Here is a 47,806-nt window from a genome sequence, read left to right on the forward strand (position 1 = left end):
GGGTACGGGGTACGGGGTACGGGTTGTTAACCCAAGCAAACACCCCAGTTGAATTCCAACTGGGGCGCTCTATTTCAATCCACTCGCTCAACTTTCACTGCGCAAATCTTAAACTCCGGCATCCGACTCGTTGGATCCAAGGCATCATTCGTCAACACGTTGATCGAATGCTCGTCGCCCCAATGGAAAGGAACGAAGACGGTGCGAGGTTGAATTCCCTCTGTGACTTTGACTTGAAAAACAAGGGAGCCACGCCGGCTTGTGATCCGGATTTTTTGTTCCACGCTTAGGCCGATTCGTTTGGCCAAGGACGGATGAATTTCGGCAACCGGAACAGGTGCCTTCTTATTGAGAGCTTCGGTTCGGCGCGTCTGGGCACCGCTTAGATAATGATTGGCAAGACGGCCCGTTGTTAGCACGAACGGAAAGTCGCTATCAATCGGCTCTGCAGGCATTTTCGGCTGTATGCCGAATAATAGGGCTTTCCCATCCGCATGATGAAAACGATCTTGGAATAATTGCGGTGTTCCCGGATGGTCAGCTGAGCCACAAGGCCAGAAGATCCCTTTCTCTTTTTGCAAACGTTCATAAGTGATGCCGCTATAATCGGCCTTGCCACCTGCGGTAGCTGCGGCTAGTTCACGAAATACGTCTTCAATACCCGCATATTGAAAGTAGGCGCCTCGTCCTAACGCGTCAGCCAGTTCGCTGATAATGTGATAGTCGAGCTTGCAATTTCCCGGTAGCTCCATGGCTTTCCTGCGATGGAACACTCGCCCCTCCAGGTTGGTCATAGTCCCCTCCGCTTCAGCAAAGGATGAACCAGGCAACAAATAATGCGCATACCGTGCCGTTTCGGTCTCGAACATATCTACGACCACGAGTAACTCTAGCTTTTGTAAGGCACGCTCTACCATCTTATTATTCGGACTAGAAACTAGTGGATTAGAACCCAGTACGATTAATGCTTTAATTTCACCTTCATCGATTTTCTGCAGCAATTCATAGGCGGAAACACCTTTACCCGGCAGCTCACTTGGTTCGATGCCCCATACTTTCGCCACATGTTCACGCGCTGCAGGATCTTCGATCAAGCGGTAGCCTGGGAGCTGGTCGGCTTTTTGCCCATGCTCACGACCACCTTGGCCGTTTGCTTGACCAGTCACAGCGCCATAGCCGCAGCCCGAACGCCCTATTTTACCCGTGAGCAGTGTCAGGTTAATGTAATTGAGTGTATTCTCAACCCCATTCACTTGTTGCTCCAAACCTCTTGCCGTTAACACGATCCCCGTCTCTGCCTTCGCAAAACCGCGTGCAATTGTACGAATCACCGCTTCAAGTACGCCAGTTAAATATTCAACGCGAGCTGGTGTGAACGATTTGACTGCTTCTTTCACTTGTTCGAAACCAGATGTACGTGATTGAACGAACTTCTGATCAATGAGGTTTTCGGCAATCATGACATGAAGTAGCCCATTGATGAAAACGGAGTCGAAACCAGGTTGAAGTCTCACATGAATATCTGCCGTCTTGGAGGTCATCGTATTGCGCGGATCAATGGTCACAATAACGGCGCCTTTTTTCTTTGCTTCTAATAGATAAGGCATCATCGTAGGCTGGCACTCCGCAATATTCGTGCCCGCTAGAATGATATATTTCGCATTAGGAATTTCCGATAAAGGCATCGTCATCCCACGATCAATACCGAAAGCTTTATTACTCGCAGCCGCAGCCGATGACATACAATAACGACCGTTATAATCGATATATTTGGACCTAAGCGCCACACGCGTAAACTTACCAAGTAAGTAACTTACTTCATTCGTCAACGATCCGCCGCCATAGACGCCAATCGCATCACGCCCATGTTCAGCCTGCAACGATGTAATCCTCTTCGCAATATCTGAATACGCATGAGCCCAGGAAACCGGCTGCCATTGGCCTACTCTTGCGGCTTCCCTATGAAGCGGCTCCAGAATTCGTTCCGAATGAACGACATGCTCCAAAGCATTCAAACCTTTTTGACATAATCGGCCTGTTGCGACTGGGAAATTCGCGCTCGGCTTAATCGTTAAACCTTCTGTCTTATCACTGGGTAGTATCTCCAATCCACACTGCATACTGCAAAAGCAACAATGGGAGGAGGGCTGTTCATCCGATAATGTGACCAGTGCTGTTCTCAACGCTCCCACCCCCGCAGATCAAGCTCTCTTTATAGGTATATAAGAGTTATATAAGGGCTAACAAGCCATTTCATCATTGATCGGAAATCCGATAAAAACGGTCCCGTCATCCACTTTAGTCAAGTACGTTTTCACGCAACCCGTATCAGGTGCTTGCACAAGACCAGAAGGCAAATGGATTTTGCGATCATGCATAGGGCAGAACACGTGGTCATCACAGACGATGCCTTCGGCAAGAACGCCCTCCTTATGCGGACAACGATTCTGAATCGCTTGAAGCTTACCACTTTTCAATTTGAATAAGGCAACCTCTTCTCCTTGATATCGAATCGTCCTCCCTGTATTAAAGGCTAAATCCTCATAGGAAACGGCTTGCACCCAAATCATTTGCTCATTTTGTGTTATCATCTTCTCTGCTCCTCCCTGTTTATCTCTCTATTTCTATTTCAGTTCAACAACTTCATATAGATCGCGTTGGATTTTCTTGCTATCAATGGCTTGCTTCCATGGATCTTGTGTCACGGATAGCGCCAAATCCATGCGTTCACACAATTGCTTACGCTCTTGGTCATTTTGGACAACATCACGAATATGATCGATTCCTAGACGGTGTACCCACTCACTCGTACGCTCGCCGTATTTACCCGTTTCGCGGTAGTATTGCAGATAAGCTTCTGTATATTCGATGATCTCTTCTTCGGTCTTCACCGTGCTCATCAAATCGCCTACGCGGACTTTTACGCCACCGTTACCACCTGCATACAGCTCCCAGCCGCCATCGACGGACACGACACCTAGATCTTTAATTCCGGATTCCGCACAATTTCGCGGACAACCTGAAACAGCAAGCTTCACTTTGGCTGGCGTATTCAAGCGTTCAAAACGTTTCTCCAACTCGATACCAACACCCATCGCATCCCCTGTACCGAAACGGCAGAAGGTTTCGCCGACACATGTTTTCACTGTCCGCAAGGCTTTACCGTAGGCATACCCTGATGGCATATCCAATGCCTCCCACATGGCGGTCAAGTCTTCTTTTTTCACACCTAGCAAATCGAGTCGTTGTCCTCCCGTAAATTTCACAGTCGGTACATTGAATTGTTCAGCAACCTCTGCAATACGCTTAAGCTCCGTCGGGTTCGTAACACCGCCATAAATCCGTGGAACAACGGAGTACGTACCGTCCTTTTGAATATTGGCATGCATACGCTCATTGACGAATCGGGATGTGCTGTCATCTTTATACGTTTCAGGGCTAATCATACCCAAGTAATAATTGAGTGCTGGACGGCATTTGGAGCAGCCCTCTTCATTTTTCCATTCAAGAACGTTCATCACTTCGCGTACATGGGATAATCCTTTTTCCCGAATAGCCGTCACAACTTCATCCCGCGTGTGTGTTGTACAGCCACAGATTGTTTCTTTCGCAGCGTTTTTATCATAAGAAGCCCCTAGGGTGAAAGCCAACAGATCACTGACTAATGGCTTACAGCCTCCACAGGAACGGGATGCCGTTGTACAATTCTTCACTTCATCTACAGTCGTTAAGCCCTGATCCTTAATGGCGGAACAAATCGTCCCTTTCGTTACACCGTTACAACCACAGATAATCGCGTCATCCTTCATCTCTGCAACTCCGGATGCCGCTCCGCCACCACCAGAGGAATCCGTTAGTATAGCTGTTTTCCCCATACCGCTAATATCTGTTTCTTCTCGAATCATTTGCATAAGTCGCGTACCGTCAGCTGTATCACCAAAGAGTACGGCACCGATAATTTTATTATCTTTAATAACGACTTTCTTGTAGACACCAGAGAATTCATCGTGAATACGAATTGCTTTGGTTCCTTCCGCCTCAACGAATTGACCGCCTGAGAATACATCAACACCGGATACTTTGAGCTTCGTGTACAAAATAGAGCCTTCATACGGGCCTGTTTCTACGCCAGCCAAATGCTTAGCCAGTACGGCACCTTGCTCATAGAGCGGTGCAACTAGACCATAAGCGATGCCTCTGTGCATCGCACATTCACCAACGGCGTACACATTCGGAACACTCGTTTGCAAATAATCATTTACAATAATGCCTGGATTACACTCAACGCCAGCTTCTTTCGCAAGGGCTACATTAGGTCGAATACCGACAGCCATGACGATTAAATCAGCTTCAGCAATCGTGCCATCCTTAAATTTCAGGCCGGTTACCCGTTTGTCTCCCACAATTTCTGCCGATTGCTTCTCTAACAGAAAGTTGATGCCTTGCTCTTCAAGAGCAGCTTGCAGCATTTTGGACGCTGTGCGATCAAGTTGACGCTCCATAATCGTATCGACGATATGAACAACATCGACTTTCATACCGAGATTGAGGAAGCCACGCGCTGCCTCTAAGCCTAGCAAACCGCCGCCGATGACAATTGCTTTCTTGTACTTTTTAGCCGACTCAATCATGATTTCACAATCACGGATCGTTCTATAGGCCATGACGCCTTCTTTGTCTGCACCTGGCATAGGAATCATGAATGGATTAGAACCTGTTGCCAAAATTAATTTATCATAAGAAACGCTCAGGCCTTTATCGCTCGTGACGGTTTGGGCCAGAGTGTCGATGCCCGTGATGGTTTGATTCGTATATAAGGTAATATGATTGTTCGTATACCATTCATAAGGGTGGATAACGATATCCTCCACTTTGGAATCGCCGGAGAGCACATAGGACAACAAGATTCTATTGTAGTTGGGATGCGGTTCACTACCGAAAATCGTAACCTCATATTTATCTGGCGCCAGTTTTAGTAAATGTTCAACGGCATTAACACCCGCCATTCCGTTTCCGACCAGGACTAGCTTCTCTTTTTTGACTGTCATTGTGATCATCCTTCCATCCATTTACTATGGCATTCAATTGTATTTGAGTTGTGAGAAAAAAGGGTCATTTAGGAGCAAAGCTCCCAAATGACTAATTTGGGATATGGAGCTTGAGCAGTTCGATTGTTCGAAAGAACTGCAAAGACGCTAGTCGTAACGTCTTTGCCCATACAGCCTGAAGAGCAGGCTGCATGAGCAAAAACTTTACTGGATGTGCCGCTGACCACGTAGAATCAGCGGCGTTCCTGCTTATGTTAAGCCTGTATCGTATCCATGCTCGAAGACGCTACTTTCACCTTGCCGCCTTCGCCAATCCATGTACGTTTCCATTGCCCTTGAACAACCGCAATAATGACGATACAACTTAGTGCAATTCCACTGAGAATCAGGAAGCCTGGTGTGAAAGAACCCGTGGATAATTTCAGGTTTCCAAGAATTTTAGGCAAGAAGTAACCACCTAATCCCCCTGCTGCTCCAACAATTCCTGTCATCACACCAATTTCCGCTTTGAAACGCTGTGGCACGAGTTGGAATACCGAACCATTCCCCATTCCGAAGGCCATCATTGCAACGAAGAGCATGACTGTTGTCAAAGAAAGTGCAGGAAGCGTCGAGATACCTGCCATCATTAAACCAACAACGCCATATAGAACCATTAACATACGAATTCCGCCAATCTTATCTGCAAGCCATCCTCCAACGGGACGGAAGAAGCTACCACCGATGACGCATAAAGTTGTAAAGTCTGCAGCACGCACAGGAGAAAGCCCATATTGTGTATTAAAGAAAATCGTAAGATAAGATGCCATTCCTACAAAACCACCGAAAGTTACACTATAGAAAATACAGAACAACCACGAATCCTTCTGTTTCAATACTTTACCGTACTCTGCAATCGTTTTTGGTGCTGGTTTATTGGGACTATCCTTTGCCAAAATACTAAATATGACAAGCGTTATTGCGATTGGAATCATGGCAATTCCGAAAACAACGTGCCAGTCTCCATAATGTTGTGCTAAACGATTTGCAAACAAGGTAGCAAAAATCGTCCCGCTATTTCCTGCACCTGCAATCCCCATTGCTAATCCTTGATACTGTGGCGGGTACCAGCTGCTAGCGAGCGGTAGTGCTGCAGCAAAGCTTGCTCCTGCAATACCTAACATTAGAGCTACAAAATACATATCTCCCATCGTGTTAGCGAACTGCCATCCCCAGAATAATGGAATTAAGGTAAGAGAAAGCCCAATCTGTCCTGTTAGTTTAGGACCAATTTTATCCGTTAGTACGCCAAGTACTAGTCGTAAGACCGCCCCCCCTAAAGTTGGTAAAGCAACCAAATTAGCTTTTTGTGCGGCATCCAACCCAAAATCTTTGGCTAGGATGACAGCTAGCGGTCCAAGAAGCACCCAGACCATGAAGCTCATGTCAAAATACAAGAATGAACTGAACAAAGACCCTTTGTGCCCTACTTGCATAAAACTTTTCCGATCTACCATGCAATCCCTCTCCTTTTGTGAGGCTTTTCGCCTTCTTTTTGTCCTATCCATTTTCTTGACTGCACGTTGACAGAAAAGGCCGACAAACATACCCCTATCAATCATGGGATGTTTATCGGCCTCATTGCCACTGCTGCCACTTCCTCGTGGACAGCATGATAGATGTAATTTTTTCATTACATTGAACATAAAAAGCCTATCCAGTTACGTAATTGTAAGGGGATAGGCGCCGTTGCCTTCGTCGGGTGGCACATCATTGTGCCGATTTCTTAACTTGATTATACGATGCACTTAATTCTATGTCAATAAACTTAACACAAAAAAAATTATGAGAGAATTTGAGTAGCATATCGACAAATTTCAGGTGCATATGCTATAGTATTGCCGTATAATAATACCAATAATGATCGAATTAAGATCAAAACCTAACATGTACTTGTCATGAGTTAAAGTTATTCAAGATGGAGGTATTCCCATGTTGCAATCATTCATTCTGGTCGACGAGTTCATGACAACTCGCTCAGCTACCTCCTCTGAGCCCTCACATGCTGTTCGAACGGAAGACATGCAAGGAAAAGAATTTTTACCTGATGAAATCATGAAGGATTTGGGGTTCCGCATTTATACTTCATCTAATATGAAAGAAATTTCCTTTATCATCCCTAAGGTCGATGCTGTATTATTATCAGTAGGTCCCGAACAAGTCACAGATTGGCGTATACGCTTGCTTGCACAGCGGAGTCTTCCCATATTCTGGTGGTGTGATACGCAAACTTTTCCTTCTAATGAATGCAAGATGGATGCGGGAATAGATGGCTTGATCGGTCCCACGATGAGCCCACTAGAAATTCATTGTGCGTTGATACTGGGTGTGAACCATTATTTCCAACGAACCGAGTGGCATCAGGAGCGCGAACAACTGCTGTCCAAGCTTGAAGAACGTAAGTGGGTTGATCAGGCGAAGCGAATTTTATGCGAAATCAAAGGCATCTCGGAAGCTGAAGCTTATGATTTCCTCCGTAAACAAGCTATGAATGAACGTAAGCGTATGGTCGACGTCGCAACCTCCATCGTCAAGGTATATCAGATACTACAGGATCAGAACAAAGGGGGCCGCAAACGATGATATCCTTATTAAAAGAAGTAGGCCGCGGTAAACGCGGAGCCAGAGACCTTACCTATGAAGAAGCGGCTCAAGCAGCCGAACTCATACTAACCGGTGCAGCCACCCAAGCTCAGATCGGCGCTTTTCTTGTAGCTGAGCGAATTAAAATGGAATCGCCCGATGAAATCAAAGCCTTTATTCATGCCTTACGACAACGTATTAGCACTTATCCCATGGCTGGAAGTATCGACTGTGCCGGTCCCTATGATGGTCGCACTCGCACATTTATCGCAACATTACCGACCGCATTCGTACTCGCAGCCTGCGGATTGCCAACAACTTTGCACGGCAGCCCTAGCATGCCTCCTAAATGGGGCATCACCTTATCCGATGTGCTTACAGCAATGGGGGTAAATGCACTTGAAGCATCACGTGAAGCATTAGTTTCTGCTGCGGCGCGAACAGGCTTCTTATTCACACCGACCGAAAGCTGGTGTGAGCCGCTTGGCGAGCTGCGCGAAATTCGTAAAGAACTCGGTTTGAGAACCGTGTTCAATACTGCGGAGAAGCTGCTGCGTTTTACAGAAGCTCCTTATATGGCTGTTGGTGTGTTTCACGGCACTGTTTTTGAGAAAATCACGAATTTGCTCATTGAATTAGGTGTTTCTCGAGGTATTGTGGTGCAGGGTATGGAGGGCTCAGAGGACTTAGGTGTCGATAAACGTACAAGAACCTACCTTATCCAAGACGGGGCAAGTGAGTTATTCATTGTAGATCCTGAAATTTATGAGCTGATGGTTGAAGTGCCAGCCCAGGAATGGACGGCTGAACTGCAAGCAGAGACCACACTTTCTGTCCTTCGTGGCGATGCTCCACTCCCCTACTTAAATATGGTACTACTCAACAGTGCTGTCCGTTTGTGGATTTCCCAGAAAGCTGGCTCCATTGAAGAAGGCATCTATATGGCCCGTCATGCGATTGAGCAAGGTGCAGCACTCCAGAAGTACACGGAATGGACCGAAGCAATTAAACCTGTATCTGCCACATAAGCATCGTTGAAACAAAAAGGACGTAATGAATGCTCACGCATCCGTTACGTCCTTTTTCCTATGTTGTCTATTTACCAATAAACTGTTGGGTGAACATTTTACCACACGGCCCGCCATCTACAATGCCGATACCAATATGCGTGTAATCTTTGCTAAGTATATTCGCTTTATGTCCTGGAGAGTTCATTAAAGCTTCATGAGCTGCTTGAACGCCTTGGTTACAAGCAATGTTCTCCCCTGCTGCATTATACGTAATTCCGAATTTCTCCATCATATCGAATGGGGAACCATACGTTGGTGAGTCATGTGAGAAATATTTGTTATCCACCATATCTTGGCTTTTTAGGCGGGCTGTTTTGGTCAACTCTAGATCAGCTGTAAGCGCAGCGAGACCAATAGCCGTTCGCTCTTTATTCACAAGATCCAGCATTTGCTGCTCTTCTACCGTTAATCCTGACGTTGAGGGAACCTGTGGTGCAGGTGTTGGACTCGGTATATCCGGCGCCGGTGTTGGCACTGGCGTTGGCGTCGCCTTCTTGGGAATCTTCAAATTACCATAAGCCCACAGGATGGATTGTAAGGTTTGATCATCAACATTTCCCGTTACTGGCAAACCATATCTACTTTGAAACGCTTTAACCCCAGCTTGTGTTTGATTGCCATAATAGCCTGTAATCGGTCCCGAGTAGTAACCAAGAGACTTCAACATCCCTTGAACTGCGTATACATCTGGGCCTTTTGCACCTTTGCCATACGCAAAAACAGTCGTTGTGGAAGCACTGAACAAGACCACACAGATGAGGACTATCCAGATCAACCTCTTTTTGCCTTGTAACATGCGTTACGTTCACTTCCCGTCGTCTTCAGTATCTTCGTCACAAGATGGACGATAAGGGTAGCATTTCCTTCGAGTTGATCTTTTATCCAAATCATGAAAATTCTATCTACCTAATCCCTTATTTACATATATCAATCAGAAGATGGAATTCTACACTTTAGGGATTTCTCCGACTGTAGTCTGAGTTGAAACCATTCCATAGCCATATTCGCATTAAGATTGGTACCGTTTTACTTGTACCTAGAGAAATAAAGAGATAGATCATGAAAGGGGAGCGAGTCGTGTGACATGGTTTACGAAATGGGCTTTTAGTAACAAAGCAGCAGTCATTTTTTTGGTGATATTAATTTTAGGCACGGGAATCGGTAGTTATTTTAAATTGCCGATGGAATTTCTCCCAAGTGCAGATTTCCCACAGATTAGTGTTACGGTCGTCGGCCAAGGCTACGATGCCAAATCCATGCTAGATAGTGCAACTACACCTATAGAGAAAGCTGTCTCCAGTGTGCCGGGTAAGAAAGAAATATTCTCCACATCATCCGACGGCTTCATGAAGATTGATATGACATTTGATTCGGATATTAAAATGAAGGATGCCCAAGCCAGCGTGCAAGAAGCGCTCTCCTCGATTGTTCTCCCTGCGGGGATGTCGAAGCCTTTCGTCATTCGATTAAATACCTCGATGATTCCACTCTCCTGGGTATCCCTTAACTTCAAAGATGGCATTACCAAGCAAAATGTTGAGCTAGCACAAGAGAAAATATTACCTGAGTTTCAGAAAATCAGAGGCCTTGCTAGCGTAGCGCTCGGTGGCACATCCGTTTCGCAAGTGATTATTCACCCCGATAAAGATAAGCTGGCCAACGCAAAATTGCCTGCTCAAGTGCTGATGGGTGTCCTTCAAGGGCAGAACGTAACTGTCAATGTCGGAGAAAGACCGATTGATGGCAAAACGAGCGCTATTAAGGTCATTGGGAACTTGGACGATCTCAATACACTTAATAATTTAACTGTGGCACCAGGCGTCAAATTAAACGATGTTGCAACTGTTGAAGTAGCCGCAAACAAAGATACACTAACCCGTATTAACGGCACGGATTCCCTTACCTTGGTAGTAACCAAGGATGCTAGCTCCAATGCGGTTGATATCTCTAAGGAAGTAGATAAAATCTCAGAAGAAATCGCAACGAAATACCCAGGTGCGACGGCAGAAGTGATTTATTCCACGGCTGAATCTGTGGTCACTTCCGTGAACAGTATGATGAGAGAAGTGTTACTTGGCGCCTTATTCGCGACAATTGTGATTCTAATCTTCCTAAGAAATGTTCGTTCCACGTTCATTACTATTGTGTCTATCCCTCTTTCACTTGGATTAACCTTGTTCTTGCTTTCCCAATCTGGTGTGACACTGAATATCTTGACCCTTGGCGGGGTCGCAGTAGCCGTAGGACGGCTCGTGGATGATAGTATCGTTGTTATCGAAAATATCTTCCGAAGAACCCAGAAGGCGGAGTTCTCCAAGGAATTAATCCTTGATGCAACGCGTGAGGTCGCTAGAGCGATTACTGCTTCTACCTTAACAACCGTTGCCGTGTTCCTGCCACTGGGACTTTTGAAAGGCTCCTTGCAAGCCTTCCTGCTCCCTTTTGCCTTAACCGTAACCTATTCCCTGCTTTCCTCATTGCTGGTTGCATTAACCGTCGTTCCTCTGATGAGCGCTTGGTTACTTCGCAATACGAAATTAAAGGAACATAAAGAGTCGCGGGGTCTGAGAAGCATCTTATCCTGGAGCTTGAATCATAAGTTCATCTCCATTCTTGTTTCGCTTATTTTGTTTGGCGGTTCGATTGCTCTATACTTCGTCATGCCAAAAGGTGCTGTTGCAGGTTCCACAGCAAGCCAGTTGAGTGTCACGCTGTCCTACGCACCTGAAACTCCGATTTCTAAAGTGCGCGAAAAAGCAATGGAATTAGAAAAATTCTTGCTCGATCAAAGTGAGCTTGAGCATCTTATTCTGCAACAAGGAAATACCGAAGAGAATGCCAAATGGGGCAGCGTCGCGCCTCCAACAATTGCAACCTTCCAAGTATTCATGAAGAAAGATGTGGATACACAGCACTTTATCGACCAGGTTGTCTCTCAAAAAACCAAATACTCGGACGCCGATTTGCAAGCGGGCGGAGGTGGCTTCGATGGTAGCAGCGGTTCCGCTATTACCGTTGATTTAACGGGAGATTCCGCCAAGACCTTAGATCAAGCTGCAGCGGATGTGATTGCGGCAATTAAAGGTATTGAAGGCGTTGAGAAAGTTACGAGTAATCAAAATGTGACCAAGCCTGGCTATTCGATTACAGTTGATCCTGCTCTGGCTAAACCTGAGGAAATTGCAGGTACGATTCGCTCTCTGATGAACCCAACACCCATTGGTTCGATGAAGCTGGAGAATAAAGAAATTCCTGTTGTGTTAGATGCTTTAATTAATCCTTCGACGGTTTCCGACCTATCGAATATTCAAATCATGACAGCAACGGGTCCAGCTGCCTTGACCTCCGTTGCGAAGATCGAAAAAACAAATGAGTCCAACACGATCCTTCATAAGGATAGTCAACAATTCTTGCGTGTGACGGCACTCGTAGACTCAACTAAACTATCCAAAATCAACACAGAGATCACGAAAAATACCAAAGATCTCAAGCTTCCAGCCCATATTGCTTTAAGCGTTGGCGGAGCATCCGCTGAGCAATCCAGTGATTTTGCCGACTTGTTCATGACCATGGGAATTTCCATTGGAATCGTGTTGCTGATCATGGTTATTACCTTTAAATCGTTCCGCGCACCGATCGCGAGCATGGTATCCCTTCCTTTCGCAGCCGTGGGTGCGATTGTCGGGATGATGATCACCAAAACATCCTTCGACGTTACGTCGATCTTCGGATTCTTGATGCTCATCGGTATCGTCGTCACGAATGCCATCGTCTTGATTGATCGTGTGAAGCAAAACGAAGAGCACATGACTATTCGTGAATCCTTGCTTGAAGCCGCGGCTACACGGATGCGTCCGATCTTGATGACAGCCGTAGCTACCATTTGTGCGATGGTGCCGCTTGTTCTTGCCAAAGCAGAAGAAGGCAGCATCGTTTCCCGAGGCTTAGCAGTAGTCGTTATAGGCGGTCTGACTTCAGCAACGCTCTTCACGTTGATCATGGTCCCAACGGTATATGAGCTTCTGCATGCTAGAAAAGCAAAACGTCAAAGAAGACATCTTGGAATGGTTCGATAGTCGCGCTAATGTCAACAAAAAAGGCGAGCAAGCTGATAGTCAGCTTACTCGCCTTACCTATTTTCAATTAATAAACGTCACGTTGGTAACGTCCTTGCTCTTGCAAGCCATTCAAATAAGCTTCAGCTTCTTCGCGGCTTAACTTGCCTTCTTTTTCAATAATGTCAATCAGGGTGTTGTGAACATCCTTCGCCATGTTTTGTTTATCGCCACACACGTAGAAGTAAGCTCCGCGCTCTAACCATGCGAATAGCTCCTGGCTATTCTCCTGCATTTTATTCTGCACATACACTTTCTGCGCCGTATCACGGGAGAAGGCTACATCGATTTTGGTCAACGCGCCCGCCTGTTGATATTGCTCCAGCTCTTCCTGATACAGATAATCTGTCGCTGAACGCTGGTCGCCAAAGAACAGCCATGCTTTGCCTGCCGCTTTGCTCACCGCACGCTCTTGGATAAAGGAACGGAATGGTGCAATTCCTGTACCAGGACCTACCATGATGATATCCTGCTCCGACGACTCCGGCAGGTTAAAATGTTTGTTCAGTTGAACAAAGACCGGAACTGTATCTCCTTCGTTCAGGCGCTCTGCACACATCACGGAACATACACCTTTGCGCTCGCGGCCGTGCGCCATGTAGCGAACAGCACCGATCGTGAGGTGAACTTCCCCCGGGTTGGCTGCAAAGCTGCTTGCAATGGAATATAAGCGTGGCGGCATTTTTCTTAATAAAGCGACAATTTCGTGTGCGGAAGCTTTCCAAGGTCCAAATTCACTTAGTAAGTCAAGCACATCGCGACCGTCTGTATAAGCCTTCAGCTGCTCTGTATCTGCCACAAGCTGCTTCAACGCTTCATTATCGGAAAATTCAGCGGCTTGCTGAACAATTTTCTTGGACAACAGCGTAAGCTCGAAATGCTTCAAAAGCGCTTCTTTCAAAGGGAGCGTTTCGTTCTGTTTATTAATGACAACCGCTGTTTCCGGATCCCACTTCATAACCTCAAGGATAGAAGCGACCAACTCCGGATCGTTGTCAGGTACTACACCTAAGCAATCGCCAGGCACATAGGACAAACCAGAGCCTTCAAGCGAAAGTTCAATATGGCGTGTTTCTTTTGTGGAGCCTTCACCGTTTAAATTCATATTTTTCAACACTTTCGCTTGAAACGGATTGGTTCTGGAAAACAAGGATGGTACTTTTTCGACATCAGTAACTTGCATTTCTCTTCACCCCAGAAGAATTTTTATTATTTAGAATAGCACATGCCGATCAACTTAGAAATGTTTTTTAATTAACCCTATTATGAATTTTTAACTTTTTCCAAAAAATTAAACAATTTGTCTTAATTAAAAACCAATTCTTGTAAATAATACGACACCACCTTAACAAATGTGAGAATTTTTCAGTACATTCTTCTTCTTCATCCCATTGACAAAGCACACAGCCATATCATAAACTAATTTTAGTACCAAGTACTAATATCTAGTCCTAAATATTTTTCAAACTAAATTCCAAAGGAGTGTTCCGCATGTCTTCCTCCAGCCCCTTGCAAGCCCGAATTTCAGCCATTGGCACCTATGTGCCTGAGCATATTTTGACTAACGATGAGCTTTCCCGCATGGTCGATACGAACGATGAATGGATCGTGCAGCGGACAGGAATTCAAGCGCGCCGAATAGCTGGAGCACATGAGTTCTCCAGCCATTTATGTATAGCAGCCGTGCAAAATTTGGTCGATCGATACCCAAATTCCCTTGACGATGTAGACCTTATCATCGTGTCCACACATACACCAGATTTACCATCAACGCCAGTTGCGTGTCAGGTTCAAGCCCACTTCGGTATCCAGGCTGCAGGAGCCTATGATCTCAATGCGACGTGTGCTGGATTCGCTTATGCACTTCACACCGCAAGTGCGCTTGTGGCTGCCGGCGTACATCACAAAATACTCGTGATCGGTGGCGACGCCTTATCCAAGATCACAGATTACACAGACCGATCCACCTGCATCCTATTCGGCGATGGCGCTGGCGCCGTAGTCGTTGAGCGCGAAGAAGCTAAGCCGGCATTCCTCGCTTATCATATGGGATCTGATGGTACAGGCGCTAAGCATGTGTACAGGACGGGACTGGCAACAGAGCTGAATGGCGATCCGCTGCTAGGGGAAGGGAAGCTTGTCCAGAACGGGCGCGAAGTGTACCGATTCGCTGTTTCTACCGTACCGCAGGGCATCGAGGTGCTGCTGCAAAAAAGCGGCTTGCCGCTCGCGGCAATCGATTGGTTCATCCCTCATAGCGCAAACCTGCGCATGATAGACTCCATCTGTGAAAAGAGTGGGATCTCGATCGACAAAGCGTTGTACAGCCTTGAATACTTCGGAAACACTTCCGCCGCTTCGATCCCTCTTGCGCTGGATTTGGGGATAAGAGAAGGAAAAGTTAAGGCTGGCGACAACTTGTTACTCTATGGATTTGGCGGGGGTTTGACGCACGCAGGTTTAATCGTACGTTGGGGTTAAGTAAATTTGCATTCTCTTGTGTTCGTACTTATGAGACTACACATTTTTATTCAACCATGGCTTAGCCGGCTTGCCATTGACACGCTTGCGAGTAGACTGCTTCGTTAATTTCAACATCAACGCATGCTGATAATCACTTATCGACTTCAGATTATCCGCGACATGACCAGCGAGCTGTTCAGAATTCTCTACGTGGTCAGCTACAGATTCAATGATTCTGCATAACGCTCGCTGGCTTCTGGCCAGCGAGATCAACATATGCAACTCCACGCGTTCCCGATTCCATTCCTTCACAGCTTCCCATCCTCGCCAAACGGAAGTAGGCTGCCGAATTCCATAGCGTCGTCGGATCCTAAGCCTAAAGCGGAACCTGAAGGATGTTTCCCAATCAACGCCTTCATCTGGCGATTTAGCGCATTCTCCATCTTCGTTAAACCATCTATCAGTTCAATGACACTCTCATGTATTTGGCCAGTTACTTTCATTTTATGGTCATGGCCCTCCAGATTTGTCGTGTTGATATGCTGACAAATCCAGTTTTGCGACTTCGACGCTTCAACGACTCTTGCTTCCAGCATCAGACTTATTTCATATTGCAGCTTGGCTGTCGCATCTAACATTTGCATATAAAGATCTGTTCTATCCAAGGTCATTCCCTCTATTCCTCATCAGTTACATGGATTTCTTTCATAACTAATTCCGTTTGCATCGCCATAGCTTCTTCCAATTCAGCGAGGCTGTTTAAATAAGTAGTTACATTTTTGGTTAGTTGTAAAGCCCGCTTCTGCAGCATATCCAATCCCGCAAACTCAGGATGAGAATCCGGCAGATCTCCTGCAATTGCCGCCATTTGCGTAGACACATGCCGATGTGTTTCCAATATTCGTCCCGTTTGGCTATGTGAAGCTGCAATATGAGAAATAATTTGCGTCACCCGCTCCTCCACACTTACTCCTCCTACAACCTTTTTCACTCTACGTTATGCCGCTGATAGTGAAACGGTGCCTAAATAAACTGAAAGGGATCGACTCCCCATTTATGGATAAATTTCTTACGATTGCGTCGCAGCAGCAATAGCTTAGATCGACGGCTATTTTTTCGAAAACTAACACTTCCACGATGATAAACGAAGCAATCGCCTGCTATGAGCAGCTGATAGCCCGCTAATCGCGCACGGTAGGAGAAGTCATCATCCTCATAATATCCGGGTGCAAATCGTTCATCCAACACGCCTACCTGCTCAACCAGCTTCCGCTTAAATAGTAAACAGAAGCCAACCAAGCGTTTCGTTTCCCGCCATTTCCTAGGATTTACATGATTATAGATGTGGGCCATGTTCGAAATACCAGTGAAAGGGACACGAATTTTTTGTTTGCCATTGACATAGTTAGAGACGGGACCTACCATCCCTACCTCTTCTCGACTGTATAAGCAGTTCAGTAACATGGGCAGCCAATTAGGGGTGACGATTGTATCGTTATTCAAGAGCATTAACGAGTCACCTTCCGCAAAAAGCAAACCGTAATTGCATGCAGCTGGAAAACCGAGATTGGCTGGCAGTGCCACAAACTTGATATTTTCATTGCGGCAGTAAGTCGATGTTCCGTCCACAGAGCCATTATCCACAACTATAATTTCATAAGGCACGGATGTATGCTGGCGGATAGATGTGACACAGGCTTTCAACAAAGGTAGACCGTTAAACGTTGGAATTATGATGCTCGTTAATTGCAAGTTCATGCCTCCTTACTAAGGTGCCATTTTCAATTCCTAATGCTACATTTTGAATACACGGAAGCAACTCATCCGCATTAACAACCTTGTCCCCTTCTATGAAAAGCAAGAAATCTGACCGCGATATCCTCGCAGCCAAAGCTCTTGCGGCCTCTGGTTCGATTCTTTGAGGATTATGAATAATAATGGCACGGGAATGGCTTCTAACCATATCTAACGTACGGTCTACAGAGCCGTGTACAATGACGATAATCTCCCTAAATGGTAAACGTCTCAATGGCTCCAACACATGCTCGATCGTTCCTTCTGCATTGGAAGCTAGGATGATCGCACCGACAGGGTGGACACTTGTCCTATTTACCCGAGCAAAAGATCTCTTACGCTTAGGAATGAATCGGCGTTTTGGTTTCTTTAGGAGTTTTCGTTTGCTTCCCTTCCTTAAGAAAACCTGCCCCCTCATCCTTTTCTTTCTGATAAGTTTAAGCAACTGGGCTCACCTCATGACTTCACTTTAAGCAATCGTTGGATTCGTAAGCTCCCACGTATATCCTTCTGCGAAGCCAATACCGTAGCTCGCGTTGTAAGCTTCATTGAAGGCTCGGTCATAGGCCAGTTGAGCTCTCCTGGCTCTTGGACTTTGAATAATACGGCGAGGGACTTTGCGGCGACGAGCTATGATTCGACTCCCCTTACGTCTAGGAAATCGGATCAAACGACGAACTAATCTGCGTTTTCCCTTTCGCCTTGCGAATGGCCTCAACTGACGAATGGCACGTCCCTTTTTTCTAACAAGGTTACGCTTTTTTAGACCTACCTTTCTTGGCGATCCCACTTGCTTCTTTCGAATCTTTCTGCTTACGGTTAGCTTGTGAACCTTTCTTTTCGTGATCAATTTCTACACCTCATCTTTCTAAAATGGTTCTCTTCAAGTCAATTTCATTAACCTCATTGTTCAGCCTTTTATCTAGGCCCAAATATGATGGAAAGCATCGTAATAAGTCGATTGGTATAGGTATGATCTCGCATCGTGCGATAAAGCCCACGCATGGCTATTTGCTTACGTTCCTCTTCGTGATTTAAATAATGGTTCATTTTGTGAAGCATTTCTTCGGGGGATGCATACGTCACGATATCATAGTCTGGCGTATAGAAATTGACTAAATCATCCCGAATGTCCGTCAATTGAAAGGCCCCGCAACCAGAAATTTCAAATGTTCGCGGATTAGGAGAGGCGCCGGTAATTCGGCGAGAGTTGTGGTTATACGATTGGTCATCGAAAGCTCTATGCATATTAATGACGATTTTCGCCCCATTGTAGAACGTAGCGGTTTGATCTGGGGGCATCCACGTATTCAATTGAATTTGAGGTGCAAGCAGACGATATTTCTTCAGCCGTTCCCACCAAATTCCTGAGATAATGATACGTTTGCTCGCTAAAAACGGTGTAATTTGATTGAATACGCTAACGCGGTTCCAGTAAGCCGAACCAATAAAACAAATATCACGGTTGACACCATTTGGCACTGGTTTTGGTCGAAACATTTCCGGTTGAAAGGCTAGAGGTAAATAATGAACCTGCTGACATCCCATTTCCTGATAAAACTGTACACAATTCACTTCTAAGGTAAATAAATAATCATAGTGCCTCGCACAGGAAGCCGTAAGATCCGTGTAATAGGGATCATCAGTTAGCCATATAGCAGTCCGAATGCCCATATGACGAACCCGATCAACAACATCCAGAGAGAGATTCATCCCCTCTAAAACAATCATCACATCAGGTCGGTACCTCGCTGCAAGCGTTTCGACATTGGCTTTTGGATTCCCGATACGGATCAGATCCTTGTCACAGTTTCCTATAATCAACTCGCGAACTATAGGCCGAAGGCCGTTAATAACGGCGAGATCCAATGGCTCGTAGGGGTACCCTTTGCCCGAGGTAACAAACAACACACGTACGTCCCAGACAGGACTTGGCGCACGGTCACGAGCCGCTTTTTGCATGATCGCTTCACATTGTCCCATCCTGACTCCATTAGCGTGACCTAATTGATTACCATCAGCAAGTCCGCGCTCCCGAGCATGCGCACTATTGATAAAACTCACAACCCTCACTCCCTTCTAGGAAAATACAATGTCCAACAACTTCACTAAACGATTTGCGAACGAATGTTCCATTCGTGTTCTTCTCATCCCATTAATCGCAATACGTAATCGATCTTCCTCATGAATTAAATAATGACGTAATTTATGAAGAAGCTCTCCCGTATCATGGAAGGTTTCGATTTCATGTCCAGGTCGATAGTGCTGCTCCAGGTCATGGCGATAATCCGTAATTTGCAAGGTTCCACATCCCGCGATCTCATAGGTTCTCGGATTAATGGAATATCCCGGTATATTCCTGCTGTTTTTATTGTAGGTTGCATCATACGTAAGTCGGTGAATATTCAGGACGATTTTGGCACCATTATAATACTTCACTGACTCTTCGACCGGAACGCCCTCTAACTTAATCCCTTGTTGAAGCAAGGCGAAGCGATCTAAACGATCCCATAATCCCCCAGCAATAACCACTTTTCTCCCTATCAAGAAGGGAGTTAACTCATTGAAGAGAGCAATTCGGTTAGGAAAGCCCGTACCTATAAAGCAGATATCACTTCGGTAGTTAGGACTAATATGCTGAGGTTTAAACACAGTTGGGTTAGCCGCCAAAGGCAAGTAGTGAACTTGCCTGCAGCCTATCCCCTGATAGAACGGTACACAAGACATTTCATGCGTGAATACATAATCATAGTGAGGGGCTAATGCGGCTGTCTGATCAGTAAAATAGGGATCGTCCGCAAACCAAATGGCGGTTCGAATCCCCATCTGTCTTACTTGATCCACATGATTAGCATGATCATTAGGGAAAACATGAAGCCCATTCATGACAAGCACCAGATTTGGTTTAAGCTCATTCGCTAATCGGAGCATATCCGCAGCCGTAGCTGTGTATACAACTCCGACTGTTTGTTGCAGACCATGAATAATTCCTTTGTCAATGGCATCGAAGATGCCCTGAACAATAAATAAAACACTAGCTTCTCTCAGCGGTGTGGGTGCTGGATAGCAGGTGTCAAGAGCATATTGGCATCTCCCCATACGAAAGCCACTTTCCCTTCCTGCCTGAAATCCCTGAATGCGCCCCTCCGCTATGCGGTTACGAATTACCATGTATCTTTCACCCTCTTAGCCCTAACTGCTGTATCGTAATAATCTACCTGTAGAAAGAAATCCAGTGCCGTTCGCCAATCTCGCATAGGCTCGAACCCATTGCTTTGCATAGCATTGTGTGCAAATGCGGTATACATAGGTCTTGTAGCTGGTGCTGGCGGGAAAGCGTGCGTAGACACAGGCTGCAGGGAAATATGCGCCATGCCAGCCGCTCGGAGGATATGCAAGGCAAATTCATATCTGGAGCATACGCCTTGATTGGAGGCATGATAGAGACCATATCGGTCGGTTTCGATGAGCTCACGAATGAAAATGGCCAGATCCAAGCAATAGGTCGGCGATCCAAATTGATCATCTACGATGGATAGAGTCGGATTCTCACGCGCCTTCTCCAATACTTTGGTTACAAAATTCGTACCTTTCTGACCATATAACCAAGAGGTTCGTACAATAAAATGCTTCATGCAAGTCATGGCAACGAATTTCTCTCCAAGAAGCTTGGATTGTCCGTAGCTATTGAGCGGATTGGGCACATCCGTCTCTTTGTAGGGACTTCGCTTCATGCCATCGAATACATAATCTGTACTGACATAGACGAGCTTGGCCCCAACGATCGCACAAGCCTGCGCAAGATGAAGAGCACCCAAAGCGTTCACTTGATAGGCAGACTCCTTCTCGAATTCAGCTCTATCTACATTGGTATAGGCAGCAGCATGAACAACAACATCCGGCCGTTCGTTCAACAGCTTCTCCATGACCTCTTGTTCTTGTCTAACATCCAATTCCGATTTCCCCCAAGAGATAACTTCATGCAGCGGGCTCAGCACTCGCTTAAGGTCATATCCTAACTGCCCCCCGGCACCTGTAATAACGATTTTCACCTGTGATCAGCTTCTTTATCTATACGGTACGAACCGTCTGCAATACGGGCGCACCACTCGTTTTCACTTACATACCACTCTAGTGTCTTTTGCAAGCCCTTCTCAAATGAGTAAGCCGGTGTCCACCCTAACTCGCGACGTATCTTCGAGCTATCGATGGCGTATCGCCGATCATGTCCAAGCCGATCCGCCACATATTGAATTAAAGATTCAGGTTTGCCCAGCAGCTTCAAAATGCTCTGGACAACTTCCAAATTCGTTCGCTCATTCTGACCACCAACGTTGTAGACCTCTCCCGGCACACCAGCTTCAATCACACGTTCAATGGCAGAGCAATGATCGTCTACATATAACCAGTCTCGTACATTCAGTCCATCACCATATAGGGGTATCGTTTCATCGCGCAGCGCACGTGTAATCAAAAGTGGGATTAGCTTCTCTGGAAATTGCCGGGGACCATAATTGTTGGAGCAACGTGTAATCACAGCTGGAAATCCATACGTCTCATAGTAAGCTCTTACTAGCAAATCAGAGCCTGCTTTACTAGCTGAATATGGAGAATTCGGCGCAATTGGTGTTACTTCACTGAAGGCTCCTTCAGCCCCTAGTGATCCATACACCTCGTCTGTGGATATATGAATAAACTTCTTAACCTGACCTTGACGTGCGGCCTCAAGTAAGATTTGAGTGCCAACCATATTCGTTCTTACAAAACTGCCAGGGTCATGAATACTTCGATCTACATGGGATTCAGCGGCAAAGTGAACAACTACATCGATGCCTTGCATCAGTTTCATCATGAGCGCCTCATCACCAATATCACTTTGCACAAATTGATAGCCAACTTGACCATCAAACAGCCTAGCATTGTCCCTATTCCCTGCATACGTAAGTAAATCAACATTGATTATTTGATCATCTGGATGATGTTTTTTCCAGTAATGAATAAAATTACTTCCTATAAAACCCATGCCCCCTGTCACAAGCAATGACTGCATTAGCTGTACCCCTTTCTAACTAACAGCGTGGCTTGAAAGAGCGATTCATGCGTGCCCGCGTCAATCCACCAACCTGTCAAGAACATATGAGCGAGCGCGCCTGTGGCTGCATACACATTATTGACATCTGTGATTTCCATCTCGCCTCTTGCTGAAGGTGATTGTGACTTTATAATCTCAAAGACAGAAGAGTCATATAAATAGATCCCCGTCACAGCAAATGGAGAGGCTGGATGCTCCGGTTTCTCTATAATGCGTTCAATTTGATTGTGCTTCAACGTTGCTACGCCATATCTACGAGGATCTTCCACCTCTTTTAAAATGACCATAGCCCCTTCATCCTGCTGGTAAAAGGTTTCAATCATGGGCTGAAGTGGATCTAGGAATAAATTATCTCCCAATATGACCACGAATTTCTCACCTTCCCCCACAAAATCCTCCGCCAATGCTAAGGCTTGTGCAATTCCTCCTGCTTTCTCTTGAATCTTGTAGGTTAAATTCACCCCGAACAGGTCACCACTACCCAAGTAATCTACATATAAGCTCGCAGATTGTTTCCCAGTAATGACAAGAACATCCTGAATGCCTGCCTGACTTAGTTTATCAATGGCATATTGAATCATGGGCAGCTCACCAACTGGAAGTAAATGTTTGTTAATAATATGCGTTAAAGGGCGTAAACGACTTCCAGTTCCTCCTGCAAGTACGACACCTTTCACAAGTCATCCCCCTTCACGAACGTTCGTATGATTTCTTATGGTGCATAGTCACATCCATTTCTACTATCATATGCTTTCGTGATAGACGGAAATTGGACGATTACCCCTTAATTGAAAATTGGTCATCAATCTATCTATCGAATAGCTAAAAAACAAAAAACAGTAGTCTCGCTTAAGTGCGAGACACTGTTTTTTTGTTTTTTGAAGGAAGGACTCGCATCTTACATCAATTAATGACTCTTACCGATGGCCATCCAATTCACAATACCATGTTGATCGGGTGAAAATTTGGCTCGGATAATGGATAACACCGCGCTGCCTGTAGACTTTTGACTCACAATGACATAACAAGCTGGATGATTCGTGATCGCTGTTAACACATAATTCGTATTCGCATATTCCTCTTCAAAATGAAGTACCAGCTCTATGGTCTCATCCTGAATTTTCATAACAAATGGCTCAAGACCGAACTGTTGCAACACATTTCTTTGCCCGGAGGAGCTGCGCACAACATTATCTGCCAATTTCGTCACCGTAATTGAGGCATCTGCAACATGTTGATTCGTGATAACCCCAGCTTGCAGCTTACTTCCATCAATACTGCCCATTGCTAAGTGGAAATCCGTTACCGCTCCCTGTGCCAGCTTATAGCTGTCTACACTGCCATCAGCGAGTTTAGCGGTATCGATCGCCCCTTCAATAATTTTGCTGCCATCAATACTGTTGACGGATAGCTTCGCTCCTGTAACAGCATCATCAGACAGGTGCTCTGTATTCACCGCACCGAATACGAGTTTAGTGCTGTCCACACTACTAGGAGCTAGCTTTTCACCTGTGACGGTTTCGTCTTGCAGGTGCTCACTTCCGATCGTTCCCTCGATTAGCTTGGAACTATCAATGCTGGCATTTTGAAGTTTCCCCCCGTCAATAGAGCCAGGAGCAAGATGGCTGCTAGTCACTGAGCCCAAGGAGAGCTTCAATCCATCAATGATAAAGTCCGATAAATGTTCTCGTTGTATCGCACCGTAGATAATTTTACTGCTATCTACACTTCCCGACGCCAACTTAGAAGCATCCACAACATGATCAGCCAGATGGTCACTATTTACAGCACCTAAAGCCAGCTTACTTCCATCCACGCTTTCCGGTGCCAATTTCACACCATATACGGCATGATCAGCAAGATGATAATTGTTCACTGCGCCCGACATCAGTTTACTGCCATCTACAGAGTTCACAGCTAACTTTTCAGAGTCAATAGCTCCTGCAAGGAGATGCTGATTACTTACGGAACCATGCGCCAATTTCGTACCATTCACCACGCCTAAAGAAAGATGTTCGTCTGTGATTGTGCCAGGCATGATTTTCGAGCCTTCCACACTATGATTCGCCAGCTTCGTACCAACGACCGCTCCTTCTGCCAGATGCTCCGTGTTGATCGCGCGAAAAGCAACCTTCGAGCTAACGATGGACCCATCCGCCAAATGCCTGGCAACTACCGCAGCAGGTGCCAACTTGCTACCATGAACACTTTCATTCGCCAATTTCGAGGCGGTGATTGCACCGTCGATGATATGCTCTGCATTCACCGCTTTGCTCGCAATTTTGCTACTAATGATACTGCCATCAGCCAACTTATCTGAAGTTACGACTTCATCCTCTAGCTTCGCGTTCGTTACGGCTTGATCTTCAATGGTCCACGTCGTCACAGATTGCGCTTGAAGGTGTTGTGTGCTCACCGCTCCATTCGCGAGCTTTTCTTCGGTGACTGCACTGTCGGCTAAGATTTCAGTCGTGATTGCGTTTTCTTGCAGTTTACTGCCCATTAGACTTCGATCAGCGAATACCTCCAACGTAATGGATCCTTGTGCCAAATGTTCAGAAGTAATCGTCCCTTGTTTAATATGAACACCTTCGATAATTTCATCTTGCAAATGACGTGATTCTATTGACATCGGAGCGATCTTCGCCGTTGTTACGGCTTCCTCAGCAAGCTTACTCGTCGTAATGCTTTCTTCCTGAATATGTCTAGTAGTGATGGCTTCATCCGCAATATGGTTGCGATGAATCGCGTGCAAATCGATTTGTTTCTCACCAATCGCACCTTTTGCGATATGACCAGCAGCAATAATCTCTTCCTGCAGATGAGCAGAATTGATGGTGCGGTAGGCAATTTTGTTGGAGGTGACACTCTCATCCTTCAGTTTAGAATTACCAACACTCCCCTCTGCCAATTTATCTGTAATGATAGAACCTGCAGCAATTTTGGAGCTAGATATCACATTCTCCTCTAGATGATCAGTCCGTATCATATGTGAACCGATATGTTTGGCGATGATGGCACCTTGCGCAATTTTATCCGCAGTGACCGCACCGTCATGCAATTTGCTGCTAGAAATAACTTGATCGTTCAAGTGGCCAGACTCAATAGCTTGGGGCGTTATATGTTTGCTCGCTATGATCTTCTCGCCTAATTTCGCCACGGTAATCGCGCCATCTTGAATGAGCTTCGTTTCTATGGCACCTTCTCCAATATGTTTAGTACGAATTGCTTGATCAGCTATGTGGTAACTTGTTACCTCACCGCCTTCAATATGAATACCTCTCACCGCGGATTGTGTGATATGCATCGAATCTACGGCATGCGGAGCAAGCTTACCACTTGTTACAGTCTGATCAGCGAGTTTGTCACTTGTAATTAAGTGATTTTTCAAATGTTCGGACTGAACACTTTCGGCCTGGATATGAACAGAACCGATACTGCCAATCCCCAATTTTTCTTCCGTTACAGCACCATCTCTAATTTTCACAGAGGTGATGGAAGCGTCCATGAGCTTAGCCGTATCTATAATATAATTGGCCAAATGCTTCGTCTGAACAGCACCGCTGAGGATTTTATCTGACGTGATCGCTTGTTGATCAATATAGTCACTTGTAATAATCAGTTCTGATAAATGTTGTGGCAAAATAGAAGCGTCTGCCAGTTTGGTGGCATCCACTGACCTATCAGCAATTTTGGCAGTTGTAATGCTGCTATCGGACAGCTTTCCGCCAGATATTGAATTATCTTGAATTTTATCCCCTGCTATACTGTTTGGAGCAACATGTTCATCATGGATAGCCTGGTTGGCAATTTTCGGACGGGTTACGCTTGCCTGAGCTAATTTGGAAGGTTCAATGGCGCCATCCTTTATTGATCTGACACCAATGCTGAACGGTTTTATCTTCGTGTCATCGATTGATCGGCTTGCAATTTTGTCCCATGTTACCGCTTCATCTACAATGTCGTCTGTATAGACAACCGGGTCAACGAATTTCCCCGTTTTTCGCTCCGTTAATAACAGATCAGGTGTGATTTGCTCTGCAACCTTGGAGACGTGCATGACTTTGTTTGATTCTGTCTTTTCTGTCTTATCTGTCTTCTCTGTCACCGCTGGATTCGTTTTCGCGATTAGTTTGGGTTGTTGTTCTACCAATTTATCTTGCTTTATTGGTGCTTCATCGAGCCATTTTAATTCATTCAAGTTAGCGTTCACTTTGTGCACGTTCGCTTTCTGAGTAGTGCTGCTCTTACGCTTATTCATATGACTCCTCTCCATTCGCCAGGATTTATCTTTGGTAACATATTCATTCTCACCTTAATAAGTACATTAGCCCCAAAAAATGTGCACTCACCTAGACAAGAGCCGTTTCCTTCAACAATTGACTGTACAATGCTGACCTCACCTCAGCAGCTCGCTGCCAAGTGAACAGATTTTCAACCCGCTTGATGCCATTATCCCCCAGCTTACGTTGTAGGCTTTCATCTTTCAGTAACCGTATGACACGGTCGGGGAGCTCATTATCAATGGCGCCCGGCTCTATTAAATAGCCAGTTTTGCCATCTTCCACAACCTCTTGAATCCCGCCTACTCTAGTTGCAACAACGGGAACACCAGAAGCCATGGCCTCCACATTGACAAGACCAAAAGCTTCCTTCCCAATTGAGGGGACAACAAAAACATCGGCGATTCGTACCCATTTGGGCATCTCTTGATGCTTCACATAGGAAATAAATTGGACATGTTTGGGCATAATCCTCGCTGTTTTAACTAATTGCCTGACATACTTGGTTTCTTTCTTAGATCCATAATAAGCACTCCCAACGATAACAAGCTTGGCGCTTGGTTCACTCTTTATGACACTTTTCATCGCTTTCAGCAGATGATGAACACCTTTCTTAGGAATCAATCTACCTACATATAAAATAATTTTGCGATGCTCACAATCTAATCCTTTGCGCATTTCTATACGAGATTTGATGCCTTCATCCGACCATTTGGAAGTAAATTGAGCAACATCAACACCTAAATATTGTGTAACTATTTTATGGGCAGCACTAGGCACTTTTTTTTGCAGAAACCGCTTTAGAAAGTCGCTATTTACGATAATGACATCAGCAGCACGCAAACACAGGGTTAGAGATGCATTAGAAATATAGGGTCTAGTAATAAAAGATGTAGAGTGGAGGACGAGACTTAATATGGAATGAGGGTATCGTTTACGAAGAAAGGGAAGGAAGCGTGGCCGATTATCCACTTGAATAATGCCAGGACTTAACGAGGATATCTGTTTAGCTACATGTTTCATATAGGTAGTTAGTGTCTGATAAGGTACTCGCTGATACGTTACATCCTGCCGAATTTCCTTCCAAGGTTGATAGGATGTTTTCCGCCCAATTACGACTACAGGCATGCTCTTCACCAATTGCTCCGCTGTCTTCTGAACCACTTGCTCAACCGAGCTACTAGTCCCTGAGGGTATAGGAAAAGAGCCCGGAGTGACAATGACAAGACGGTTCGATTGCGGCTTCCGTTTAGTCTTCAACTTCTAAACCTCCTGGATAAAATGAGGCTGAGCTCCCCCCATTTTGCTACTTCTTCTATACATATGCGGATAAAGTGGCAAAGCATGGGCATCTGTCCTTGTTTTAGAAGAAAGTATCGGCATTTGTACAAACAAGTCTTGTTCTTTTTCCATAAACTAAGTGTGATTCCGTTTTCGGCAAATATTCAAGCCCCAATTAAAGAGGGAGTGAAGTCAATGAGTAATCCCTATGTGGGTATTTTAGTTAACGATTCCTTGTTTGCAGGTATTCCTCTAGGGAACACACAATACGAAGCCATTCATTTTTACGAGGATGCTGGCAAACTCTATGGCCTTACGCCTTGTTATTTCCGAATTCATGATGTTCATATGAAAACAATGAAGGTATATGCCTATGTAAAGGATGGCCAACATTTTAAAAGAAAATGGTCTGATCTCCCTAAAGTCATTCATAATCGTGCCATTTATTTGGACTCTTCTTCAGCACGAACTTTGGAAGCATGGACTCGGCAAGGCGTTACGCTGTTTAATCGTTGGAACCGTTATAGCAAGATGCGTATTCATGAAATCTTAATGAAAAATGAGAGCATTCGCCCGCATCTCCCCTGTACATTTCCAGCTACAATTGAAAATGTTAAGGCCATGATGGATTCGTTTGACACATTAATTATCAAACCAACCAATTCTAGCATCGGACGCGGTGTGATGAAATTAGAGCGTCAAGGGAACCTATGGAAACTCCTCTATCCAGTTAACATGAAGCTTACGAATCGGACTTGGCGAACACTCAAGTTCCGTCAACACTTGCCGAAACTTCTCCGTCGGCGGATTGTAAGTAGCAGCTATATGGTTCAACAATGCCTGCCTCTTGCCACTGTAGATGGATCTCCTTTTGATCTTCGCATTTCCGTTCAGCGTGGGACTGACGGATCATGGGGCGTTACTGGCATGATTGCCAAGGTTGCCTCACGTAAGCATTTCTTAACAAACGTCGCACAAGGCGGGAAAGTAAAGTCTTTAACAGATATTTTGAATACCCACTATCCGCAACTTGATCCAAAGGCCGTATGTCTCCAGATGACGAATTTCGCGCTCTTGGTCGCCCAGCATCTCAGCACAGAATTGCCAAACTTGGCTGATTTAGGACTCGACATTGCTATGACGAACGATGGCTTCCCTTTATTTATCGAATGCAATGGGAAGGATCAACGTTACAGTTTCCGTGAGGCAAATATGCAGGAGTGTTGGAAAGCCACCTATTTCAACCCTATGGCCTATGCCAAATTCATCTTAGACGGTGGCACGCCACCGTGCTAGAAGATGGAGCGGGAGCGCTAGTGAAACAAAAAACACCGTACTTCCGAGTTTACTCGGGGGTACGGTGTTTTTTGGGGTGGGGTGGATGCAGGAGACAGCCCCCTACTTCGCACTAAGCGGAGCAAGCACCCGCTGAACTTCAGCATTCAGCAGCTTCGGATCCGGTACAGTTACCGGCTGATCCTGAAGCTTATACTTCATTTTCAGTTTATAGACCTGTTGCACACTTTGGTCAATCGTGTCTAAGGGAATCCGCCCCGCCTGAACAGCGGTACGTAATGCTTGAATAACAGCTATCGCTTTCTGAGGATCGTGCCCGACCATCACGACATTGGAACCCGCGAGCACAGACTTCACGGCAGCTTCGCCCATTTCATAATTTTCCGCAATGGCACCCATCGTCATATCATCTGTCATGATGAGCCCCTTGAAGCCAAGCTCCTTGCGTAGAAGATCCGTCATGATCGTCTTCGACATCGAAGCCGGGTATTTCGTATCTATTTTTGGCAGCAAAATATGGGCGACCATAATCGCATCCGCCTGATGCTTAATGGCATCTGCAAAAGGAATCAGCTCTAGCTTCCGCAAGCGAGCGAGGTCATTTTGAACAACGGGTAAGCCAATATGTGAATCTACAGAGGTATCGCCATGTCCCGGAAAATGCTTCACGACCGGAGCGACCTTCATTTCTTGTAGGCCATTCATCATCGGAATCCCAAAGCTGCTTACGAGCGTTGCATTCGCCCCAAAAGAGCGATCGCCAATGACCGGGTTCTTGGGGTTACTGTTGATGTCCAAATCAGGCGCAAAATCCATATTAAGCCCATAGGCATTCAGCTCTTTCCCCAACAACTGACCGATGCTGTGAGCCAACTCGGTTTTACCCGATTTTCCAATCGTCTGACTTGTCGGTGTTTTCGTAATTTCATCGGGCAAACGTGTTACCCTGCCGCCCTCTTCATCGATACCAAGCCATAGTGGAAGCTTGTTCACCGTATTCGTCTTTTTCAAATCATTGACTAGGCTCACTAATTGATTCGTATCTTTCACATTGGGCTTATACAGAATAATGCCACCTACATGATAGGTTGCAATCAATTTACGTGCTTCTTCGTTCATACTATAATCATCGATTCCCGCGATTATCATCTGACCTAGCTTCTCATCCAGTGTCATTTTAGGAAAATTCACCGATGCCACTGGGGTTGGCGAAGGCGTAGGAGCAACCGACGGGATAGGTGTAGAGGTAGGCACCACTGTTGGCGAAACAGTTGCTGACGGTGCACTCGGGATAGGAGTTCCACTTGGCTGAGCTTCATGACGCGTCGCACAACCCGTAATAAGGAGCATTAACCCTCCAACGGTTCCAATTCTACGCATGATTTGGGAATAATTTCGTTTCATCTTGCCACCTGCCTTTCCTTTCACAGTCACTATATAGAGTAGACGCTCTATGTATCGAAATCGTTGAATTGCCGCTTCACTCGCTGCGAATTCCTTTCAAAAAACAATGCAGCAACATATAAATCCCATATGCCCCTAAATAACCACCAGTGAACAGAAACAGCTTGTTCGTAAAAACAACATGGATGTTCGTCATGAAAACCGTATCATCCCGAAGGATCTGATACACGTTCATGGAACTGATTGCACCAAATATATACGCACATAGAACCGCTGCTCCTGCGAATACATGTTTAAAGGATTGTAGTAACCAAGCACTAGCAAGCATGACTAGCGGAATCAGAATAACAAAAATAACGATTATTATCGACATTGTCGTGTTCACCTCCTCAACAGCATTGACGAATTTGCTGTCGAAAATACAGAAACTCACTTGGCTAGTCCCAAGGAATTGAACAATAGGCAATTGATTCTTTTACTTTTCTGTGGCAAGATTAGCGAAGAACCGATAATAGGAAACGATGTGCTGAGGCCAGAGTCCTTCCTAACCAACGAATGAACAGGAGTTTATGATCTATGTCTAAGCCTTTTTTCCGATTACTGACCGAGTTGTCTTCACGCAAATGGGTCTCACAACTGACAGGTGCCCTTGCTCGTTCCAAAATAAGCCGACTCTTTATCCCTCGTTTTGCCCAAACCTATGGCATTCGCATTGAAGATGCTGAAAAGCATATCAAGGAGTATAAATCCCTGAATGATTTCTTCACTCGCCGATTGAAGCCAGGCTTGCGCCCGATTCACGAAGACACAACACGTGTTGTAAGTCCGGTTGATGCCATGATTACAGGTATTGGCGATATCAAAGAAGGCTTGATCGTCAATGTCAAAGGTCAAGATTATACAATCGACGAGTTGCTTAACCGCTCACCGCGCACAGTGAATTATAATAACGGCTTTTATTTCGTTCTATATCTGAGTCCAACTGATTATCACCGAATTCATTCACCAATCTCGGGGGATATCTTGGAGAAAGAGCACGTCCTTGGGAAAGTGTACCCCGTTAATGAATTCGGACTGCGTCATATGAAACGTGTACTTAGCCGCAACGAGCGACTGATTACATTCATTCAACATGCAACTGGAGAAGTAGCCGTTGTCAAAGTCGGTGCACTGAATGTGAGCTCCATCCAATATGTAACACCCCTTCCAAAAACGCTTGAACGCGGTCAAGAGCTCGCCTATTTCGAGTTCGGCTCCACGGTCGTTCTGTTATTTGAAGATGGGATGTTCGAAGCACGTCCTGATCTAAAGCTTGGCTCAAAAGTGAAAATGGGAGAAGATCTCGGGCGTTTCTTGGACAACTAGCCTAGTCGGGAATCAGAACCTGAGAGGAGAAAATCATGGCATCCATTTCAACACCATCTTCTAATCATAGCTCGAAGAGCTTGCAAGGAACGGGAGATGTCAAACCAACTGTTTATCGGATTTTATTCGCTATTGGGCTTGTTCATCTGCTCAACGATTCCATTCAATCCGTAATTCCAGCAATTTTCCCCATTCTGAAAGATGAAATGGGACTTAGCTACGCACAAGTCGGCTGGGTGCAATTCGCGATTAACTTTACAGCATCCATTATGCAGCCTGTCGTTGGACTCTATACGGACCGGAAGCCATCGCCCTACATGCTGCCAATTGGGATGACCTCAACCTTGATCGGTATGCTGCTGCTAGCATTTGCTCATTCGTATTGGGTAGTCCTTTTGTCTGTTTGTTTTGTCGGACTTGGGTCGGCCGCCTTCCATCCAGAAGGCTCACGCGTTTCTCATATGGCAGCTGGTAATCGAAAAGGCCTCGCCCAATCGATCTTCCAAGTCGGCGGCAACGCTGGTCAGTCATTGGCTCCCATTATGACCAAATGGATCTTCATTCCGTTAGGATTGTTCGGATCAATCTGGTTTACCGGTGTCGCGGCTATCGCGATCGCTGTACAAATGTACATAGCACGTTGGTACAAGGTTGTCCTGCAAGACGCACCAGTGAAAGCCAAAACCGTCGTAAAACGAGTTGTTAGTCCGCAGCGGCGCAAGCAAGTCATGTTCGCTATCAGTGTATTGATATTCCTTGTGTTTGTTCGTTCCTGGTATGGGGCGGCTATGAGCGGCTATTTCGCCTTCTTCCTTCAAGACAAATATGGTATTACCATAGACAGAGCGCAGAATTTTATTTTCTTATTCCTAGCGGCTGGAGCCGTTGGTACTTTCTTTGGCGGGCCGATTGCGGATCGCTTCGGTAAGCGTAATGTCATTTTCTTTTCCATGTTAGGATCGGCACCATTCGCCTTATTACTACCGCATGTGTCCGTCGGTTGGGCGTACGTGTTGCTCGTTATTATCGGTGTTATTCTTTTAGCCAGCTTCTCTGTTACCGTCGTTTATGCTCAAATGCTTTTCCCTGGGAAAGTGGGGACTGTATCCGGTCTCATCACAGGTTTAGCCTTCGGTCTAGGAGGTATCGGAAGTGTCGTACTCGGTAACCTTTGTGATACGATCGGAACGTCCCGCGTCATGGAGCTATGTGCGTTCCTGCCTTTGCTGGGAGTACTTACTTTCTTGCTTCCTACCGATCGTAAGTTGAAGGAATGGACTGAAGAACAAGCCTAAAACATAAAAAGCAGTTCGGCACGCTGAGTCAGCGTTGTACCGAACTGCTTTTTTCAATTAATCGTGATGTGACTCGTTTACTTCGCGTTGACTGCGACGACGTGCAACACCTGATTCAAACGCCGCTTCCATAACAGCTTCTCTAACCTTCTCAACAACAGCGTGGTTGAACACGCTCGGGATAATGTAGTATTCGTTCAGCTCGTCTTCATTTACGACAGCAGCAATCGCTTTAGCTGCAGCAAGCTTCATCTCCTGCGTGATCTTAGAAGCACGGCAGTCTAACACGCCGCGGAAAATACCTGGAAAACAAAGTACATTGTTAATTTGATTCGGATAATCGGAGCGTCCTGTCGCCATGACACGAACATAAGGCTCAGCTTCCTCTGGCGTGATTTCCGGTGTGGGATTCGCCATTGCGAAAACAATTGGGTCTGCGGCCATACGTTTCACATCATCTTGCTTCAGCACGCCTGGTCCTGAAAGACCGATAAAAATATCTGCACCTGTGATGACGTCAGATAAGGTACCACGTTCTAGCCCAGGGTTCGTGTTTTCAGCGTACCACTCCCAAGCCTTGTTCGTGAATTCATCTCCTCGCACAATAGCCCCTTGACGATCCACTCCAATGACATTGGTAACGCCTGCTGAGATTAGCATTTTGGTACATGCAATACCAGCAGCCCCGATACCTGTGATAACTACCTTACAAGATTCCAATTGCTTTCCTACCAGCTTAACCGCATTTAGCAGCCCGGCTAGAATAACAACCGCTGTTCCGTGCTGATCATCATGAAAAACAGGAATATCAAGCTCATTAATTAAACGTTCTTCGATTTCAAAACAACGCGGGGAAGAAATATCCTCCAAATTAATACCGCCAAATCCTGGCGCAATCGCCTTCACGGTACGAATAATTTCTTCGGTATCTTGGGTGTCCAGACAAATCGGGAACGCATCTACGCCTGCCATTTGTTTAAATAGCATCGCTTTCCCTTCCATCACGGGCATTGCCGCTTCTGGTCCAATATTTCCAAGCCCTAGTACAGCCGTACCATCTGAAACGACAGCAACGGTATTTCTTTTAATCGTCAACGAATGTGCCTTGCTCGGGTCTTCATGAATCGCCATACATACCCTGGCAACTCCTGGTGTATATACGCGGGACAAATCGTCCCTGTTCTTAATTGGTACTTTGGGAGTAACTTCAATTTTTCCACCCAAATGAAGCAGGAAGGTCTGATCTGACACGTTAATGATGCGGACACCTGGAATATCCTTTAGCGCTTTCGTTATCGTTTCCGTATGCTCGGGATCACTTACTTTGACTGTAATATCACGTGTAGTCGTCGTTTTGCTAGCTCTTGTGACGTCAATCGCCACAATATCGCCGCCTGCATCACCAATGGCTGTTGCAATTCTTCCAAAGGTTACGAGTTCTTTATGTATTTCCAGTCGCACGATGACACTTGTGCCCCCACCATTTAATCCAGCCATGAAAGGATCACTCCTACGAATTGTAATTTAATTGAACACATGTTAGATGATAACATACAACCTATTGCAAACAAAGTTATTGCCCAAAAGACTTATCTTGCACAGTGATAGAGACTTTTTATGGTAGGCGAGAAGGAATTAGGAAAAGTATGCTGCAGTTAGAGCCGGAAGCATGGTAAGGGCAGAGCGAAAGGGCCAAGAAAGCCTATAAAGTCCAGAGCGAAAGAATCAGATAGCTGTAAAGTCCAGAGCGAAAGAATCAGATATATCCTACAGAGACTGAGCGGAGCAAAGTGATGCCTTGCTTCATCTCAGCCTCTGTTAGATGGGCGAAACCGAAGCAGACTCCCGCTCTGCCGTCCGGGAGTGCGTAGTTGCCGGCGTCCGTCCAGGTCACGCCGACTGCCCGACATGCGGCTGCATATGCGGTATAGGTGCGCAGGTCCCCGCGCCACCAGCCGAACAGATGCAGCCCGCTATCGCTGTCCACCCACTCGAAGAGGGTGGACAGCTGCTCCTGCAGCAGCGCCTGCAGGAGCAAGAACTTGCTCGCGTACACCCGCCGCATGCGGCGCAGGTGTCGCTCGTAGCCGCCGCTCGCCATGAAGGCGGCGAGCGAGCGCTGTTCGAGCAGCCCCGTTGGGTGCGGCTCGTATAGCCGCTTCGCGGCTACAAAGGCATCGTGCAGCGCCTCCGGCAGCACGACATAGCCGATGCGCAGGTCCTGCAGCATCGTTTTGGAAAAGGTGCCGATGTAGACCACTCGGCCCTCTTGGTCCAGCACCTTGAGCGGCTCAATCGGCCGCCCGCGGTGCCTGAACTCGCTGTCATAATCGTCTTCGACGATGACAGCGCCTTGCTCCGCCGCCCAGCGCAGCAGCTGCTGGCGGCGCTCCAGGCCCAGCACCGCCCCCGTAGGGAATTGGCGGCTGGGCGTCACGAACAGCAGCCGCGCGTTCCACGGCTGCGGGATAAGCCCTTGCCCGTCCACCGGCGCGTGCACGGGTACTCCGCCAGCCGCCAGCACAGCGCGGCTGGCGCCTTGATACCCGGGCCGCTCCAGCACCACGGGATCGCCCGGGTTTACGAGCAGCTGGGTCAGCAGGGCTATCGCTTGCATCGACCCATTAACGATCACGATGCGCTCCGGCGACGCATCGATGCCTCGCATCCGCCTCAGGTGCACCGCGATGGCTTCGCGAAGCGCGAAGTGCCCCTCGGCGATGTGAGCGTCCTCTTGCGGCGACTCCGTCATCCGCCGCACCTGTTCGTACATCCCGCGGTTCCATTGCTCCCGCGGGAACTGCTCCATCTGCGGACGCGCCACCACGAACGCAATTTTTCTTCCAACTAGCTTACCTTCTAGCTTTACCCCCTGCCCTTTGTCACCATCAATTCTTCCCTCTCGCTCTCTCCCAAGCCCCCCAGCATCTACACCTTCGCTCACACGGACGCCCCAAGCCGACAATTCTATATTCTTTCCCACCTTGGCCTCATACATCACATGACCGTCCGCATAGACGACGAAAGTCCCCCTGCCAACATCTGCCTGCAAATATCCCTCTGCGATCAGCATATCGTACACCTGATTTACCGTTCCCCGAGAAATGCCCAATCGATCAGCCAAGTCCCGGCTAGATGGCAATTTCGTATTCTGCTTCAGCTTATTTCCCACAATTTCATCGCGAAGCGCATGATACAAGGCGGCATATTTACTAGGATATTGTGTGCAGTACGCTTGAAACGGCAAATAAAATGCCATACAACCACTTCTTTTCTTTTTAAAATGGTACATATAAATTGAGTCATATTGGTACTTATTATGAATCCAATCATACAGTATGCTTACTACAATCACATTAAAATCATTCACGAGTAAGGAGAAATCAAACTATGAATCTACTGCCGCCAACCCTAGAAGGAACTCGCGTCACATTGCTTCCTTTGCATGAGTCACATATTCCTGGACTGATCGAGGCTGCTAACGACCCTGCCATTTTCTCATTTATGACACCCTTGCTTAATCCTGCCGAAGTTCACAAATTTGTATACCAAGCGCTTAACGAGCAGGAAGCGGGACAAGGGATCCCTTTCAGCGTCTACGATAGAGCTACAGATACCATAGTCGGCAGTACACGACTCTTCGATATTTCCATCCCTCATCGGAGTTTGGAGATTGGGCATACCTGGTACAATTCAAGTGTTTGGAGAAGTCGTGTGAATACAGAATGTAAGTATTTATTGCTTCAATACTGCTTTGAATCTCTAGATCTTCTGCGTGTTCAGCTCAAAACAGATCTTCGCAACGAACGCTCCCAAGCAGCGATTGCCCGTATAGGAGCCCAGAAAGAAGGTATTCTTCGTCAACATCGTGTGCTTCACGACGGTTATGTACGAGATACCGTTATGTTTAGTATTCTTGACAACGAGTGGCCGCAAGTCAAGCAACGGCTAGAAGGCTTTTTAATCAAATAAACCTATGGGCAAGTGACTGGAAAGCGTTCATCTATGGCACTTGCTTCTTTTCATATCAATTCGCAGAAAATTTGTTTAGCGCAGTGACGTGCAGGTGTGAAAGTGATATAATAACTGGGAAAAAATGAATCGCTCATTGGAAGGAATGACCCAATCTTATGAATCCTTTGGCAAGTCAGTTAAACGAGACCCTGCAACGTGAAAATTCTCACGTACATGACATGCTTTCCGCATTAGGTAAATCGATTTACTTCCCGAAAGAAGGCATTCTCAGCCAATCGGCTGAAGCGAAGGCCAAAGCCAAGAAATTCAATGCTACCATCGGTATTGCGATCGAAAATGGTCAACCAATGCATCTGAAGGTCATTCAAGATACACTCTCCACTTACAATCCTAAAGATATATATGAATACGCTCCACCGGCTGGTAAGCCTGAGCTTCGTACAGCTTGGCGCAAAAAGATGCTCGAAGAAAACCCGGGCATTGGCAGCAAGCTTATCGGTAACCCGATTGTCACGAATGCTCTGACTCATGGTCTTAGTATCGCTGCTGATCTTTTTGCAGACGCTGGTGATGCTGTTATTATTCCTGATAAAAATTGGGAAAATTACGAGCTCACTTTCGAGATTCGCCGCGGCGCCCAAATCGTGAACTACCCGCTCTATAACGAACACGAGAGATTTAATTCCGAAGGATTGCGTGATGCACTCCTTGCTCAGAAGTCCAAAGGCAAAGCCATCGTCGTGCTGAACTTCCCGAACAATCCAACGGGCTATACGCCTGATGTGGAAGATGGCAATGCCATTACGGCCGCGATCAAAGAAGCTGCTGAAGCTGGGATTAACGTAGTTGTTCTAACGGACGATGCTTATTTCGGTCTTTTCTTTGAAAATTCCTTGCATGAATCCTTGTTCGGTCAATTAGCTGACCTGCATCCGCGTGTGCTTGCAGTCAAAATTGACGGAGCAACTAAAGAAGAATACGTTTGGGGCTTCCGTGTAGGCTTCATTACGTATGCGGGTCAAAGTGATGCACTTCTTAGTGCGCTCGAACAAAAAACAATGGGGATTATCCGTGCGACAATTTCCAGTGGACCGCATCCGTCCCAAACCTTCGTGCTTCACGCCTTGAACTCACCAGAATTCAATGCTCAGAAACAAGAGAAATACGAAATCATGAAAGGCCGCGCGAACCGTACGAAGTCTATTTTGGACAGCGGCAAGTTCGACGATGCATGGGGCTACTACCCTTTCAACTCCGGCTACTTCATGTGCTTGAAGCTCAAAACCGTTGACGCTGAAGCATTGCGCGTACATTTATTGAATCAACATGGTGTTGGCACAATCGCGCTTGGCGAGACTGATCTTCGTGTAGCATTCTCTTGCATCGAAGAAGGCAATTTGGAAGAGCTATTCAATATCATCTATCAAAGTGTTAAAGAAATAGAGACAGTTGCCGCAAGCAAATAGGCAGACAACGTAAAAAGAGGTGTCCCAGTAGCCATGTATGTGGCGGGGACCCTCTTTTTTTTTGCGAAAGTGCAACTAAATTGGAAGTTATATACGACAAATCATGTTCAGATTATCCCCTATACTCTTCAATCAGATGTTTAACTGTCATCCCATACCCGTCGAACATTGCGGAGGTGGAGCTACTACAAAGGTTGAACTGCTGCGTACATATCGCCCCTGCCCTACCTTAACCTCAGTTTCATCAAACTCCGCGACAAGCCCTCCGCCTATCATTTTCCCATCCATTAACACCAAGATGTAAGTTCCAAACAACATCGCATTCGTAAAATCTGCATCCCGATGTATGATATTCATAGGCCCCCCAGTTAAATATTTTCCTATTATTTCTATTTATAAGCCACTATACCTTTTCCAGCGTTACAGTATAGTTACACACAACCATCGCAGCGAAAAGGCATGGAAGGTTCCCTGCCCTGTCGCCTATACGCGCTCTCCGCCCCTCAATCCCAATCAAACAAGTTTGAAGATGATCTTACATCTGTTCGTTTCTTTCACGTTGGATCCTCGAAGGTGCCGTCTGCAGTCGCCCAACTGCTGGCAAAATGAGAATGGCTACAATAGCTAAAACCGCGATCGCTACAATCCTATTCCCTAACAAAAGTTGAACAATCAAGGAAAGCACAATCCCCCCTAAGTTGCCAAATAGCAGCAACAAGCCTGTGATTGCGCCGACTGACTGCGGATCGGATTTGGCCTCTGCCAGCGAGAGCATCACGGGTAAATCAGCCAGTAAAAGAAATCCGCACACCCCCAGCAAGCTGATGAACATCCACTGGGGCATACCGACTGCAAGACCGATCAGAAGTAACACGCTCGCCACGAGTGAAAAGCGTACAACCACTCGCGCGCGCTGACCGCGCAGCGCCCATCGTGGCACAATCGCAGCGCCGACAATACCTGCAGCGGTCATAACACCGATGCCAACGCCAACTTGCTGAGCACTGTAACCAATGGCGCTGGCCAACACTTCCAGCCATGTCGCCAGTGTAATGAAAATGCCGAAGCCTGCGAACAGCAGCAGGCTGAACAGCCTTACCCAACGCTGCGACCATAGGGTCGCAATCGCGCTGAACCCGAAGGGGCTGCTCGTTTCAGCAGCCGCATCGACCGCAAACACCGGTGCTCGCCTAAGCGCCACAAGCATAGCCACAGCGGCAATGACGCTAATCGCACCTTGCGTCCACAGGATAGCAGCCATCCCCTGCCATGCCAGTAGAAAAGGAACAGTGACGGTGGAGACAAGGATACCGACGAACAAACTGGCCGTACCAGCCGCAATCGCATTAGCTCGTTGCTCTGGACGTACATAGAGCACAGCTAATTTGTTCACGGCATTGAGTACAAGAGGCTGACCTACGGAGATCACAATCTGTCCGATGAGCGCATATTCATAGCCAGGCAGTATGCGAATAAGTGCTCCAATCGCAGTCAACGCAGCGCCAATGAGCAGCGATCCACGAAACCAACGATCCGCAGCCATGCCAAATGGAATGGACAGCAGTACATAGACAAGAGGAAATACAAGTGATAACCAGCCTACGGCATCGACAGAAACATGCCACTCGCTGGAAGCCGCCGTCGTAATGGGCGTAAATGTGACCCATAGAAGCTGAGTCACTGCCGCTAATAAGGCGTAAGCAGTGACGACCGACCAGCGAGAGCGAGTTGCACTTGCACTTGCACTTGCACTTAGCTCCACCATCCAGACACCTCCCATTTTCTTGTCAACCTTAACCGGTCACGCCGAAAATCTTTTCCAGATACCCGTTCAGCATAATACCGTCCGGATCCAACACCTCTCGTATATGGCAAAATGGCTGCCACATTGGATACCTATCGTTTAGCTTATCTGCGTTAAGTGAATGCATTTTGCCCCAGTGCGGCCTGCCGCCGTTTTGCAGGAAAATGTCCTCCATCCCCGCAAAATAGTCCTCATGCGGCATTCCTTTATACATATGAATCGCAATGTACGAAGAATCCCTCCCGAATGCTGGACTCAACCAGATATCGTCCCCCTTAGCAAAGCGGCACTCTATCGGAAAATGAACGTTGTACTTGTGCTTCGTCATCTTTTCGCGCATTTCTTCAATGACGGTGGGCATGGCTTCCGCTGGGAGATTGTATTCCATCTCGTTAAATCGAACGAGTCTTTGCGTCGCGAACAGCCGATGACTGTAATCTACTTTGCTGCCCACAGGCACTTGCGATGCGGATATCCGACTCACCATCCGACTGAGTTTCGGGACCTTACGACACAGTTCAGACAACATACCGAAAACCGTATTTTCGAGCAGGACATCCCCGATGTAATCACGCACCTTGCGGCTCGTCACCGCGTGATCCGTGGGATTCATGAATTTCATCTGACACGGTTCAGCGTATGGAAACCAATAAAATTCAAAATGCCGATGTCCACTCGCAATATCAGGCAACTCCTGCAAGCATTGTTTCAGTGGCATACGCTTGCTCTCGTACATCATTTTGTAAGTGGGTTGGAGCCGTAGCTTCACTTGCACAATAATACCTAACGCGCCAAGTGATACCTGCATCGCTTTAAACAAATCAGGATGAGTCACAGCTGTACATGTGATTACCTCACCTGCGCCAGTCACCATTGTCAGACCTACCACTTGCGTAGCGATATTGCCGAACTGCTGACCAGTGCCATGCGTTCCTGTGCTGATTGCACCAGCTATCGACTGTACATCGATGTCGCCGAGATTCTCCTGTGCCAGCCCTTGAGCGTACAGTAGCTCCCCAAGCAGCTTGAGCTTCGTCCCTGCCCATACCGTTGCGGTACGCTCCTCAGCGTCTACCTCAATGAGGCCCTGCATGCGGTCCAGGGTAATAAGCACATCATCCGATGCCGCAAGCGGCGTAAAAGAATGCCCAGTGCCGACAACACGCAGCCTGCGTCCTTGTCGTCTGCAAAGCATCACCGCATCAACCACCGCTTCTATGGAGTCCGGATACAGTACAGACTGCGGTGTTGCCTGTACGATACCTGACCAATTGGTCCATATCCCTGATTTGCTCATCATAGAAAACACGCCCCCATACCGCGATACGTTGGATATGTAGATACAATATTGCCCTGCGAAACGGCATATAGCGCAAGGAATCGCTCACATAGTTCTCCTGCTTTCGCATGTCGGAAAAACACCGGATCGCCCAGCTCCAACTGGACTCCCCCCCGCACACGAAGTGGCGTTTGTACTTCTCCTGCACCCTCCAAGGGAAATAGCTCCAGACCTTCCGGCAAAAACGGCTTAGGCCGTTTGTCTATACCCGTCGGTCCCGAAGCCGTATAACCGCCGCCCATACAGGTTACGATATTCGGCTGTGGACGTCGCACCACCTCTACTGCATACCCAGCAGCAGGCTTATAGTGAAATGACTTGTAGTTGTCGAATAAGCCGGGGGAGTAAAACCCAGAGCCTGCAGTAATCTCTGTCACCGATGCCTCTGCCCGCGAACTGTCCATGCTGCCCGTACCTCCCGCATTGACGAAACGAAGCTGAGCGCCCATCGCTTCAAGCCCGCGTGCCACTTCCTCTCTCCACTGTGCAGCTTTGCGAATAGAGGATTTCTTCAGCCTGCGGATTAGCGCATTTTTCACTGCTTGCCCAGGTACATTATCGCCAACGCCGGCAATCTGCGCCTCATACCCCATAATGCCATCAAGCCGCAGCCAACTCGCTCCGACTATCCGCTCAGCCACAGGGCGAACCTGCTCCCATCGGGTCAACGGCGATCGCCATACCCCAAAATGCAATCCAGGAAAATCCGTCGACATGTCGATGTCGATACAAACGGGCACAATAACCTGTTTAGCCTTCGCCAGCCGCCCTATGTGTTCAACATGCTCGATACAATCGACCATGAACGTAATCGTTTTGCCTTCGCCTATTAGCGAAATCACATCGGTAAGCCCCTCAGCGTGCCACTGCGGATAGCCTAGTAAAAGATCATCAAACCCTTGTTGGGCTAGAAAAGCAGCCTCCTCCGCCGTATAACACATAATTCCTTCGTACGCAGGATCAGCTGCCAAAATACGGCGAATCACATCCGGACAGCGAATGGACTTACTCGCCACCCGAATCTTCTTTCCCCCAGCTTCCTGCGCAATGGCCTTGATGTTAGCATCCAGTAGATCCAAATCTACGAATGCGAATGGCTTCGGTACATCCTTGAAAATCTGTTTATAGTACTCGTAGGATCCTATCATGAGACTTACCTCTTCCTAGTGAGTCTTTATTAAAGCTTAGTCAGCCTGCGAATGATTTTCAACCCGATTTGACTAGAGGGATATCGAAAGGGGATATCGAACCTCGTCGTCTGCTTTAATATACTTTTCATATGTGAAAATATGTGAAAACTCATTTCGCCATGATAGCTGCCCATTCCGCTCTCGCCGACGCCGCCAACAGGCAAATGTGTAGAACCAAAATGCATCAGTGTATCATTGACACAACCGCCGCCGAATGAAATTTGCTCGAGCATGACATCTTGGACTTTTTTATCCTCCGAAAATACATACAGTGCCAGCGGCTTCGGCCTAGCTTGGATTAAGCCTACTACTTCATCCAGATTGTCATAGGTTAGAACAGGAAGTATAGGGCCGAAAATCTCCTCCTGCATGACTGGCATATCCCATTTGATATTTTCAAGTACCGTCGGTTCGATTTGCAGCGTCTGATCGTCAGCTAACCCACCAATAGCGACCTTTCCATCATTCAAAAAGTGACGCAACCGCTCATAATGACGGCGAGAAATGATTTTGCCATACTCGGGGCTTAGCAGCGGATTATCGCCATAGAAGGATTTGATAGCCTCTTGCAAATAGGCCAGCAGCTTATCTTTCACATTTCGATGCACAAGCAAATAATCTGGAGCAACGCAAGTCTGTCCCGCATTAGAGAACTTCCCGAAGGCGATACGCTGCGCTGCCAGCTTTATATGTGCGTCATGATGTACAATGCACGGGCTCTTTCCGCCGAGCTCTAGCGTGACTCGTGTAAGATGCTTCGCTGCTGCCTCCATCACGATTTTCCCAACGGCTACGCTGCCTGTAAAAAAGATTTTGTCAAACGGCTGCTCCAGGAGAGCTCGACTTTCTTCCACCCCGCCTTCCACAACCGCAATATATTGCGGTTCGAAGGTAGCGCGTACGATCGAGGTCATCACAGCAGATACCGCTGGCGCTAGCTCTGACGGCTTCAACACAACCGTATTGCCAGCCGCAATTGCCCCTATTAACGGATCAAATGCCAGCATAAACGGATAATTCCATGGAGCAATGATTAATGCCGCCCCCAACGGCTCAGGGATTATGTAGCTGCGACTCCCCGAATGCGTCATCGGCGATTTCACTTTCTTCGGCTTCATCCAACGTTTCAGATGCTTGATGACATGAGCTATTTCTTGATAAACGATGCCTATTTCAAAAGCGTACGCTTCCTTCTCTCCTTTATTCAAATCGGTGCGCAGCGCCTGAATAATCTCTGATTCCCGTTCGACAATTGCTTGTTTCAGCTTTTTGAGCTGTGTAAGTCGAAATGCGAGTCCTCGTGTCGAACCTGTTTGATAGTACCTCTTTTGCTGATCCATCAATTGGCTTATCGTCATGCGAATCTCCTTCTTTCGAATATTTATATTCTGGTTGTGCATTCACAATTATTTATGAAAACGTTTGCAAATCTCAGTATTAAACAATTACGTAATCCTATAAGTTTACCATCCCAATCGCCACAGTGACAATATCAGGATACCTCTCCAATCATGATTTCGTCATATCGAGAAATAGCCCTGATTGCTCAAGACTTCTGAAAAAACAAGAAAAACCCTTTCCAAAGGGTTTTTCTTATACAAATGGGATGCGGTCGGAGGGATTTGAACAGTAGGACCAGCCGCTCTGAACTCACCTGTTACTTCTTGATTTTATTCGCTTTGTTACACTTCTTTTAGCTTTTATCTTTTTCTTTATGAAGTATTTTTTTCTTCCTAGCAGTTTTAAATTTGTTCTTCTTTGCAGTTTTATATTTTTTCTTCTTCTTAGCAATTTTAAATTTGTTCTTCTTCTAAGCAGTTTTAATTTTTTTCTTCCTCTTAGCAGTTTTAATTTTTTTCTTCCTCTTAGCAGTTTTAATTTTTTTCTTCCTCTTAGCAGTTTTAATTTTCTTCCTCTTAGCAGTTTTAATTTTCTTCCTCTTAGCAGTTTAAATCTTCTTCCTCTTAGCCGTTTTAACTTTACTCGTCTTTTCATAAATTCATTAATTTTCTGTTCATACAACGTGATATATTGGTCCACCATTGTAGCAGTCGTGAACTTGGTAAGCACATATTCTCTTAGGACATGTGGTGGCGGAAATGGCTCATGTAAAGCTTTGTGCGCAAGTTCATCTATGCTATTACATACTAACTGAGGAAAGCCTTCAAGTACCTCTAAGGCGGCACCATTGTTCAAGGCTAGTACGGGGGTGCCTGAAATCATAGCCTCAATCAATACAAGTCCAAAAGGCTCCTTCCAAATAGACGGAAAGAGGACACATCGAGCGCCCTTAAGGAGCTCCTGCTTTTGTTTGCTTGCAACAGCCCCTATATAGTGAATGTTTTCATTATTATCTATACGAGGCTGTAAAATGTTCCGGAAATATTCTTCATCTTTAATAGGTCCGGCTATAATTAGCTTTTGGTGATTGCGTTCAGCAACTTCAATTGCATGAATGACGCCTTTGTCGGGGAGTATCCTCCCAATAAACAATAAATAGTCATCTTTTCCTTCACTGTACTCGTATTCATCTGGATTAATTCCGTTGTGAACAACTAGGCCTTTGACGCCGGCATTCTTCCTAGCAGCGTGACTGACATAAACGGAATCATGGAATTCAATATTGGTAGGCAAATGATGAGTGGGTAACACGGGAATTCCCATTTTTCTTAATCTGACAATAGAAGAAAAAGTGTGGTCATGAATCAGATCTACTTTCGAAGGTCTTGTTTTACGAATAAATGCGGGTAAGTGTCGATCTTCGAAATATTTGGGGAAGGGTACTACCTTTGCTGAAACTTTACTTCCCTTTGGAGCGTATAAAACAACCCTATGTCCACGTTTTACCAATTCCTGTGTAATTTCGTAAACCATTTTCTCTGTTCCAGCTGTGTCAACAGCTGATACAGGGCTACAGATTGGTGAAATGACTTGTATGATTCTTAAGGCTCGCTTTTTTTTAGTTGCATATTTTGTTTCATTATTTGTTGGATATTTTGTTGCATCTTTTGTTTCATTATTTGTCGCATACATTGGCGTGCTCATATTAAATAAACCAAATAAGTCACGAATCTCTTTAGTTTCAACTGCTTTGCGATTGTACTCTCCACCGCTTAATAGTTCTCGATGCTTCCTTGCATATTCCCAGAAATGATCAGCATACTCCGGTTTGAAATCAATATAATAATTTATGCATTTGGTTACAAAAAAGAGAATTTCTTCTTTAAAACTATTATTCAACTGTGCATGTTCAATTAAACGGTCCCATGCCCGTAAAATATCTAACACTTTGGGTCCGCTGCTATTTGCGATAGAACCTGATCTAGACCTTTTGTAATAATATAAAGGAATGTTCAAATAAGCTGGCATATCCGCTAGACTGATCAGAATTGGAGTTGATGCAACATCCTCATACCAAATATTTAAATACTCAATTTTTTGTAATAATTCCTTTTTGTAGAGCTTATTCCAAGGAACCACTTGAGCGTAAAGAATAGCCTGTTTTTGTGTAAAGATATCTTGTGAAAATCCCTTCTCTGGAATTGTCAGATCTTCATCTTCATACCTACTAAAATAATCACAAATGACCATGTCATGCCCATCTAAAGCTTTCGTATACAACAACTCAAACATATTGTTAGCAATCCAATCGTCCGAATCAACAAAACCGATATAGTCACCTCTAGACTGAGCAATCCCTACATTCCGAGAGTTACCTACACCTTGGTTTTCAGCATAGTGAATACTTATTATACGTTCAGGTTCCTGTTTCACGAACTCTTTAATAATTTCGGAAGAATGGTCTGATGAACCATCATTGATAATAACTAACTCCATGACATTCCATATGGTTTGGTTAATTATAGATTGCAAACATTTACTGAGGAATTCCCCAGTATTGAATACAGTGACGATGACTGAAATTTTGGGGCGAACTTGTGTTTCTACTTTTGAAATGATCTCATTCGAGCCAAGAATAGGTTCCCCCTCCTCTACTGTTGAATTTCATACATTCATATTCCTATATTTAATTATGGCTTGTGTATTTGCTGACTTCTCCTATAAATAGGTAGTATTATTACCTAAGCGAAGCGCCAAGTAACGGGCAATCCATTATTACTGCATTCTTCTATCTGTACTAAAATAGATAAAAACCCTTACTAGGTAAGGGTTTCAAGATAATAAAACTGGGATGTGGCTTATTTCTACACAATACTCCGCCCATAATCCCAAGAACGTGCCTAGAACGGCTGGATGCATACTCTCACGGGTACTACGCTCGTAATTTATTAAACTGTAATACTTCATTCATTCTATCTGTTATAAAACAGAAAAAAACCCTTATATAACAAGGGTTTTAGGCTTGTAAAACTGGGATGCGGTCGGAGGGATTTGAACCCTCACGCCTTGTGAGCGCCACCCCCTCAAGATGGTGTGTCTGCCGTTCCACCACGACCGCTTATGAAAGTATACTGGGGATCTAGGATTTGAACCTAGGCATGACGGAGTCAAAGTCCGTTGCCTTACCGCTTGGCTAATCCCCATTATGAAGGGAAAAGGGCGACCGATGGGACTTGAACCCACGAATGCCGGATCCACAAACCGGTGCGTTAACCCCTTCGCCACGATCGCCACAGTAGGAATATTATTCCCTTAAAACTAGATACGAAACTTCAACGTAAAGTTAGGATTTGCTTAGGTTTTCTGGCCCCAATCAAGTAGTCGGAATTCGCTACAAAGCTTATCTTCACTTGGTTGGGATACAGCAGAGAGACTTTAATCTACGATTAAAGATCCCTATATTAGGTTAAGCCCTCGACCGATTAGTATTCGTCAGCTGCATACGTTGCCGCACTTCCACCTCGAACCTATCAACCTCGTCGTCTACAAGGGGTCTTACATAC

The 47,806-nt window shown here is 46.0% G+C and carries 39 protein-coding genes, 3 tRNA genes and 1 rRNA gene; 9 read left to right on the plus strand and 34 right to left on the minus strand.

Annotation, left to right across the window (positions count from 1 at the left end; translation table 11 throughout):
* Window positions 1-74: 74 nt before the first annotated feature.
* The 4 genes from L6I86_RS32760 to L6I86_RS32775 all read right to left on the minus strand — a co-directional run bounded on the left by L6I86_RS32760 (window position 75) and on the right by L6I86_RS32775 (window position 6,544).
* Window positions 75-2,183 carry a molybdopterin oxidoreductase family protein gene (locus tag L6I86_RS32760; RefSeq protein WP_236292893.1) on the minus strand — a complete coding sequence of 703 codons (2,109 nt, stop codon included), beginning with the start codon at window positions 2,181-2,183 and terminating at the stop codon, window positions 75-77.
* A 57-nt stretch (window positions 2,184-2,240) separates the two neighbouring features.
* Window positions 2,241-2,591, minus strand: coding sequence for a nitrite reductase small subunit NirD (gene nirD / locus L6I86_RS32765; protein ID WP_236292894.1), 351 nt, complete (start codon window positions 2,589-2,591; stop codon window positions 2,241-2,243).
* A 33-nt stretch (window positions 2,592-2,624) separates the two neighbouring features.
* Entirely contained in the window at window positions 2,625-5,048 is a 2,424-nt protein-coding gene (nirB, locus tag L6I86_RS32770; protein WP_236292895.1) for a nitrite reductase large subunit NirB, read from the minus strand.
* A 254-nt stretch (window positions 5,049-5,302) separates the two neighbouring features.
* Window positions 5,303-6,544 (minus strand): nitrate/nitrite transporter, encoded by a 1,242-nt coding sequence (locus tag L6I86_RS32775; RefSeq protein WP_236292896.1) that lies wholly within the window; start codon window positions 6,542-6,544, stop codon window positions 5,303-5,305.
* A gap of 475 nt (window positions 6,545-7,019) precedes the next feature.
* Between L6I86_RS32775 and L6I86_RS32780 the strand changes: the two genes are divergently transcribed.
* Both L6I86_RS32780 and L6I86_RS32785 read left to right on the plus strand, forming a co-directional pair.
* Window positions 7,020-7,670, plus strand: coding sequence for an ANTAR domain-containing response regulator (locus L6I86_RS32780; protein WP_236292897.1), 651 nt, complete (start codon window positions 7,020-7,022; stop codon window positions 7,668-7,670).
* A complete protein-coding gene (locus L6I86_RS32785) occupies window positions 7,667-8,698 on the plus strand; it encodes an anthranilate phosphoribosyltransferase (protein WP_236292898.1) in 1,032 nt (343 codons plus the stop codon). Before L6I86_RS32780 ends, L6I86_RS32785 begins: the two co-directional genes overlap by 4 nt.
* Window positions 8,699-8,765: 67 nt before the next feature.
* On the opposite strand, the gene L6I86_RS32790 is transcribed toward L6I86_RS32785, so the two are convergent.
* Window positions 8,766-9,536: a peptidoglycan-binding protein gene (locus tag L6I86_RS32790; RefSeq protein ID WP_236292899.1), complete on the minus strand. Its 771-nt coding sequence runs from the start codon at window positions 9,534-9,536 to the stop codon at window positions 8,766-8,768.
* Window positions 9,537-9,819: 283 nt separating this feature from the next.
* Here L6I86_RS32790 and L6I86_RS32795 point away from each other — a divergent pair, with 283 nt between their 5' ends.
* Window positions 9,820-12,816, plus strand: coding sequence for an efflux RND transporter permease subunit (locus tag L6I86_RS32795; protein WP_236292900.1), 2,997 nt, complete (start codon window positions 9,820-9,822; stop codon window positions 12,814-12,816).
* 67 nt (window positions 12,817-12,883) lie between these two features.
* On the opposite strand, the gene L6I86_RS32800 is transcribed toward L6I86_RS32795, so the two are convergent.
* Window positions 12,884-14,038, minus strand: a complete 1,155-nt coding sequence (locus tag L6I86_RS32800) for a sulfite reductase subunit alpha (protein WP_236292901.1) — start codon at window positions 14,036-14,038, stop codon at window positions 12,884-12,886.
* 308 nt (window positions 14,039-14,346) lie between these two features.
* On the opposite strand from L6I86_RS32800, the gene L6I86_RS32805 reads away from it, so the two are divergent.
* Entirely contained in the window at window positions 14,347-15,336 is a 990-nt protein-coding gene (locus L6I86_RS32805) for a ketoacyl-ACP synthase III (RefSeq protein ID WP_236292902.1), read from the plus strand.
* 36 nt (window positions 15,337-15,372) lie between these two features.
* Here the strand turns inward: L6I86_RS32805 and L6I86_RS32810 are convergent, their stop codons facing one another.
* From L6I86_RS32810 to L6I86_RS32875, 14 genes are all read right to left on the minus strand, one after another.
* Window positions 15,373-15,630, minus strand: coding sequence for a hypothetical protein (locus tag L6I86_RS32810; protein ID WP_236292903.1), 258 nt, complete (start codon window positions 15,628-15,630; stop codon window positions 15,373-15,375).
* A complete protein-coding gene (locus L6I86_RS32815) occupies window positions 15,627-15,989 on the minus strand; it encodes an alpha-helical endospore appendage domain-containing protein (RefSeq protein WP_236292904.1) in 363 nt (120 codons plus the stop codon). Before L6I86_RS32815 ends, L6I86_RS32810 begins: the two co-directional genes overlap by 4 nt.
* 5 nt (window positions 15,990-15,994) lie before the next feature.
* Window positions 15,995-16,282, minus strand: a complete 288-nt coding sequence (locus tag L6I86_RS32820) for a nucleoside-diphosphate sugar epimerase (protein ID WP_236292905.1) — start codon at window positions 16,280-16,282, stop codon at window positions 15,995-15,997.
* Window positions 16,283-16,341: 59 nt separating this feature from the next.
* Window positions 16,342-17,070: a glycosyltransferase family 2 protein gene (locus L6I86_RS32825; RefSeq protein WP_236292907.1), complete on the minus strand. Its 729-nt coding sequence runs from the start codon at window positions 17,068-17,070 to the stop codon at window positions 16,342-16,344.
* Entirely contained in the window at window positions 17,036-17,530 is a 495-nt protein-coding gene (locus tag L6I86_RS35765) for a glycosyltransferase (protein WP_276574927.1), read from the minus strand. Before L6I86_RS35765 ends, L6I86_RS32825 begins: the two co-directional genes overlap by 35 nt.
* A gap of 51 nt (window positions 17,531-17,581) precedes the next feature.
* The gene (locus tag L6I86_RS32835) at window positions 17,582-17,962 is read right to left on the minus strand and encodes a hypothetical protein (RefSeq protein ID WP_236292911.1); all 381 of its coding nucleotides are present in this window, start codon (window positions 17,960-17,962) and stop codon (window positions 17,582-17,584) included.
* 68 nt (window positions 17,963-18,030) lie between these two features.
* The gene (locus L6I86_RS32840) at window positions 18,031-19,176 is read right to left on the minus strand and encodes a CgeB family protein (RefSeq protein ID WP_236292913.1); all 1,146 of its coding nucleotides are present in this window, start codon (window positions 19,174-19,176) and stop codon (window positions 18,031-18,033) included.
* A 15-nt stretch (window positions 19,177-19,191) separates the two neighbouring features.
* The gene (locus L6I86_RS32845; protein ID WP_236292915.1) at window positions 19,192-20,283 is read right to left on the minus strand and encodes a CgeB family protein; all 1,092 of its coding nucleotides are present in this window, start codon (window positions 20,281-20,283) and stop codon (window positions 19,192-19,194) included.
* Complete coding sequence (rfbD, locus tag L6I86_RS32850) at window positions 20,277-21,164, minus strand: dTDP-4-dehydrorhamnose reductase (RefSeq protein WP_236292916.1); 888 nt, start codon at window positions 21,162-21,164, stop codon at window positions 20,277-20,279. The genes L6I86_RS32845 and rfbD overlap by 7 nt, the downstream gene beginning before the upstream one ends.
* Window positions 21,161-22,162 carry a dTDP-glucose 4,6-dehydratase gene (rfbB, locus tag L6I86_RS32855; RefSeq protein WP_236292918.1) on the minus strand — a complete coding sequence of 334 codons (1,002 nt, stop codon included), beginning with the start codon at window positions 22,160-22,162 and terminating at the stop codon, window positions 21,161-21,163. Before rfbB ends, rfbD begins: the two co-directional genes overlap by 4 nt.
* Complete coding sequence (locus L6I86_RS32860) at window positions 22,162-22,881, minus strand: sugar phosphate nucleotidyltransferase (RefSeq protein ID WP_236292920.1); 720 nt, start codon at window positions 22,879-22,881, stop codon at window positions 22,162-22,164. The genes rfbB and L6I86_RS32860 overlap by 1 nt, the downstream gene beginning before the upstream one ends.
* A gap of 230 nt (window positions 22,882-23,111) precedes the next feature.
* The gene (locus tag L6I86_RS32865) at window positions 23,112-26,465 is read right to left on the minus strand and encodes a WIAG-tail domain (protein ID WP_236292922.1); all 3,354 of its coding nucleotides are present in this window, start codon (window positions 26,463-26,465) and stop codon (window positions 23,112-23,114) included.
* Window positions 26,466-26,556: 91 nt separating this feature from the next.
* A complete protein-coding gene (locus L6I86_RS32870; protein WP_236292924.1) occupies window positions 26,557-27,747 on the minus strand; it encodes a glycosyltransferase family 4 protein in 1,191 nt (396 codons plus the stop codon).
* 3 nt (window positions 27,748-27,750) lie between these two features.
* Complete coding sequence (locus L6I86_RS32875) at window positions 27,751-27,900, minus strand: hypothetical protein (protein ID WP_236292926.1); 150 nt, start codon at window positions 27,898-27,900, stop codon at window positions 27,751-27,753.
* 63 nt (window positions 27,901-27,963) lie between these two features.
* On the opposite strand from L6I86_RS32875, the gene L6I86_RS32880 reads away from it, so the two are divergent.
* Window positions 27,964-29,064: a YheC/YheD family endospore coat-associated protein gene (locus tag L6I86_RS32880; RefSeq protein ID WP_236292928.1), complete on the plus strand. Its 1,101-nt coding sequence runs from the start codon at window positions 27,964-27,966 to the stop codon at window positions 29,062-29,064.
* Window positions 29,065-29,166: 102 nt separating this feature from the next.
* Here the strand turns inward: L6I86_RS32880 and nagZ are convergent, their stop codons facing one another.
* Both nagZ and L6I86_RS32890 read right to left on the minus strand, forming a co-directional pair.
* Window positions 29,167-30,444: a beta-N-acetylhexosaminidase gene (gene nagZ / locus L6I86_RS32885; protein WP_236292930.1), complete on the minus strand. Its 1,278-nt coding sequence runs from the start codon at window positions 30,442-30,444 to the stop codon at window positions 29,167-29,169.
* A gap of 100 nt (window positions 30,445-30,544) precedes the next feature.
* A complete protein-coding gene (locus tag L6I86_RS32890; protein WP_236292932.1) occupies window positions 30,545-30,841 on the minus strand; it encodes a transposase in 297 nt (98 codons plus the stop codon).
* A 203-nt stretch (window positions 30,842-31,044) separates the two neighbouring features.
* On the opposite strand from L6I86_RS32890, the gene asd reads away from it, so the two are divergent.
* Together asd and L6I86_RS32900 are read left to right on the plus strand one after the other, a co-directional pair.
* Window positions 31,045-31,833, plus strand: coding sequence for an archaetidylserine decarboxylase (gene asd / locus L6I86_RS32895; protein WP_056610213.1), 789 nt, complete (start codon window positions 31,045-31,047; stop codon window positions 31,831-31,833).
* 35 nt (window positions 31,834-31,868) lie between these two features.
* The gene (locus tag L6I86_RS32900) at window positions 31,869-33,128 is read left to right on the plus strand and encodes an MFS transporter (protein WP_236292935.1); all 1,260 of its coding nucleotides are present in this window, start codon (window positions 31,869-31,871) and stop codon (window positions 33,126-33,128) included.
* 57 nt (window positions 33,129-33,185) lie between these two features.
* Here the strand turns inward: L6I86_RS32900 and L6I86_RS32905 are convergent, their stop codons facing one another.
* Window positions 33,186-34,625, minus strand: a complete 1,440-nt coding sequence (locus L6I86_RS32905; RefSeq protein WP_236292936.1) for an NAD-dependent malic enzyme — start codon at window positions 34,623-34,625, stop codon at window positions 33,186-33,188.
* 259 nt (window positions 34,626-34,884) lie between these two features.
* Window positions 34,885-36,387: a MocR-like pyridoxine biosynthesis transcription factor PdxR gene (gene pdxR / locus L6I86_RS32910; protein WP_236292937.1), complete on the minus strand. Its 1,503-nt coding sequence runs from the start codon at window positions 36,385-36,387 to the stop codon at window positions 34,885-34,887.
* 131 nt (window positions 36,388-36,518) lie between these two features.
* Here pdxR and L6I86_RS32915 point away from each other — a divergent pair, with 131 nt between their 5' ends.
* Window positions 36,519-37,100 (plus strand): GNAT family N-acetyltransferase, encoded by a 582-nt coding sequence (locus tag L6I86_RS32915; RefSeq protein ID WP_236292938.1) that lies wholly within the window; start codon window positions 36,519-36,521, stop codon window positions 37,098-37,100.
* A 158-nt stretch (window positions 37,101-37,258) separates the two neighbouring features.
* Complete coding sequence (locus L6I86_RS32920) at window positions 37,259-38,569, plus strand: aminotransferase class I/II-fold pyridoxal phosphate-dependent enzyme (protein WP_236292941.1); 1,311 nt, start codon at window positions 37,259-37,261, stop codon at window positions 38,567-38,569.
* Window positions 38,570-38,716: 147 nt separating this feature from the next.
* Here L6I86_RS32920 and L6I86_RS32925 read toward each other — a convergent pair whose 3' ends face one another.
* The 10 genes from L6I86_RS32925 to L6I86_RS32970 all read right to left on the minus strand — a co-directional run.
* The gene (locus L6I86_RS32925; RefSeq protein WP_056610201.1) at window positions 38,717-38,926 is read right to left on the minus strand and encodes a hypothetical protein; all 210 of its coding nucleotides are present in this window, start codon (window positions 38,924-38,926) and stop codon (window positions 38,717-38,719) included.
* A 178-nt stretch (window positions 38,927-39,104) separates the two neighbouring features.
* Window positions 39,105-40,334 (minus strand): MFS transporter, encoded by a 1,230-nt coding sequence (locus L6I86_RS32930; RefSeq protein ID WP_236292943.1) that lies wholly within the window; start codon window positions 40,332-40,334, stop codon window positions 39,105-39,107.
* 28 nt (window positions 40,335-40,362) lie between these two features.
* Window positions 40,363-41,673, minus strand: a complete 1,311-nt coding sequence (locus L6I86_RS32935; protein WP_236292945.1) for a D-arabinono-1,4-lactone oxidase — start codon at window positions 41,671-41,673, stop codon at window positions 40,363-40,365.
* A complete protein-coding gene (locus L6I86_RS32940; RefSeq protein WP_236292951.1) occupies window positions 41,670-42,857 on the minus strand; it encodes an amino acid deaminase/aldolase in 1,188 nt (395 codons plus the stop codon). The genes L6I86_RS32935 and L6I86_RS32940 overlap by 4 nt, the downstream gene beginning before the upstream one ends.
* A gap of 32 nt (window positions 42,858-42,889) precedes the next feature.
* Window positions 42,890-44,260, minus strand: a complete 1,371-nt coding sequence (locus tag L6I86_RS32945; RefSeq protein WP_236292947.1) for an aldehyde dehydrogenase — start codon at window positions 44,258-44,260, stop codon at window positions 42,890-42,892.
* Between the two features lie 292 nt (window positions 44,261-44,552).
* Window positions 44,553-46,880, minus strand: a complete 2,328-nt coding sequence (locus L6I86_RS32950) for a glycosyltransferase (protein ID WP_338113466.1) — start codon at window positions 46,878-46,880, stop codon at window positions 44,553-44,555.
* Window positions 46,881-47,279: 399 nt separating this feature from the next.
* Window positions 47,280-47,361 (minus strand) — tRNA-Leu (locus L6I86_RS32955).
* Between the two features lie 13 nt (window positions 47,362-47,374).
* Window positions 47,375-47,446, minus strand: a tRNA-Gln gene (locus L6I86_RS32960).
* Between the two features lie 15 nt (window positions 47,447-47,461).
* Window positions 47,462-47,534: transfer RNA gene (locus tag L6I86_RS32965), tRNA-His, on the minus strand.
* Between the two features lie 171 nt (window positions 47,535-47,705).
* Window positions 47,706-47,806: ribosomal RNA gene (locus L6I86_RS32970) — 23S ribosomal RNA — on the minus strand; the annotation flags it as partial.

The organism is Paenibacillus allorhizoplanae (assembly GCF_927798215.1).
Lineage (GTDB): Bacteria > Bacillota > Bacilli > Paenibacillales > NBRC-103111 > Paenibacillus_E > Paenibacillus_E allorhizoplanae.

Excerpts from the sequence above, each read along its gene's own strand:
- L6I86_RS32890 (WP_236292932.1), bottom strand. The coding sequence starts at position 30,841 with ATGTCGATAATAATCGTTATTTTTGTTATTCTGATTCCGCTAGTCATG.
- L6I86_RS32815 (WP_236292904.1), bottom strand. The coding sequence starts at position 15,989 with ATGACCTTGGATAGAACAGATCTTTATATGCAAATGTTAGATGCGACA.
- L6I86_RS32945 (WP_236292947.1), bottom strand. The coding sequence starts at position 44,260 with ATGACGATAAGCCAATTGATGGATCAGCAAAAGAGGTACTATCAAACA.
- L6I86_RS32875 (WP_236292926.1), bottom strand. The coding sequence starts at position 27,900 with ATGGAAAAAGAACAAGACTTGTTTGTACAAATGCCGATACTTTCTTCT.
- nagZ (WP_236292930.1), bottom strand. The coding sequence starts at position 30,444 with ATGCGTAGAATTGGAACCGTTGGAGGGTTAATGCTCCTTATTACGGGT.
- L6I86_RS32880 (WP_236292928.1), top strand. The coding sequence starts at position 27,964 with ATGAGTAATCCCTATGTGGGTATTTTAGTTAACGATTCCTTGTTTGCA.
- L6I86_RS32915 (WP_236292938.1), top strand. The coding sequence starts at position 36,519 with ATGAATCTACTGCCGCCAACCCTAGAAGGAACTCGCGTCACATTGCTT.
- L6I86_RS35765 (WP_276574927.1), bottom strand. The coding sequence starts at position 17,530 with ATGAGGGGGCAGGTTTTCTTAAGGAAGGGAAGCAAACGAAAACTCCTA.
- L6I86_RS32800 (WP_236292901.1), bottom strand. The coding sequence starts at position 14,038 with ATGCAAGTTACTGATGTCGAAAAAGTACCATCCTTGTTTTCCAGAACC.
- rfbB (WP_236292918.1), bottom strand. The coding sequence starts at position 22,162 with ATGCAGTCATTGCTTGTGACAGGGGGCATGGGTTTTATAGGAAGTAAT.
- nirD (WP_236292894.1), bottom strand. The coding sequence starts at position 2,591 with ATGATAACACAAAATGAGCAAATGATTTGGGTGCAAGCCGTTTCCTAT.
- L6I86_RS32780 (WP_236292897.1), top strand. The coding sequence starts at position 7,020 with ATGTTGCAATCATTCATTCTGGTCGACGAGTTCATGACAACTCGCTCA.
- asd (WP_056610213.1), top strand. The coding sequence starts at position 31,045 with ATGTCTAAGCCTTTTTTCCGATTACTGACCGAGTTGTCTTCACGCAAA.
- pdxR (WP_236292937.1), bottom strand. The coding sequence starts at position 36,387 with ATGGCATTTTATTTGCCGTTTCAAGCGTACTGCACACAATATCCTAGT.
- L6I86_RS32930 (WP_236292943.1), bottom strand. The coding sequence starts at position 40,334 with ATGGTGGAGCTAAGTGCAAGTGCAAGTGCAAGTGCAACTCGCTCTCGC.
- nirB (WP_236292895.1), bottom strand. The coding sequence starts at position 5,048 with ATGACAGTCAAAAAAGAGAAGCTAGTCCTGGTCGGAAACGGAATGGCG.
- L6I86_RS32785 (WP_236292898.1), top strand. The coding sequence starts at position 7,667 with ATGATATCCTTATTAAAAGAAGTAGGCCGCGGTAAACGCGGAGCCAGA.
- L6I86_RS32805 (WP_236292902.1), top strand. The coding sequence starts at position 14,347 with ATGTCTTCCTCCAGCCCCTTGCAAGCCCGAATTTCAGCCATTGGCACC.
- L6I86_RS32920 (WP_236292941.1), top strand. The coding sequence starts at position 37,259 with ATGAATCCTTTGGCAAGTCAGTTAAACGAGACCCTGCAACGTGAAAAT.
- L6I86_RS32845 (WP_236292915.1), bottom strand. The coding sequence starts at position 20,283 with ATGGTAATTCGTAACCGCATAGCGGAGGGGCGCATTCAGGGATTTCAG.
- L6I86_RS32935 (WP_236292945.1), bottom strand. The coding sequence starts at position 41,673 with ATGATGAGCAAATCAGGGATATGGACCAATTGGTCAGGTATCGTACAG.
- L6I86_RS32900 (WP_236292935.1), top strand. The coding sequence starts at position 31,869 with ATGGCATCCATTTCAACACCATCTTCTAATCATAGCTCGAAGAGCTTG.
- L6I86_RS32925 (WP_056610201.1), bottom strand. The coding sequence starts at position 38,926 with ATGAATATCATACATCGGGATGCAGATTTTACGAATGCGATGTTGTTT.
- L6I86_RS32865 (WP_236292922.1), bottom strand. The coding sequence starts at position 26,465 with ATGAATAAGCGTAAGAGCAGCACTACTCAGAAAGCGAACGTGCACAAA.
- L6I86_RS32905 (WP_236292936.1), bottom strand. The coding sequence starts at position 34,625 with ATGGCTGGATTAAATGGTGGGGGCACAAGTGTCATCGTGCGACTGGAA.
- L6I86_RS32775 (WP_236292896.1), bottom strand. The coding sequence starts at position 6,544 with ATGGTAGATCGGAAAAGTTTTATGCAAGTAGGGCACAAAGGGTCTTTG.
- L6I86_RS32790 (WP_236292899.1), bottom strand. The coding sequence starts at position 9,536 with ATGTTACAAGGCAAAAAGAGGTTGATCTGGATAGTCCTCATCTGTGTG.